General features: G+C 59.6%; 61 protein-coding genes (2 of these 61 only partly in view). 37 read left to right on the top strand and 24 right to left on the bottom strand.

Annotation, left to right across the window (positions count from 1 at the left end; genetic code table 11):
- The 16 genes from rpsN to bfr form a co-directional block, all read left to right on the top strand.
- Nucleotides 1-163: the 3' portion of a 30S ribosomal protein S14 gene (gene rpsN / locus QK293_RS17640; RefSeq protein WP_003176414.1), read on the top strand. The gene continues 143 nt to the left of window position 1, outside the view; 163 of the gene's 306 nt are visible here — the last part of the coding sequence; its start codon lies beyond the left edge, outside the window; the stop codon is at nt 161-163.
- Between the two features lie 209 nt (nt 164-372).
- Nucleotides 373-765 carry a 30S ribosomal protein S8 gene (gene rpsH, locus QK293_RS17635; RefSeq protein ID WP_003186040.1) on the top strand — a complete coding sequence of 131 codons (393 nt, stop codon included), beginning with the start codon at nt 373-375 and terminating at the stop codon, nt 763-765.
- A gap of 12 nt (nt 766-777) precedes the next feature.
- Nucleotides 778-1,311 (top strand): 50S ribosomal protein L6, encoded by a 534-nt coding sequence (rplF, locus tag QK293_RS17630; RefSeq protein ID WP_003176412.1) that lies wholly within the window; start codon nt 778-780, stop codon nt 1,309-1,311.
- 10 nt (nt 1,312-1,321) lie between these two features.
- Complete coding sequence (gene rplR / locus QK293_RS17625; protein ID WP_003186037.1) at nt 1,322-1,672, top strand: 50S ribosomal protein L18; 351 nt, start codon at nt 1,322-1,324, stop codon at nt 1,670-1,672.
- Nucleotides 1,673-1,675: 3 nt separating this feature from the next.
- On the top strand, nt 1,676-2,176 hold the full coding sequence (gene rpsE, locus QK293_RS17620) for a 30S ribosomal protein S5 (RefSeq protein WP_003186035.1): 501 nt from the start codon (nt 1,676-1,678) through the stop codon (nt 2,174-2,176).
- 2 nt (nt 2,177-2,178) lie between these two features.
- Nucleotides 2,179-2,355 (top strand): 50S ribosomal protein L30, encoded by a 177-nt coding sequence (gene rpmD, locus QK293_RS17615; RefSeq protein ID WP_003186033.1) that lies wholly within the window; start codon nt 2,179-2,181, stop codon nt 2,353-2,355.
- 3 nt (nt 2,356-2,358) lie between these two features.
- Nucleotides 2,359-2,796 carry a 50S ribosomal protein L15 gene (rplO, locus tag QK293_RS17610; protein ID WP_007896782.1) on the top strand — a complete coding sequence of 146 codons (438 nt, stop codon included), beginning with the start codon at nt 2,359-2,361 and terminating at the stop codon, nt 2,794-2,796.
- Nucleotides 2,797-4,125, top strand: a complete 1,329-nt coding sequence (secY, locus tag QK293_RS17605; protein ID WP_008073883.1) for a preprotein translocase subunit SecY — start codon at nt 2,797-2,799, stop codon at nt 4,123-4,125.
- Nucleotides 4,126-4,152: 27 nt separating this feature from the next.
- Complete coding sequence (rpmJ, locus tag QK293_RS17600) at nt 4,153-4,269, top strand: 50S ribosomal protein L36 (RefSeq protein WP_002555468.1); 117 nt, start codon at nt 4,153-4,155, stop codon at nt 4,267-4,269.
- Between the two features lie 130 nt (nt 4,270-4,399).
- A complete protein-coding gene (gene rpsM / locus QK293_RS17595) occupies nt 4,400-4,756 on the top strand; it encodes a 30S ribosomal protein S13 (protein ID WP_003186020.1) in 357 nt (118 codons plus the stop codon).
- A gap of 30 nt (nt 4,757-4,786) precedes the next feature.
- On the top strand, nt 4,787-5,176 hold the full coding sequence (rpsK, locus tag QK293_RS17590) for a 30S ribosomal protein S11 (protein ID WP_002555466.1): 390 nt from the start codon (nt 4,787-4,789) through the stop codon (nt 5,174-5,176).
- An 18-nt stretch (nt 5,177-5,194) separates the two neighbouring features.
- On the top strand, nt 5,195-5,815 hold the full coding sequence (gene rpsD / locus QK293_RS17585; protein WP_003210056.1) for a 30S ribosomal protein S4: 621 nt from the start codon (nt 5,195-5,197) through the stop codon (nt 5,813-5,815).
- Between the two features lie 22 nt (nt 5,816-5,837).
- Nucleotides 5,838-6,839, top strand: a complete 1,002-nt coding sequence (rpoA, locus tag QK293_RS17580) for a DNA-directed RNA polymerase subunit alpha (RefSeq protein ID WP_003186012.1) — start codon at nt 5,838-5,840, stop codon at nt 6,837-6,839.
- Between the two features lie 42 nt (nt 6,840-6,881).
- On the top strand, nt 6,882-7,268 hold the full coding sequence (gene rplQ / locus QK293_RS17575) for a 50S ribosomal protein L17 (protein WP_131062043.1): 387 nt from the start codon (nt 6,882-6,884) through the stop codon (nt 7,266-7,268).
- 208 nt (nt 7,269-7,476) lie between these two features.
- Nucleotides 7,477-8,931 carry a catalase gene (locus QK293_RS17570; protein ID WP_282379283.1) on the top strand — a complete coding sequence of 485 codons (1,455 nt, stop codon included), beginning with the start codon at nt 7,477-7,479 and terminating at the stop codon, nt 8,929-8,931.
- 149 nt (nt 8,932-9,080) lie between these two features.
- Nucleotides 9,081-9,545, top strand: coding sequence for a bacterioferritin (bfr, locus tag QK293_RS17565; RefSeq protein WP_282379281.1), 465 nt, complete (start codon nt 9,081-9,083; stop codon nt 9,543-9,545).
- Nucleotides 9,546-9,610: 65 nt separating this feature from the next.
- Here the strand turns inward: bfr and uvrA are convergent, their stop codons facing one another.
- Complete coding sequence (gene uvrA / locus QK293_RS17560; RefSeq protein ID WP_282379279.1) at nt 9,611-12,445, bottom strand: excinuclease ABC subunit UvrA; 2,835 nt, start codon at nt 12,443-12,445, stop codon at nt 9,611-9,613.
- A 191-nt stretch (nt 12,446-12,636) separates the two neighbouring features.
- On the opposite strand from uvrA, the gene QK293_RS17555 reads away from it, so the two are divergent.
- Nucleotides 12,637-14,034: an MFS transporter gene (locus QK293_RS17555; protein ID WP_282379277.1), complete on the top strand. Its 1,398-nt coding sequence runs from the start codon at nt 12,637-12,639 to the stop codon at nt 14,032-14,034.
- Nucleotides 14,035-14,043: 9 nt separating this feature from the next.
- Nucleotides 14,044-14,571, top strand: coding sequence for a single-stranded DNA-binding protein (locus tag QK293_RS17550; RefSeq protein WP_016969466.1), 528 nt, complete (start codon nt 14,044-14,046; stop codon nt 14,569-14,571).
- A gap of 70 nt (nt 14,572-14,641) precedes the next feature.
- Here the strand turns inward: QK293_RS17550 and QK293_RS17545 are convergent, their stop codons facing one another.
- The 9 genes from QK293_RS17545 to QK293_RS17505 form a co-directional block, all read right to left on the bottom strand.
- Complete coding sequence (locus QK293_RS17545; protein WP_282379268.1) at nt 14,642-15,799, bottom strand: glutathionylspermidine synthase family protein; 1,158 nt, start codon at nt 15,797-15,799, stop codon at nt 14,642-14,644.
- Between the two features lie 12 nt (nt 15,800-15,811).
- Nucleotides 15,812-16,525 carry a DUF1190 domain-containing protein gene (locus QK293_RS17540; RefSeq protein WP_282379266.1) on the bottom strand — a complete coding sequence of 238 codons (714 nt, stop codon included), beginning with the start codon at nt 16,523-16,525 and terminating at the stop codon, nt 15,812-15,814.
- An 18-nt stretch (nt 16,526-16,543) separates the two neighbouring features.
- Nucleotides 16,544-16,972, bottom strand: coding sequence for a DUF350 domain-containing protein (locus QK293_RS17535; protein ID WP_131062034.1), 429 nt, complete (start codon nt 16,970-16,972; stop codon nt 16,544-16,546).
- Nucleotides 16,973-16,987: 15 nt separating this feature from the next.
- Nucleotides 16,988-17,662, bottom strand: coding sequence for a DUF2491 family protein (locus tag QK293_RS17530; RefSeq protein WP_282379263.1), 675 nt, complete (start codon nt 17,660-17,662; stop codon nt 16,988-16,990).
- On the bottom strand, nt 17,649-18,683 hold the full coding sequence (locus QK293_RS17525) for an ion channel (RefSeq protein WP_282379261.1): 1,035 nt from the start codon (nt 18,681-18,683) through the stop codon (nt 17,649-17,651). Before QK293_RS17525 ends, QK293_RS17530 begins: the two co-directional genes overlap by 14 nt.
- A 73-nt stretch (nt 18,684-18,756) precedes the next feature.
- Nucleotides 18,757-19,320 carry a rhomboid family intramembrane serine protease gene (locus QK293_RS17520; RefSeq protein WP_282379258.1) on the bottom strand — a complete coding sequence of 188 codons (564 nt, stop codon included), beginning with the start codon at nt 19,318-19,320 and terminating at the stop codon, nt 18,757-18,759.
- A gap of 71 nt (nt 19,321-19,391) precedes the next feature.
- Nucleotides 19,392-20,090, bottom strand: coding sequence for a PspA/IM30 family protein (locus tag QK293_RS17515; protein ID WP_282379256.1), 699 nt, complete (start codon nt 20,088-20,090; stop codon nt 19,392-19,394).
- A gap of 24 nt (nt 20,091-20,114) precedes the next feature.
- Nucleotides 20,115-20,696 carry a YjfI family protein gene (locus tag QK293_RS17510; RefSeq protein WP_282379254.1) on the bottom strand — a complete coding sequence of 194 codons (582 nt, stop codon included), beginning with the start codon at nt 20,694-20,696 and terminating at the stop codon, nt 20,115-20,117.
- A gap of 273 nt (nt 20,697-20,969) precedes the next feature.
- Nucleotides 20,970-21,524 (bottom strand): cysteine hydrolase family protein, encoded by a 555-nt coding sequence (locus QK293_RS17505; RefSeq protein ID WP_282379252.1) that lies wholly within the window; start codon nt 21,522-21,524, stop codon nt 20,970-20,972.
- 102 nt (nt 21,525-21,626) lie between these two features.
- Between QK293_RS17505 and QK293_RS17500 the strand changes: the two genes are divergently transcribed.
- The 3 genes from QK293_RS17500 (at nt 21,627) to QK293_RS17490 (ending at nt 24,648) form a co-directional block, all read left to right on the top strand.
- On the top strand, nt 21,627-22,613 hold the full coding sequence (locus tag QK293_RS17500; RefSeq protein ID WP_282379250.1) for a GlxA family transcriptional regulator: 987 nt from the start codon (nt 21,627-21,629) through the stop codon (nt 22,611-22,613).
- Nucleotides 22,614-22,790: 177 nt separating this feature from the next.
- The gene (locus QK293_RS17495; protein WP_282379248.1) at nt 22,791-23,900 is read left to right on the top strand and encodes a DUF3182 family protein; all 1,110 of its coding nucleotides are present in this window, start codon (nt 22,791-22,793) and stop codon (nt 23,898-23,900) included.
- The gene (locus tag QK293_RS17490) at nt 23,890-24,648 is read left to right on the top strand and encodes an alpha/beta fold hydrolase (RefSeq protein ID WP_282379246.1); all 759 of its coding nucleotides are present in this window, start codon (nt 23,890-23,892) and stop codon (nt 24,646-24,648) included. The genes QK293_RS17495 and QK293_RS17490 overlap by 11 nt, the downstream gene beginning before the upstream one ends.
- Before the next feature lie 12 nt (nt 24,649-24,660).
- On the opposite strand, the gene QK293_RS17485 is transcribed toward QK293_RS17490, so the two are convergent.
- The 4 genes from QK293_RS17485 to QK293_RS17470 are packed head-to-tail and all read right to left on the bottom strand — an operon-like array spanning nt 24,661 to nt 28,475.
- The gene (locus QK293_RS17485; RefSeq protein WP_282379244.1) at nt 24,661-25,650 is read right to left on the bottom strand and encodes a lysylphosphatidylglycerol synthase domain-containing protein; all 990 of its coding nucleotides are present in this window, start codon (nt 25,648-25,650) and stop codon (nt 24,661-24,663) included.
- Nucleotides 25,637-26,932 (bottom strand): cardiolipin synthase ClsB, encoded by a 1,296-nt coding sequence (gene clsB, locus QK293_RS17480; protein ID WP_282379242.1) that lies wholly within the window; start codon nt 26,930-26,932, stop codon nt 25,637-25,639. Before clsB ends, QK293_RS17485 begins: the two co-directional genes overlap by 14 nt.
- Entirely contained in the window at nt 26,929-27,726 is a 798-nt protein-coding gene (locus QK293_RS17475; protein ID WP_282379238.1) for an endonuclease/exonuclease/phosphatase family protein, read from the bottom strand. The genes clsB and QK293_RS17475 overlap by 4 nt, the downstream gene beginning before the upstream one ends.
- Complete coding sequence (locus QK293_RS17470) at nt 27,723-28,475, bottom strand: DUF72 domain-containing protein (RefSeq protein WP_282379236.1); 753 nt, start codon at nt 28,473-28,475, stop codon at nt 27,723-27,725. Before QK293_RS17470 ends, QK293_RS17475 begins: the two co-directional genes overlap by 4 nt.
- Nucleotides 28,476-28,681: 206 nt before the next feature.
- Between QK293_RS17470 and QK293_RS17465 the strand changes: the two genes are divergently transcribed.
- A complete protein-coding gene (locus QK293_RS17465; protein ID WP_282379234.1) occupies nt 28,682-30,811 on the top strand; it encodes a mechanosensitive ion channel domain-containing protein in 2,130 nt (709 codons plus the stop codon).
- Between the two features lie 62 nt (nt 30,812-30,873).
- Here QK293_RS17465 and QK293_RS17460 read toward each other — a convergent pair whose 3' ends face one another.
- A complete protein-coding gene (locus QK293_RS17460; RefSeq protein ID WP_282379232.1) occupies nt 30,874-35,190 on the bottom strand; it encodes a DEAD/DEAH box helicase in 4,317 nt (1,438 codons plus the stop codon).
- Between the two features lie 300 nt (nt 35,191-35,490).
- Here QK293_RS17460 and QK293_RS17455 point away from each other — a divergent pair, with 300 nt between their 5' ends.
- Together QK293_RS17455 and QK293_RS17450 are read left to right on the top strand one after the other, a co-directional pair.
- On the top strand, nt 35,491-36,375 hold the full coding sequence (locus QK293_RS17455; protein WP_046053235.1) for a sugar nucleotide-binding protein: 885 nt from the start codon (nt 35,491-35,493) through the stop codon (nt 36,373-36,375).
- Entirely contained in the window at nt 36,368-37,297 is a 930-nt protein-coding gene (locus QK293_RS17450; protein ID WP_282379226.1) for an NAD-dependent epimerase/dehydratase family protein, read from the top strand. Before QK293_RS17455 ends, QK293_RS17450 begins: the two co-directional genes overlap by 8 nt.
- Nucleotides 37,298-37,353: 56 nt before the next feature.
- Here the strand turns inward: QK293_RS17450 and QK293_RS17445 are convergent, their stop codons facing one another.
- From QK293_RS17445 to QK293_RS17425, 5 genes are all read right to left on the bottom strand, one after another.
- Entirely contained in the window at nt 37,354-38,052 is a 699-nt protein-coding gene (locus tag QK293_RS17445) for an OmpW family outer membrane protein (protein WP_282379225.1), read from the bottom strand.
- Between the two features lie 103 nt (nt 38,053-38,155).
- The gene (locus QK293_RS17440) at nt 38,156-38,674 is read right to left on the bottom strand and encodes a DUF3299 domain-containing protein (RefSeq protein ID WP_282379224.1); all 519 of its coding nucleotides are present in this window, start codon (nt 38,672-38,674) and stop codon (nt 38,156-38,158) included.
- Nucleotides 38,675-38,685: 11 nt separating this feature from the next.
- Nucleotides 38,686-39,951: an ABC transporter permease gene (locus QK293_RS17435; protein WP_282379223.1), complete on the bottom strand. Its 1,266-nt coding sequence runs from the start codon at nt 39,949-39,951 to the stop codon at nt 38,686-38,688.
- Between the two features lies 1 nt (nt 39,952).
- Complete coding sequence (locus QK293_RS17430) at nt 39,953-40,663, bottom strand: ABC transporter ATP-binding protein (protein ID WP_282379222.1); 711 nt, start codon at nt 40,661-40,663, stop codon at nt 39,953-39,955.
- 156 nt (nt 40,664-40,819) lie between these two features.
- Complete coding sequence (locus tag QK293_RS17425; RefSeq protein WP_282379221.1) at nt 40,820-41,398, bottom strand: DUF2796 domain-containing protein; 579 nt, start codon at nt 41,396-41,398, stop codon at nt 40,820-40,822.
- Nucleotides 41,399-41,533: 135 nt separating this feature from the next.
- Here QK293_RS17425 and QK293_RS17420 point away from each other — a divergent pair, with 135 nt between their 5' ends.
- Nucleotides 41,534-41,881: a hypothetical protein gene (locus QK293_RS17420; RefSeq protein ID WP_282379219.1), complete on the top strand. Its 348-nt coding sequence runs from the start codon at nt 41,534-41,536 to the stop codon at nt 41,879-41,881.
- Here the strand turns inward: QK293_RS17420 and trxA are convergent.
- The 3 genes from trxA to QK293_RS17405 all read right to left on the bottom strand — a co-directional run bounded on the left by trxA (nt 41,878) and on the right by QK293_RS17405 (nt 43,968).
- Nucleotides 41,878-42,750, bottom strand: a complete 873-nt coding sequence (trxA, locus tag QK293_RS17415; protein WP_282379217.1) for a thioredoxin — start codon at nt 42,748-42,750, stop codon at nt 41,878-41,880. The two genes, QK293_RS17420 and trxA, sit on opposite strands and share 4 nt — an antisense overlap.
- A gap of 100 nt (nt 42,751-42,850) precedes the next feature.
- Nucleotides 42,851-43,507 (bottom strand): 50S ribosomal protein L11 methyltransferase, encoded by a 657-nt coding sequence (locus tag QK293_RS17410; RefSeq protein WP_282379215.1) that lies wholly within the window; start codon nt 43,505-43,507, stop codon nt 42,851-42,853.
- Entirely contained in the window at nt 43,504-43,968 is a 465-nt protein-coding gene (locus QK293_RS17405; protein ID WP_282379337.1) for a YbaY family lipoprotein, read from the bottom strand. The genes QK293_RS17410 and QK293_RS17405 overlap by 4 nt, the downstream gene beginning before the upstream one ends.
- A gap of 128 nt (nt 43,969-44,096) precedes the next feature.
- Between QK293_RS17405 and nrdR the strand changes: the two genes are divergently transcribed.
- The 12 genes from nrdR to QK293_RS17345 all read left to right on the top strand — a co-directional run bounded on the left by nrdR (nt 44,097) and on the right by QK293_RS17345 (nt 52,954).
- Nucleotides 44,097-44,561 (top strand): transcriptional regulator NrdR, encoded by a 465-nt coding sequence (nrdR, locus tag QK293_RS17400; RefSeq protein WP_003228656.1) that lies wholly within the window; start codon nt 44,097-44,099, stop codon nt 44,559-44,561.
- Nucleotides 44,558-45,691: a bifunctional diaminohydroxyphosphoribosylaminopyrimidine deaminase/5-amino-6-(5-phosphoribosylamino)uracil reductase RibD gene (gene ribD, locus QK293_RS17395; protein ID WP_282379212.1), complete on the top strand. Its 1,134-nt coding sequence runs from the start codon at nt 44,558-44,560 to the stop codon at nt 45,689-45,691. Before nrdR ends, ribD begins: the two co-directional genes overlap by 4 nt.
- Before the next feature lie 46 nt (nt 45,692-45,737).
- Nucleotides 45,738-46,415, top strand: a complete 678-nt coding sequence (locus QK293_RS17390) for a riboflavin synthase (RefSeq protein ID WP_282379210.1) — start codon at nt 45,738-45,740, stop codon at nt 46,413-46,415.
- Nucleotides 46,416-46,431: 16 nt separating this feature from the next.
- The gene (gene ribBA / locus QK293_RS17385) at nt 46,432-47,523 is read left to right on the top strand and encodes a bifunctional 3,4-dihydroxy-2-butanone-4-phosphate synthase/GTP cyclohydrolase II (RefSeq protein WP_282379208.1); all 1,092 of its coding nucleotides are present in this window, start codon (nt 46,432-46,434) and stop codon (nt 47,521-47,523) included.
- Between the two features lie 91 nt (nt 47,524-47,614).
- The gene (gene ribE, locus QK293_RS17380) at nt 47,615-48,091 is read left to right on the top strand and encodes a 6,7-dimethyl-8-ribityllumazine synthase (protein ID WP_095109665.1); all 477 of its coding nucleotides are present in this window, start codon (nt 47,615-47,617) and stop codon (nt 48,089-48,091) included.
- Nucleotides 48,088-48,588: a transcription antitermination factor NusB gene (gene nusB, locus QK293_RS17375; RefSeq protein ID WP_131062003.1), complete on the top strand. Its 501-nt coding sequence runs from the start codon at nt 48,088-48,090 to the stop codon at nt 48,586-48,588. Before ribE ends, nusB begins: the two co-directional genes overlap by 4 nt.
- A 17-nt stretch (nt 48,589-48,605) precedes the next feature.
- The gene (thiL, locus tag QK293_RS17370; protein ID WP_282379197.1) at nt 48,606-49,571 is read left to right on the top strand and encodes a thiamine-phosphate kinase; all 966 of its coding nucleotides are present in this window, start codon (nt 48,606-48,608) and stop codon (nt 49,569-49,571) included.
- Nucleotides 49,568-50,071, top strand: a complete 504-nt coding sequence (locus QK293_RS17365) for a phosphatidylglycerophosphatase A (protein ID WP_282379196.1) — start codon at nt 49,568-49,570, stop codon at nt 50,069-50,071. Before thiL ends, QK293_RS17365 begins: the two co-directional genes overlap by 4 nt.
- A 23-nt stretch (nt 50,072-50,094) precedes the next feature.
- Entirely contained in the window at nt 50,095-50,832 is a 738-nt protein-coding gene (locus tag QK293_RS17360; RefSeq protein ID WP_282379194.1) for a transporter substrate-binding domain-containing protein, read from the top strand.
- A gap of 288 nt (nt 50,833-51,120) precedes the next feature.
- On the top strand, nt 51,121-51,738 hold the full coding sequence (gene ribA, locus QK293_RS17355; RefSeq protein WP_027924335.1) for a GTP cyclohydrolase II: 618 nt from the start codon (nt 51,121-51,123) through the stop codon (nt 51,736-51,738).
- Complete coding sequence (locus QK293_RS17350; protein ID WP_282379186.1) at nt 51,735-52,154, top strand: MFS transporter; 420 nt, start codon at nt 51,735-51,737, stop codon at nt 52,152-52,154. The genes ribA and QK293_RS17350 overlap by 4 nt, the downstream gene beginning before the upstream one ends.
- A complete protein-coding gene (locus QK293_RS17345; protein WP_282379184.1) occupies nt 52,154-52,954 on the top strand; it encodes a cobalamin-binding protein in 801 nt (266 codons plus the stop codon). Before QK293_RS17350 ends, QK293_RS17345 begins: the two co-directional genes overlap by 1 nt.
- Nucleotides 52,955-52,993: 39 nt before the next feature.
- Here QK293_RS17345 and QK293_RS17340 read toward each other — a convergent pair whose 3' ends face one another.
- Nucleotides 52,994-53,971: the 3' portion of a TonB-dependent receptor gene (locus tag QK293_RS17340; RefSeq protein WP_282379182.1), read on the bottom strand. Its footprint extends 906 nt past the window's final position; only the last 978 of its 1,884 coding nucleotides appear in the window; its start codon lies beyond the right edge, outside the window; the stop codon is at nt 52,994-52,996.

Raw genomic sequence — 53,971 nt, 5'->3', positions numbered from 1 at the left:
GCAGAAGCAGCCACGTGACGCAAGCGCTTCGCGCATGCGTAACCGCTGCCGCCTGACCGGTCGTCCACACGGCGTTTACCGCAAGTTCGGCCTCGGTCGTAACAAATTGCGTGAAGCTGCAATGCGTGGTGACGTACCTGGTCTGGTTAAAGCCAGCTGGTAAGCACTATCAAAGTCTCGGTGGTCCGACTCGCAAGATCCTGACCGCCGGTGACCTTGAACTTGAATCAAGCCCCTATTGGGGCTTGATTCATTTGTGGGGTGTGTCTAGAATACCCGGCTCGCCTGAGCCCGTGCTTTTTTCGCGCGGATGCACTCGGCGACAAGTAGTAGCCGCAAGGCTAATTTTTTTGTATTAGGAGCGTCTAGCCCATGAGTATGCAGGACCCGTTAGCGGACATGCTAACTCGAATCCGTAATGCCCAGATGGCTGAAAAGTCCGTCGTAAGCATGCCATCTTCTACGTTGAAGGTAGCTGTTGCCAAAGTCCTGAAGGACGAAGGTTACATTGCGGGTTATCAGATCAGCAGCGAAATCAAACCACTGCTGTCCATCGAGCTGAAGTACTTCGAAGGCCGTCCGGTCATCGAGGAAGTGAAGCGCGTTAGCCGTCCAGGCCTGCGTCAGTACAAGTCCGTTGATGATCTGCCAAAAGTTCGTGGCGGTCTCGGTGTGTCTATCGTCTCCACCAACAAAGGTGTGATGACGGATCGTGCTGCGCGCGCTGCCGGTGTCGGCGGCGAAGTTCTTTGCACTGTGTTCTAAGGGGGGATAAGCATGTCACGCGTCGCTAAGAACCCCGTTAAGCTGCCAGCCGGTGTCGAAGTAAAATTCGCAGGCCAACAGCTTTCGGTGAAGGGTGCCAAGGGCACTCTCGAACTGAACATCCATTCGTCCGTTGAGATTGTTGAAGAAGCTGGTGAGCTGCGTTTCGCTGCTCGCAATGGCGATCAACAAACTCGCGCAATGGCTGGTACCACTCGTGCGTTGGTAAACAACATGGTCCAAGGCGTAAGCCAAGGCTTCGAGCGCAAGCTCCAGCTGGTCGGTGTTGGTTACAAAGCGCAAGCAAAAGGCACAGTGCTGAACCTGGCTCTTGGCTTCTCGCACCCAGTGGATTATGAACTGCCGGAAGGCATCACCGCTGAGACTCCTAGCCAGACCGATATCCTGATCAAGGGCATCGATAAGCAGCTGGTAGGTCAAGTGGCCGCCGAGATCCGCGACTTCCGTCCACCAGAGCCGTACAAAGGCAAAGGTGTGCGCTACGCGGACGAAGTCGTCCGTCGTAAAGAAGCCAAGAAGAAGTAGGGCATAGCAAATGACCGACAAAAAAGTTACTCGACTGCGTCGCGCTCGCAAAGCACGCCTGAAAATGCACGAACTCGAAGTCGTGCGTCTCTGCGTGTTCCGCTCGTCGCAGCACATCTACGCCCAGGTCATTTCGGCCGACGGCAACAAAGTCCTGGCAAGTGCCTCGACTTTGGATAAAGAACTGCGTGATGGCGCCACTGGCAACATCGACGCGGCCACTAAGGTTGGCCAGCTGGTCGCTACGCGTGCAAAAGCCGCTGGCGTCTCGCAGGTGGCTTTCGACCGCTCTGGCTTCAAGTACCACGGTCGCGTCAAGGCGCTGGCTGATGCTGCTCGTGAAGCTGGGCTGGAGTTCTAAGTTATGTCAAATAACGACCAAAAGCGCGACGAAGGCTACATTGAGAAGCTGGTTCAAGTTAACCGCGTAGCCAAAACCGTTAAAGGCGGCCGTATCTTCACTTTCACCGCGTTGACCGTGGTGGGTGATGGTAAAGGGCGCGTTGGCTTCGGCCGTGGCAAGTCGCGTGAAGTGCCTGCTGCGATCCAGAAGGCAATGGAAGCTGCTCGCCGCAACATGATCCAAGTTGATCTGAACGGCACCACGCTGCAGTACGCAATGAAGTCCGCCCATGGCGCTTCAAAGGTGTACATGCAGCCTGCTTCTGAAGGTACTGGTATCATCGCTGGCGGCGCTATGCGTGCTGTCCTCGAAGTTGCTGGTGTTCAGAACGTTCTGGCCAAGTGCTACGGCTCGACTAACCCGGTAAACGTGGTTCACGCCACTTTCAAAGGTTTGAAAGCTATGCAGTCTCCTGAATCCATTGCCGCCAAGCGTGGCAAAAGCGTCAAGGAGATCTTCTGATCATGGCTACCGTTAAAGTTACGCTGATCAAAAGCATGACCGGCCGCATCCCTAACCACAAACTGTGCGTTAAGGGTCTGGGTCTGCGTCGCATCGGTCACACTGTAGAAGTACTTGATACTCCCGAGAATCGCGGGATGATCAACAAGGCTTACTACATGCTGCGTGTCGAGGGTTAATCGATGAAACTCAATGATCTGAGTCCAGCGCCGGGTTCCCGTCGCGAAAAGCATCGTCCGGGCCGTGGTATCGGTAGTGGTTTGGGCAAGACCGGTGGCCGTGGCCACAAAGGCCAGTCCTCCCGCTCCGGTGGCACCATAGCTCCAGGCTTTGAAGGCGGTCAACAGCCGCTGCATCGTCGTCTGCCGAAATTCGGTTTCGTTTCCTTGAAGGCCATGGACCGCGCAGAAGTGCGTCTGTCCGAGCTGGCTAAAGTGGAAGGCGACATCGTCACCGTGCAGTCCCTGAAAGATGCCAACGTGATCAACGTCAACGTACAGCGTGTGAAAATCATGCTGTCCGGCGAAGTGACTCGCGCTGTTACCATCGGAAAGGGAATCGGCGCCACCAAAGGTGCGCGTGCGGCTATCGAAGCAGCTGGCGGCAAGTTCGAGGAATAAATGGCTAAGCAAGGTGCTCTCTCTGCGCTCGGCAAAGGCGGTATGTCTGAACTCTGGGCTCGTCTGCGTTTTCTGTTCCTGGCGATTATCGTCTACCGAATAGGCGCACACATCCCGGTTCCAGGTATCAACCCGGACCGACTCGCGGACCTGTTTCGACAGAATGAGGGGACCATTCTTAGCTTGTTCAACATGTTTTCCGGCGGCGCGCTGGAGCGGATGAGCATCTTTGCACTGGGGATCATGCCGTACATTTCGGCATCGATCATCATGCAGCTGATGACCGCCGTGAGCCCGCAGCTGGAGCAGTTGAAGAAGGAAGGTGAAGCTGGGCGTCGCAAGATTGCCCAGTACACCCGCTACGGCACTGTCGTTCTCGCTCTCGTTCAGGCAATTGGCATGTCCATTGGTCTGGCAGGGCAGGGCGTTTCGTTCACTGGTGACTTTGGCTTCCATTTCGTCGCGGTATCCACTTTTGTGGCTGGTGCGATGTTCATGATGTGGCTGGGTGAGCAGATTACTGAGCGTGGTGTTGGCAACGGTATCTCGATGTTGATTTTCGCAGGTATCGTCGCCGGTCTTCCGAGGGCGATTGGGCAGTCTTTCGAGTCTGCGCGTCAGGGTGATATCAATATTTTCGCCTTGGTTGCCATCGGTTTGTTGGCAGTAGCGATTATCGGTTTCGTGGTGTTCATTGAGCGTGGTCAGCGTCGTATTGCTGTTCATTACGCCAAGCGCCAGCAGGGCCGCAAGGTCTTCGCTGCGCAGACCAGCCACTTGCCGTTGAAAGTGAACATGGCTGGTGTTATTCCAGCTATTTTCGCGAGCAGCATTTTGCTGTTCCCGGCTTCGTTGGGGACCTGGTTTGGTCAGTCTGAAGGTATGGGCTGGCTGCAGGACATCTCGCAGTCGATCGCTCCTGGTCAGCCGTTGAATATTCTGCTGTTTAGTGCAGGGATTATTTTCTTCTGCTTCTTCTATACGGCGTTGATGTTCAATCCGAAAGACGTAGCGGAAAACCTGAAGAAGTCCGGTGCCTTTATTCCGGGTATCCGTCCAGGTGAGCAGTCTGCGCGCTATATTGATGGCGTGCTGACTCGTTTGACCTTGTTCGGTGCTCTATATATGACGGCCGTGTGCCTGTTGCCCCAGTTCCTGGTGGTTGCAGCAAACGTTCCGTTCTACCTTGGCGGGACCTCGTTGCTGATCGTCGTCGTGGTTGTGATGGACTTCATGTCCCAAGTACAATCGCACCTCGTTTCGCACCAGTACGAATCCCTGATGAAGAAAGCCAACCTGAAGGGTTACGGCAGCGGCATGTTGCGCTGAGTACCCATAAGGTTCGAGGAGTTGGTGATGAAAGTTCGTGCATCGGTGAAAAAGCTGTGCCGTAACTGCAAGATTATTCGCCGCGAAGGTGTTGTTCGAGTAATTTGCAGCGCGGAACCGCGTCACAAACAGCGCCAAGGCTGAGTGTGATTTAGCTTCAAGCCCGGCAGCTAGTGCGCTGCCGGGTTGATTATTTGTTATTACAGCGATATTATCTCGCGCCCTATTTCTTGGCTTCCGGGGCGTAGGTAGCTGTCAATTGGAGTCCCACTGAATGGCCCGTATTGCAGGCGTTAACATTCCAGATAACAAGCATACTGTTATCTCGCTGACCTACATCTATGGTGTTGGTCGCACTACTGCGCAGAAGATTTGTGCAGTGACTGGGGTAAACCCAGCCGCAAAGATCAAAGATCTGAGCGACGAGCAGATTGAACAGCTGCGTGGCGAAGTGGCGAAGTTCACCACTGAAGGTGACCTGCGTCGCGAAATCAACATGAAAATCAAGCGTTTGATGGACCTCGGTTGCTATCGCGGTCTGCGTCATCGTCGTGGTCTTCCAGTGCGCGGTCAGCGTACCAAGACTAACGCGCGTACCCGTAAAGGTCCGCGTAAGCCGATCCGCAAGTAATCGCCCCAGCGAATCGACAGGAAATTAATCATGGCTAAACCTGCTGCTCGTCCTCGTAAAAAAGTTAAAAAGACAGTGGTTGATGGCATTGCCCACATCCACGCTTCTTTTAACAACACAATCGTGACCATCACCGACCGTCAAGGCAACGCTCTTTCCTGGGCTACCTCCGGTGGTTCGGGTTTCCGCGGTTCCCGCAAGTCCACCCCGTTTGCTGCTCAAGTAGCTGCTGAACGTGCTGGTCAAGCTGCGCTGGAATACGGTCTGAAAAACCTCGACGTCAACGTCAAAGGTCCAGGCCCAGGTCGTGAATCTGCAGTCCGCGCTTTGAACGGCTGTGGCTACAAGATCGCCAGCATCACCGACGTGACGCCAATCCCGCACAACGGGTGCCGTCCGCCGAAGAAGCGCCGCGTGTAATCCAGGAGATTGTAAAGAATGGCTCGTTACATTGGTCCAAAATGCAAACTCGCTCGTCGCGAAGGCACCGATCTCTTTCTGAAGAGCGGCGTGCGCGCGATCGAATCGAAGTGCAACATTGAAGCAGCACCTGGTATCCACGGCCAACGCCGCGGTCGCCAGTCCGATTACGGCACCCAACTGCGTGAAAAGCAGAAGGTCCGTCGTATCTACGGCGTTCTCGAGCGTCAATTCAGCGGCTACTACAAAGAAGCTGCTGGCAAGAAAGGCGCAACCGGCGAAAACCTGTTGCAACTGCTCGAATGCCGTCTTGACAACGTCGTATACCGTATGGGTTTTGGCTCTACTCGTGCCGAATCCCGTCAGCTGGTATCGCACAAATCCGTAAGCGTTAACGGTCAGACCGTAAACGTGCCGTCGTACCAGGTTCGTGCTGGTGACGTGGTCGCGATTCGCGAGAAAGCAAAGAACCAACTTCGCATTGTCCAAGCTCTCGATCTGTGTGCCCAACGTGGCCGCGTAGAATGGGTAGAAGTAGACACTGAGAAGAAGTCGGGCGTTTTCAAGAACGTTCCTGCTCGCAGTGATCTGTCCGCCGACATCAACGAAAGCCTGATTGTCGAGCTCTACTCCAAGTAAGGGCTAGAAAATAGGTGCATCCATGCAGATTTCGGTAAATGAGTTCCTGACACCCCGCCATATTGATGTGCAGGTTGTCAGTCCAACCCGCGCCAAGATCACTCTCGAGCCTCTCGAGCGTGGTTTTGGCCACACCCTGGGCAACGCGCTGCGCCGCATCCTGTTGTCCTCAATGCCCGGCTGCGCAGTAGTCGAGGCCGAGATTGACGGTGTGCTCCATGAGTACAGCGCCATCGAAGGTGTACAGGAAGACGTAATTGAAATCCTGTTGAACCTTAAAGGTCTGGCTATCAAGCTGCACGGCCGTGACGAAGTTACGCTGACCTTGTCGAAGAAGGGTTCGGGGGTGGTTACCGCTGCCGATATTCAGCTGGATCATGATGTCGAGATCGTTAACCCCGATCACGTAATCGCTAACCTGGCGTCTAACGGCGCCCTGAACATGAAGCTCACCGTAGCTCGTGGTCGTGGTTATGAACCGGCAGACTCGCGTCAGAGCGATGAAGACGAAAGCCGCAGCATCGGTCGCTTGCAGCTTGACTCTTCGTTCAGCCCGGTTCGCCGTATCGCATACGTGGTGGAAAACGCCCGTGTCGAACAGCGTACTAACCTGGACAAGCTGGTTATTGATCTGGAAACCAACGGTACCCTGGATCCTGAAGAGGCAATTCGCCGCGCTGCAACCATTCTGCAACAGCAGTTGGCTGCGTTCGTCGACCTCAAAGGTGACAGTGAGCCAGTGGTTGTCGAGCAGGAAGACGAGATCGATCCGATCCTGCTTCGCCCGGTTGACGATCTGGAACTGACTGTACGTTCGGCTAACTGCCTTAAGGCGGAAAACATCTACTACATCGGTGACCTGATTCAGCGTACCGAAGTAGAGCTGTTGAAGACTCCGAACCTTGGCAAGAAATCCTTGACTGAAATCAAGGACGTTCTGGCCTCCCGCGGTCTGTCCCTCGGCATGCGCCTCGACAACTGGCCGCCTGCAAGTCTTAAGAAGGACGACAAGGCGACTGCCTGATCGTCGTAATCACCGAACGTTGTGTTTGGTAAGGAATGAACCATGCGTCATCGTAAAAGTGGTCGTCACCTGAGCCGCACTAGCTCGCACCGCAAGGCCATGTTTCAAAACATGGCAGTGTCGCTGTTCGAGCACGAGCTGATCAAAACTACACTGCCGAAAGCTAAAGAACTGCGTCGCGTTGCTGAGCCGCTGATCACTTTGGCCAAGACAGACAGCCTGGCAAACCGCCGTCTGGTTTTCGACCGTACTCGTTCGAAAGCTATCGTTGGTAAGCTCTTCAACGACCTGGGCAAGCGTTACGCTACCCGTGAGGGTGGCTACCTGCGCATCCTCAAGTGCGGTTTCCGCACTGGCGACAACGCGCCTATGGCGTACGTCGAGTTGGTTGATCGTCCTGCCGGCGGTGAAGCTGTATCCGCTGAGTAAGACGTCAGTCTGAAACGAAGAACCGGGCCTAGTGCCCGGTTTTTTGTGCGCGCTCGAAAAGTATCGAAAGCCTAGGCAATACAGCCTCATTAGTATTTATCTATCGATTCTCACAATTTAATGAATTTGATGGTGTCATGTTGATGGTCAATACTCCCTCTCAGCCGATTAGCCGGCAGTAGGAAAGACAGACAGAGGAAGACATCGCATGAGCCAAAATAAAATACTTACCACCGCCAGTGGCGCTCCTGTCGCTGATAACCAGAATTCCCGCTCCGCCGGCCCTCGTGGTCCGCTGCTGCTCGACGACTTTCACCTGATCGAGAAGCTTGCCCACTTCAACCGTGAAAACATCCCAGAACGTCGCGTACACGCCAACGGCTCGGGTGCTTACGGTACCTTTACCGTGACGCGTGACATCACTGAGTACACCAGCGCCAAGCTGTTTGAATCTATCGGCAAGCAAACTCCAACCTTCCTGCGGTTTTCCACCGTGGGTGGCGAGCGCGGTTCTGCTGATACCGAGCGTGATCCTCGCGGTTTCGCCCTGAAGTTCTACACCGAAGAAGGTAATTGGGACATCGTCGGCAACAACACGCCGGTATTTTTCATCCGCGATCCTTTGAAATTCCCGGACTTTATTCACACCCAAAAACGTCTGCCGCAAAGCAACCTGAAAAGCGCACAAATGATGTGGGACTTCTGGTCGCATTCGCCTGAGGCGCTGCACCAGGTCACCATTCTGTTCTCGGATCGCGGCATTCCTGATGGCTACCGTCACATGCACGGCTTCGGCAGCCACACTTACAGCCTGATCAACGCCAATGGCGAGCGTCACTGGGTGAAGTGGCACTACAAGACCAAACAAGGGATCAAAAACCTGGCACCGGCAGAAGCGGCACGCCTGGCCGGGACCGACCCGGATTATGCACAGCGTGATCTGTTCGGCGCGATCGACCGCGGTGATTTCCCGAAATGGCGCGTGTGCATCCAGATCATGACCGAGGCTCAGGCCGCGGCGCACTACGAGAACCCGTTTGACGTGACCAAGACCTGGTCGCAGAAAGAGTTTCCGCTGATCGAAGTGGGCGAGTTGGAGCTTAATCGCAACCCACAGAATTACTTTGCTGAAGTCGAGCAAGCGGCGTTCGGTCCGAGCAACATGGTCCCGGGTGTTGGTTTGTCGCCTGACCGCATGCTGCAGGGTCGAGTGTTCGCTTACGCCGATGCTCACCGCTACCGTATTGGCACCAACCACCAGCAATTGCCGGTGAACGCACCTCGCAGCCCGGTGAACAGCTATCAGCGCGATGGTTCGATGGCGTTTGGCAGTAATGGTGGTGCGACACCTAACTATGAGCCGAACAGCTACGTTGAGTCGCCGAAACAAGCACCTCGCTATGCAGAGCCAGCGCTGGCCCTGAGCGGCGCAGCTGATCGTTACGATCATCGCGAAGATACCGACTATTACAGCCACGCCGGTGCGCTGTTCCGTCTGATGAGTGATGAGCAGAAAGCCCAGCTGGTCAACAACATTGCCGGCGCCATGGGCGGCGTTTCCGGCGACGTGATTGATCGTCAATTGCAGCATTTCTTCAGGGCCGACCTGGCGTATGGAGAAGCAATTGCAACGGCGTTGGGTGTACAGCTTAACGAAGTCTAAACGAGAAGCAGAACCGCCCTCATTTGGGCGGTTTTTGCGTTATTTAAACCACTTTTCTCAGAATATCTTCGCTTTTGTCGCGCAGGCAGAGTGACCAAACAGTCTGCTTGGTTCAAACTACAGACTTTCAAGCAGGGAGATGTAGGGCGATGCAAGGCCACCCAGACGTAATCGATTACCTCAACACGTTGCTGACCGGCGAGCTGGCGGCGCGTGATCAATATTTCATCCATTCGCGGATGTACGAGGACTGGGGTTTCACCGAGCTCTACGAACGTATCAACCACGAGATGGAAGAAGAGGCGCAGCACGCTGACGCCCTGATGCGCCGGATTCTCATGCTCGAAGGCACTCCGCGCATGCGTCCGGACGACCTGGATGTCGGCACCACAGTGCCTGACATGCTTGCCGGTGACCTGCGTCTGGAATACAAAGTCCGCGCCGCACTCTGCAAGGGCATCGAGCTCTGCGAGCGTCACAAAGACTACGTCAGCCGCGAGATGCTGCGTATTCAGCTGAACGACACCGAAGAAGATCACACCTACTGGCTCGAGAAGCAGCTGGGTCTGATCAAGTTGATAGGCCTGGAGAATTACCTGCAATCGCAGTTCTGATTCCGCCGCCTACAAAAAAGCCCCTGTCACCTATGAAGTGACAGGGGCTTTTTCGTGGGCCTGATTCAGGCTTTGTCGCGAGCCAGCAGCGGCTTGAGGTAGAAGCCCGTGTGAGACTGCTTCATCTCCGATACTTCTTCCGGCGTACCGACGGCAATGATCTGGCCGCCCTTGGAACCGCCTTCCGGCCCAAGGTCCACCAACCAGTCGGCAGTCTTGATAACGTCCAGGTTGTGCTCAATCACCACCACGGTGTTGCCGTGATCGCGCAAGCGGTGCAGCACGTCGAGCAATTGCTGGATATCTGCGAAGTGCAGGCCGGTTGTCGGCTCATCAAGGATATACAGCGTCTTGCCGGTATCGCGTTTGGAGAGTTCGCGAGACAGCTTCACCCGCTGGGCTTCGCCACCCGACAGCGTGGTCGCTGACTGCCCGAGCTTGATGTACGAAAGGCCGACATCCATCAACGTCTGAAGCTTGCGCGCCAGGGCCGGAACCGCATCGAAGAACACTCGCGCCTCCTCGATCGTCATCTCGAGGGTTTCGTGGATGTTCTTGCCCTTGTACTTGATCTCCAGAGTCTCGCGGTTGTAGCGCTTGCTCTTGCAGACGTCGCACGGGACATAGATGTCCGGCAGGAAGTGCATTTCCACCTTGATCAGGCCATCGCCCTGACAAGCTTCGCAACGCCCGCCCTTCACGTTGAAGGAGAAGCGTCCAGGCCCATAACCGCGTGAGCGGGACTCCGGCACTCCGGCGAACAGTTCGCGAATCGGTGTGAACAGCCCGGTGTACGTCGCCGGGTTGGAGCGTGGCGTGCGTCCGATCGGGCTCTGATCGATGTCGACAACCTTATCCAGATGCTCCAGACCTTTGATGCTGTCGTGAGCGGCCGCTTCGAGCGTCGTTGCACCGTTGAGTGCCGTGGCGCTCAAAGGAAACAGCGTGTTGTTGATCAGCGTCGATTTGCCCGAGCCGGACACGCCGGTGACGCAAGTCAGCAGACCAATTGGAATGTCCAGATCGACATTGCGCAAGTTGTTGCCGCGAGCGCCCTTGAGGGACAGCGACAACTTCTTGTTACGGGGCGTGCGTTTGGCCGGAACGGCAATCTTCACCCGCCCCGACAGATATTTGCCGGTCAACGAATCTGGGTGAGCCATGACCTCGGCCGGCGTACCTTCGGCGACGATATGCCCGCCGTGTACACCTGCGCCGGGTCCGATATCCACCACGTAGTCGGCCAGACGAATCGCATCTTCATCGTGTTCGACCACGATCACCGTGTTGCCGATGTCACGCAGGTGCTTGAGCGTGCCGAGCAGGCGATCGTTGTCCCGTTGGTGCAGACCGATGGACGGCTCGTCGAGGATGTACAGAACCCCTACCAGACCCGCGCCGATCTGACTGGCCAGACGAATACGCTGAGCCTCACCGCCGGACAAGGTGTCGGCACTGCGATCCAGCGACAGATAATCGAGGCCAACGTTGACCAGGAACTGCAAGCGCTCGCGGATTTCCTTGAGAATCTTGTCGGCAATTTCGCCGCGACGGCCGGTGAGTTTCAGAAGCCCGAAATACTCGCAAGCGTCGCCGATCGGCAGATTGGTCACCGCCGGCAGCGTCTTCTCGCCAACCCACACATGCCGCGCCTCTCGGCGCAGGCGGGTGCCACGACAATCCGGGCAATGCTGGGTGCTGAGGAACTTGGCCAGCTCTTCGCGCACCGAGGCTGACTCGGTTTCGCGGTAGCGGCGTTCCAGGTTCGGCACGATGCCCTCGAACGGGTGCGAGCGTTTGACGATGTCGCCACGGTCGTTCAGGTATTTGAAGTCGACGTTCTGCGAACCGCTGCCGTGCAGGATGTACTTCTGCTGATCGACTGGCAGATCGTTGAACGGTACTTCCAGGCTGAACTTGTAGTGGGATGCCAGCGACCCGAGCATCTGGAAGTAATAGACGTTGCGCCGGTCCCAGCCGCGAATCGCGCCTTCCGCCAGCGTCAGTTCGCCATTCACCAATCGCTTGATGTCGAAAAATTGCTTAACGCCCAGGCCATCGCAGGTCGGGCAAGCGCCGGCCGGGTTGTTGAAAGAGAACAGCTTGGGTTCCAGCTCGCTGATGGCGTGGCCGCAAATCGGGCAGGCGAAGCGCGCGGAGAAGATAATCTCTTCGCCGGGCTCGTCGTCCATTGGCGCTACCAAAGCGATGCCGTCCGCCAGCCTCAAAGCCGTCTCGAACGACTCGGCCAGGCGCTGTTGCAGGTCGGCGCGGACCTTGAAACGGTCGACCACCACATCGATCGAATGCTTCTTTTGTTTATCCAGCTTCGGCAACTCGTCCAGCTCGCAGAGCCTGCCGTTGACCCGGGCCCGCACAAAACCCTGGGCACGCAGTTCTTCGAAGACCGAGAGGTGTTCGCCTTTACGCTCGCGGATCACCGGGGCCAACAGCATAAGCTTGCTACCCTCCGGTTGAGCCAGGACCAGGTCGACCATCTGGCTAACGGTCTGGGCTTCCAGCGGAATGTCGTGATCCGGGCAGCGCGGAATACCCACGCGAGCGTAAAGCAGGCGCAGGTAGTCGTAGATTTCGGTGATGGTGCCGACCGTCGAACGCGGGTTGTGTGAGGTCGACTTCTGTTCGATGGAAATGGCTGGCGACAAACCTTCGATGGTGTCGACGTCAGGTTTTTCCATCATCGACAGGAACTGCCGGGCGTAGGCCGACAGCGATTCGACGTAACGGCGCTGGCCTTCGGCATACAGCGTGTCGAATGCCAGGGACGATTTGCCGGATCCGGACAGGCCGGTGATGACGATCAGTTTGTCCCGTGGCAGGGTCAGGTCGATGTTCTTCAGGTTGTGGGTTCGGGCCCCACGAATCAGGATCTTGTCCAAAGTGGCCTCGCTCGGCGGGCGTCGAAAACGTAGGAGTATACGGCCAAATACTGGATGGATGCACACTATCAAATAAGCGGGTTGCAGCCTTACGTGAAGACTCTGTCAGCAGAGCGCGTCAAAGCGTCGCGATATACCCCGTCAATCGATGGGACTGGTAGAATCGCCGCCGGTTCACATGAGGTTTTTCCATGCACGATCCCCACAGCGAACGCATGAGTGGCAGCGAGACCCGCGCAGCAAGCGGTCTGGCCCTGGTGTTCGCCTTCCGTATGCTTGGCATGTTCATGGTGTTGCCGGTACTGGCGACCTATGGGATGGATCTGGCAGGAGCGACCCCGGCCCTCATCGGGCTGGCGATTGGCGCTTACGGCCTGACCCAGGCGATCTTTCAGATTCCTTTCGGCTTTATTTCCGACCGCATCGGCCGTCGTCCGGTGATTTACCTGGGGTTGATCATCTTCGCTCTCGGTAGCGTGCTGGCGGCCAATGCCGACTCGATCTGGGGCGTGATCGCCGGACGGATCCTGCAAGGTGCCGGGGCGATTTCCGCGGCGGTGATGGCGTTGCTGTCAGACCTGACCCGCGAACAGCATCGGACCAAAGCCATGGCCATGATCGGCATGACGATTGGTCTGTCATTCGCTGTCGCCATGGTTGTAGGCCCGTTGCTGACCCGCGCCTTCGGCCTGTCCGGGTTGTTCCTCGCCACGGGCGGCATGGCGCTGTTCGGCATCGTGATCGTGATGTTCATGGTGCCGCGAGCCAACGGCCCGTTGCAGCATCGCGAATCCGGCGTCGCGCGCCAGGCGCTGATACCGACACTCAAGCATCCGGACCTGCTGCGTCTGGACTTGGGCATTTTTGTGTTGCACGCGATGTTGATGTCGAGCTTCGTTGCGTTGCCTTTGGCGCTGGTCGAAAAAGCCGGGCTGCCTAAAGAGCAGCACTGGTGGGTGTACCTGACCGCGCTATTGATATCCTTCTTCGCCATGATCCCGTTCATTATCTACGGCGAGAAGAAACGCAAAATGAAACGAGTTTTACTCGGCGCCGTCGTGACGCTGATGCTCACTGAGCTATTCTTCTGGCAGTTCGGCGATAGCTTGCGGGCTCTGGTGGTGGGTACGGTGGTGTTTTTCACTGCGTTCAATCTGCTGGAAGCTTCGTTGCCATCGCTGATCAGCAAGGTTTCACCGGCAGGCGGCAAGGGCACGGCGATGGGGGTTTATTCCACCAGCCAGTTCCTCGGTTCGGCACTGGGCGGCATCCTCGGCGGCTGGTTGTTCCAGCATGGCGGTTTGTCGGTTGTGTTCCTGGGATGCGCCGGTCTGGCTGCCCTCTGGCTGGCCTTTGCTGTTACCATGCGCGAACCTCCCTACGTGACGAGCCTGCGCTTGCCGTTGTCGCCCGAGGCGATCCGCGAAGCGGGTCTGGTCGAGCGCCTGAAGGCCGTCGTAGGGGTAACAGATGCAGTAATCGTCGAAGATGAAGCGGCGATTTACATCAAATTGGACACCGAACTATTGGATCGCACCACCCTTGAACGCCTGGTGAACAACCCGGCCGGGGCAGCGTGCGTAGCCTAGGAGAACGTTATGGCCCGTGGGGTTAACAAAGTCATATTGGTCGGCACTTGCGGCCAGGATCCCGAAGTTCGCTACTTGCCTAACGGTAACGCCGTGACCAACCTGAGTCTGGCGACCAGCGAACAGTGGACCGACAAGCAAACCGGTCAGAAGGTCGAGAAGACCGAATGGCACCGTGTGTCGATGTTCGGCAAGGTTGCCGAAATCGCCGGCGAGTACCTGCGTAAAGGTTCGCAGGTTTACATCGAAGGCAAGCTGCAGACCCGCGAGTGGGAAAAAGACGGTATCAAGCGTTACACCACCGAAATCGTGGTCGACATGCAAGGCACCATGCAACTGCTGGGCGGCCGTCCACAGCAGGGCGACCAACAAGGCGGGGGCAATAACTACCAGCAGTCCGCCCCGGCTCCACGCCAACAGGCTCCGCGTCCTCAGCAGTCGGCACCGCAGCAGTCGCGCCAGGCTCCAGCTCCACAGCAGGCAGCTCCGCAACCGGCTCCGGATTTCGACAGCTTTGATGACGATATTCCATTCTAGGATTCACCCGATCTAAACAAAAAGGCCCGTCGCTAACAGCGCCGGGCCTTTTTTGTGGGCGAAGGATTTGTCAGTCGAGGATCAGATGCGGCAGAAACCGACTTGAATCCTTGGTGATCAAACTGTTGTCTTCCCGCACGCCAATGCCGGCCGCTTGGTCGCCAATCACCCACGAGCCCACCAGCGTGAAGCTGTCGCCAAATTGCGGCAACGGTGCGAATTCCTGAAGGATAAACGGCGCGTCGGTGTAGGGGCCGTCCTCTTTTACGATCAGGCCCTCAGCCGTTTGCAACTCGATGTTGGCGCCTTCCCGCGAGAAGAACGGTTTGCGCACCCAGCCCTTGGGCACCGCTGTGGTCGGATTGGTATCCAGGTGGGCGGCGAGCAGGTTCGGGTGTCCTTTGTTGGACTCCCATAGCAGCGGCAGGATGCCTTTGTTGGAAATGATGGATTTCCACGCGGGCTCGAAAAACTGCGTATCACTCTGGGCAATCGCTGCACCGAAGGGCTCGTGGAAGATGAACTCCCAGGCATGCAGCTTGAACAGGTGAGGAATCCAGCGATCTTCAAGGTCGACGAAACGTCCGTCACTGGTCAGGCCAATGTCTTCGAGATCGATGTGGCGAGATTCAATGCCGACTTTCTCTGCAATCAGACGCAGGTAATCGGTGGTGCCCTTGTCTTCGACCGAGTCTTTCATCGAGGCGAAATAGAAAGGCTGTTTAAGCTGTAGCTGGGCGAAGGCCTGATGCAGTTTGGTGTCAATGCTGTTGAACTGGTCGGCATGCTTGGGCAACAAGCCGCGTCCGATGCATTGCTCCCGCCAGCCCCACTGAAACGCTGCCGCTTCATAGAGGCTGGTCGGCGTGTCGTAGTTGAGTTCCAGCAATTTTGCCGGTCCGGTGCCGTTATACGAGAAGTCCATGCGCCCATAGAGGTGCGGGTGGCCTTCGAGCCATGAAGTCCGAATCATGTCGAAGAACGGCGCAGGAATGCTCAGGCGCTCCAGCAACTCTTCGCTCTGAACCACCCGGGCGACCAGGTCCATGCACATCTCATGAATTTCGGTGGTCGGGTCTTCGAGATCGTTTTCGATCTGCTTGAGCGTGAACTGGTAATACGCGCTCTCGTCCCAATAGGGTTCATCGTCGATGGTGTGGAACAGAAATCCGAGACTGTCGGCGGTCTGTTTCCAGTCATGACGTTCTGCGCAGAGAATCTTTTTCATGGCCCGGTTTCCTTAACTGCTCGAACCGCCGCCGCCCCAGCCACTGCGTGCGCTGGCCTTGCTGCCGAAACCGCCACGGGCGGTGGACGAGGCAACCGACACCGGCTTGCTGGCGGAACGAATCGAATCGGCGTAGTTGCTGCTGCCGTACCTCGCCTGATTGGACTTGGTAAAGGTCGAGCCCTTGGCAATCCGCTGGCTGAGCGTGGAAGACGAGTAACCGCCGCGGTCATCGCGGTAGCGATACACCGGTTGCGAGTAAAAGCTGTTGCGGTTGCTGCTCAGCATGTTGCCGATCAGCAAACCGGTCAGCAGGCTGGTGCCGGAGAATCCGGAGCCACCACTGTTCGCTTCCGAGGCGGGCAGTTGGGCCTTGGCCGCGTCCACTTGGGACTGCGTCACTTCGCCATCGGCGGTCAGTTCGAAACCGCCCAGTTTCGGGATGAACTTGCCGGTGGAATCTTGCTGGCACCAGTCTGCGACAAAGTCCGCGTCGCAATCGGCCTGATTGTCGTAGACCGGCGCAATGCGCCGATGCTCCGTCATGGCAGCCATGTAGGCGTCAGAGCAGACGTCTACCGGGAGTTTTTCATCGGCACATTGCTGGACGGACTGGAAGTTGTACTTCTTCTGCACCGGGTAGGTTTTTTCCGTCGGCCCGCAGCCGGATATCGCCATGGCGACCGAGGCGGCCAGCGACAGTTGAACGTACTTGCTTCGTTTCATCGGGAGCTCCCTGCGCGATCAGTTCGGGGTAGGGGTCATGCAGGCGGCGTTCAACATGCCGACGCTGATGGCCACGGCCGCGACATAGACACCCGCCGCGATTTCACCTTTCTTGATGCGTTCCGACGTGCCTTTCAAGACCAGGCTAGTCACCAGGAACGCCAGCAGTTGCACGACGGCGGCGATCAGCGACCAGACGACAAAGTCAAGCAGGCTGATCGAGTAGGCAATCACATTGCTGGCCGGTATCGCGAAACCGATGAGCGCACCGCCCAAAGCGATTGCGGCCGCGACGTTGCCCGAACGGATCAGTTCAAACTCCTTGTGCGGAGTGATTCGGGTGTAGATGAACTGGAACAGCGCGAACAGCACGGCGGCGCCGAGGATGTACGCAACAAACCCGAACACGGCGGCTTTGTTCAGGGAGATGGAGAGCGCTTCTAGCATGGACTTCTTCCTTATTTAAAAAGTGTTCAGGTCGGTGGTGTACAGCGAAATGCCCCGCGACGTGCTCAGGCTGATGGCGCCTTCGGCATCTTCTTCGACGGAAAACAGCAGGAATTCACGGCGATCGGTCAGGCCGGTTTCGCGCGCGTACAGCATCGAACGGTGTTCAATGCTGTAGGACTCATCCGGGTTTTTCAGGTATTCGCTCAACGCTACCAGTTCTGTCTGGCCATCCTCGGTGCCCCACTCGCGGGTGTATTCGACGCCGTTGTGGGTGTAGGTCGGCAGACCGATAAGGCTTTGCGGGCCGGCCAACCGACTCAACTCCGCCTCGCTGCTGATGGTCACGTAACTGAGGTAGTTGAACAGGATCACCGACTCGACCTGCCCGGCGATGGCGCCGGTGGTGTGCACTTGCAGCCAGTAGTCTTCGTCATTCATGTAATAACGCGACAGCCAGGTCGATTGCCCGAGGTCAACGGTGCCGTTGCTCCAGATCTGCTGGGAGCCGGGAATGATCACGCTGGTTTTTTCGTCGAGCAGCAATTTCAGGGTGGTGTCGAACATCACCCCTTTGCCCAATGCCAGGCCCAGCGGACCGATGGCGGGCGGGGTTTCGTTGGCAGTCCATTTTGAGTCCGGATTCGCATTCGGGGCCTCAAGCCCCATCAACTGTTTAAACCATCCCATTGGAGATTTCCTTGAGGCGAGTGGAGGCGATGTAGAAGAGTTCACCGCCCTCAACGCGAGTGGCGCCGGGCGGGTTGATCGAAGGGTGTCGGGCGCCTTTGGCGCGGTAGCCGATAAGGGTCGCGTTGTGATGCTCTTTCATCTGTGCATACAGATCGCCGAATGTTGCTTCAAAAGCCTCGGGCAGTTTCATCAGGTACTGGGTGGCGCCTTGACCCACGCACAGCAATTCATTGATGACTACTGACGAGCCCGGATCCTGAGAGGCGCGCACCAACATCTCGATGGCCATGCTTGAGGTGCATTCCAGGCTCGGTGCGTAGGAGCTGGCCAGCGCGGCGATTTCACTTTCATTGAAGTGGGCGACCACATGCCCGACCGGTTTGAGCTGATTGACCGCCAGCACGGTGGCCAGGGTCAGGTCGTCGGAGTGGGTTCGCACCAGCACGCGCTCGGCACCGGGAACGCCGGCGCGCACCAGCAGCGCGCCGGAGGACAAGCTTTCACCTTTGATAAAGGCTGCTTTGCCCTGCATCGGGTTTTCTTCAAGGTCGCAATCGCAAATGACGATCAGGTTGTCATTGGAGGTTTCATCCTGAAGCAACAACTCGATGACCCGCTCGCTGGACGATCCCGCCCAGCCGATGAGCACCGTGTGGCCGGTCTTGCCGGTGAAATCACCTTTGCCCTTCATGCTTTTTCTCCATACATCAATGACGCTGCTGGTGGTTTTGCCGATGGCTGCCGTCAGCAGCGCAATGCCCCCGAGCATGACCCAGGTGGCCACGAAAACCCGTCCCTCCGAGGTTTGGGGCGCAAGATCGCCGTAACCGACCGTCAGCGTGGTGGTGAGGTAGAAATAGGTAAATGTGGCGGGGGCGGTGAGGTGTTGTTCGCCCAGAAGCACCAGGCCGAGCCAGGCCGTGCTCAGGTGGATGCCCAAGGCAATCGCCAGTCCCGCCCAGCCGAAACGGTGGAAGAAGGACGAGGCATACACGCGTAATAAAAGAAAAATGGACATGACGTCCCTGACTCCGTGGGATGACTCGTTCCTGGCAATGCGCAGGCCCGAACCCCTGAACGTTCAATAGCCTTTACCCGGCGGCATTAAACCTGTTGCCGGGCGTCGAGAGAAGTACCTTGGCTGCAATAAATCCGGCGAATGCCCCGGCGATATGGCCTTCGAAGGAAACCCCCTGGCGTGGAAGGAAGCCAAACACCAGGCCGCCATACAGCAGAGCGACGACCGCGGCCGTGATCAGGTTACCCCAACTGTGCTGGAACCAGGCGCGCGACAGAATGTACGCCCACAGCCCGAACACCCATCCGCTGGCACCGATGTGCATCCCGGAAAACCCGAACAGCCAGACCAGCAAGCCGCCCAGGCCAATGATGATCGCGCTCACGGCGATGAAGCGATTGAGCCCATCGACAATGACCAACGTGCCGAGGATCAAAAAGGGAATCAGGTTGGCGCTCAGGTGCGCAAAGGACGCGTGCAGAAAAGGCGAGGTAATGATGCCGAGCAGACCGTGCAATGTCCTCGGGACCAGGCCAAATGCAACAAGGCTGTAGCCGGTCGCGGTGTTGAGTACTTGCAGCGCGACCATGAGGATTGCCAGGCCGGCAATTGTCTTGAAACCCTTCAGGGCATCCATCCTTGACCTCTACTCGACAAAAAAAGGAAGGGCAATGAATGCCCTTCCCGTTCAGCTTGCGCCCCGCCCGGTTACTCGGCTGATTTTTTCTTCAGGCGATCCAGGATTGCGTTGGCGCTGCCCGAATCCGGGGTAATGCCGGCTTCGCGCAGCTTGCGCTCCAGATCGGTGCCGGTCGATGCATCGGCCAGTTGATCCTGGGCTTCCAGTTCAGCGGCGCGTTGCTGCTGCTTGGCCTGCAGGCGGTTCAGTGTACCGACGGCGGTTTCCAGCTTGCCGTTGGCGCCGCCACTGGCGATCGAAGCGCTGACCTGGGCTTTCTGTACGCTATCGCGGGCCTTGGCCATGTCCACTTGCTGGCGCAGGCTTTTGATGCGGCTTTCGGCCTTGGTGATGTCTTTGCGCATGTTGTCCGCGTAACCGCCGAATTCGGTGGCCTGCTTTTGCTCGACATCAAGCTCATTGGTCAGGGTCGAAATGGCTTCGGCCACTTCCAACGCCAGGTCTTCGCGGTTGGCCTGGATCGCGGCCATGGCCTTGGATTCGAGGTCCTTGATCTTGGCGTTGTGCTCAGCCACACGATCAGCCGACAGCTTGTGCTTGGCCATGATGGTGACCAACTCACGCTTGGCATTGGCCAGGGCGCTGTCAGCATCGCGGATTTCCTGGTCGAGGATGCGCAGCGCCTGTTGGTCGACGATGGACTCGCCGACTTCGTTGGCACCGCCGCGCAGCGCGGTGAACAATTTGCTCCAGATAGACTGAGTCATTGGATATTTCCTGTTCCCGAATAATTAATTGAAGAAGCGTTCGAAGGCTTCGCTGGCGCGCTGGACGTTGTCGACGAGGGTTTTCACCTCGGTCACGATGTTCGTCAGGCTGGAGTCGGAGCTCAGTGCGCCGAACATGTTGTAGACAACCTGTCCGTTGGGCATCGACTCGATACCGATCGAAGACAGCGGGAACAACTCACGGCTGCGCAGGACGGCATCGTTGAAGGCCGGTACGTCCTTGATCGACTCGACGTCCACCAGCACGGTGTCGACGATGATCTGCTCGCCCACGACTGCGATGTAAATCGGCAGGCCACCGAAGTCGTTCATTTCCAGCTTGATGCTCGACTCGGAACCCTGGACGAGGGAGAGAGTGATGTCGTTCGAAACCACTTCATCAAGGGCCTGAAGGGCGCTGAAGAGGCGATCGATGTTCCAGTTAGTACCTGCGCTCATGTAATTCTCCGACATGAATGAGCCAGCCAGGATCGGTTGGCGTAGCTGTTTCTCCATCTGCTTGAGCAGGCTTCGATTTTCGGGAAGCACCCAAGTCTCGTGTTTCACATAACCGGCGGCACCCAGGCCCGCGCGCATCTGCTTCATGTAGAAACTCGACGGTTTTTTCGCGGACGGTCTCGAGCGCTCTCCCTTGCTGCTCGCTGTATCGGTATCAGGCTCGGCAGGCGGACCTGATGGAGAGCGGCTTTTCATGCTGGTGACTCCGTTGTGATATCTCACGCGTGAGAAACACTACAGTGATTTTTTGCGCCTCTCAATAGCTCACGCGTGAGATTTTTAGCAACCGGAAGCGCAAAGGCCCGCAATGCGAAAACGCGGCGGGCCTTTTGTTTATCGAGTTGTTTCAGGGTGAGGGCGTTAGCGGCTGGCCGCGAGGAATTCGTCGGCGGACACCACACTGGCATAGGCAAAACCCAGGGCCGACATGAACGCCGCGTGGACATGGGCCGCTGGAACTGTGACACCGTTGAATTCCAGGTCGCGAGTGGCACAGGCGTCATGGATCACCGTGACGGTGTAGCCAAGATCGGCGGCGGCGCGGGTGATGCCGTCGACACACATGTGGCTCATGCTGCCGATGACCACCAGGTTTTCGATGCCTTGCTCATCGAGGATGGCTTCCAGTTCGGTTTCGCGGAACGAGTTCACAAAATGCTTGAGCACGACCGGCTCGTCGGCACGGTTGAGGACTTTGGGGTGCAGCTTCGCGCCCTCGGAGCCCGGCGTGAAGAAGGGCGCTTCGTCGGAGGTAAATTCGTGACGGATATGCACCACCGAATCACCCGCATCGCGGAAGGCGTTGATCAACCGTACGGCGTTGTCCGCGGCGGCGTCGGCACCGACCAGCGGCCACTTGCCTTGGGGGAAGTAGTCGTTTTGGATATCGACTACGATGAGTGCTTGCTTGGCCATGACTGTTTCCTCGAAGTGCGTGCTGGGTGTGGAATGAAGTATTGGGTTTAGCAGGCCGTCCGAGGATTGGCCGCACCGACAATAGAAGGGGGAAAACTGACAATGGACGCAGAAAGGGCAATCGCCGAGCTGGGCGTTTTGATCTATCCCGGCGCGCAGATGGCGGCGGTGCATGGGTTGACGGACTTGTTCGGGGTGGCGAACCGGATTGCCAGCGAGCATCAGGCCGCGCAATTGCCATTGCTGCGGATCAGCCATTGGCAGGCCGATGGCGATCAGATGCCCGAGCGGGTCTACGACAGTCATCCCGCTCCTGACGGCGCGTTGGTGGCGGTGTTGATCCCGCCGTCGATTGGCGGTTTTTCCCCTGGCCAGGCACCGCAGGGGTTGATCCGCTGGATGCGCCAGCAACACGCGAATGGCGCGACACTCGGCGGGGTGTGCGTGGGGTCGATTTTGTTGGCCGAAAGCGGCCTGCTCGACGGTCGTAGCGCCACTACCCACTGGACCTCGGCCAACGCTTTCGCCGAGCGTTATCCTGCGATCAAGCTCAAAGCCGACACCCCCATTGTTGACGACGGCGACCTGATCACCACCGCCGGGCTGATGGCCTGGTCCGAACTGGGCTTGCGTCTGGTCAACCGTCTGTTGGGGCCGAGCATCGCCACCAGCACCGCGCGGTTTCTGGTGGTGGAACACAGCGACAGCGCGAGCGAGTGCGGCAGCAACTTTTCACCGATACTCAGCCATGGCGATGCCTCGATTCTCAAGGTCCAGCATTGGCTGCAAAGCACCGGAGCGACCGATGTGTCGCTGACGATGATGGCCGAGCGGGCAGGGCTGGAAGAGCGCACGTTTCTGCGTCGATTTCGCGCGGCAACCGGGCTCAAACCCACCGAATATTGTCAGCACCTGCGGGTCGGCAAGGCTCGGGAAATGCTCGAGTTCACCAACGGCACCATCGATCACATTGCCTGGACGGTGGGTTATCAGGATCCGAGTGCCTTTCGGGCGACGTTCAAGAAAATTACCGGGTTGGCGCCGAGTGATTACCGGACACGGTTCGGGGTGGGAGCGAGTCAGGGGTGAGTTCCAGTCGTGCAAAATGCCGGAGTTCAAACCCTTGTCGTGCAGAATCAAACAGGCACGGTGCCATCATGTTTTTCGCAACTGGCTGACTTGAAAGCCGTTTGTCTTCGTCCCCCCTTGGCCTGATCTCTGCACCCCTTCAACTACATTCATCAAGTGCAGATTGAAGGGGGACGCATGACCCCAGCAAATCGCAAGAAACTAGTGGTCGCCCATTCCGTGCGCCCCGAGGCTCCGTTGCATGAAGTGGAAACCAATCGCGCACTGGCGCGTTGGCTGGCGCAGATTCTGGGGCTTAAATACGGTGGCAGTTACGACCCCGGACTGCACAACGGTCGAGACCTTTATCTATTGCCGACCCAGACACTTGTTGGCGCCGCTGCCGCCCGGCAATTAGGGGTCAAAGGGCCGGAGGATTTGTGGGGCGGTTACGTCGACCATGACTTCATCTGCACCAAAGCCATCAGTCACGGGTTATGCAACAAAAATGCTCACGCTCCGGAAGGCTGGTCACCGTTGTTTTCCGAACGTGTGCGCAGCGTGGTGCTCGATGGCCTCAGCGTCTTTTCCCTGGAGGATGCGCGCCCTGCGGCAGAGCATCTGCTCTACAGCGGCCCGATCCGCATCAAGCCTATTCATGCCTGCGCCGGACGCGGTCAGGAAGTGATCAAAAGCCTCGACCAGTTCGATGCCATCCTCGCCAGATCCGACGCCGAAACGCTGTTCACCGAAGGCGTGGTGCTGGAACAGGACCTGGACCAAGTGATCACCCACAGCGTCGGTCAGACCTTTATCGGCGACAAGGTGCTGAGTTATTGCGGTGATCAGTACTTGACCAAAGACGGTCAGGGCGAGCAGGTTTATGGAGGCTCCAACCTGCTGGTGGTGCAGGGGTATTACGACGATTTGCTCGAACTGGACCTGCCGGACGATGTGCGGCTGGCGATCCGGCAGGCGCAAGTGTTCGACAGCGCCGCGGATGAGGCTTATCCCGGTTTCTACGCCTCGCGGCGCAACTACGACATCGCCCAAGGTGTGGACAGTAGCGGCAAACAGCGCAGTGGTGTGCTCGAGCAGTCCTGGCGGATGGGCGGTGCCAGCAGTGCCGAAGTCGCCGCCTTGCAGAGCTTCGTCAACGACCCCGGGATGCGCGCGATTCGCGTGTCTTCGGTCGAGACCTACATCGACCAGCCGCTGCCGACGGACGCCATCGAGGTGTATCGCGGGCCGGCGCAAAACAGTGACTTTCTTCTCAAGTACGTAACGGTTAAATCCTATGACGGCTAGAAGCGAAACCATTCAAATCGACATCGACGATGAACAGATGATCGGAACTTTTCTCAGCCCCAAATCAAAAGTCCCCGGCGTGCTCTTTGTGCACGGCTGGGGCGGCAGTCAGGAGCGGGACCTGGAACGGGCCAAAGGCATCGCCGGTTTGGGTTGCGTGTGCCTGACGTTCGACTTGCGCGGGCACACCGGCGGGACGGGTATTGCGCTGAGTCGAGTGACGCGCGAAGACAACCTGCGCGACCTGCTGGCGGCGTATGACCGCTTGCTCGCGCACCCAGCGCTCGATACATCGGCGATTGCCGTGGTCGGTACCAGTTATGGCGGTTATCTGGCCTCGATCCTGACGTCATTGCGTCCGGTGCGCTGGCTGGCGCTGCGGGTACCGGCGCTGTATCGCGATGATCAATGGCACACGCCCAAGCGTGACCTGGATAAGCTCGATTTACGTGATTACCGCCGCACGTTAGTCCGCGCCGACAACAATCGTGCGCTGCATGCCTGTTCGCAGTTCACCGGGGATGTGCTGCTGGTTGAATCAGAGACTGATGACTATGTACCCCACGCCACCATCATGAGTTACCGCGCGGCCTGCCAGCAGACTCACTCGTTGACCCACCGGATTATCGACGGAGCCGACCACGCCTTGAGCGAACCTGTTTCGCAACAGGCGTACACCTCGATCCTGGTGGGCTGGATCACCGAAATGGTGGTGGGCGAGCGGTTGAGCATTATTCAGTCATCGTAAAAACATCGGCTGTTAATGCCTCGGTTTCTTCTCGATCCGCAATGACTTGGCCTTGGCTTCCACGATCAGATACATCACCAGGGTAATCAGAAGCGGCAGGATGAAATAGATCGCCCGATAAGCCAGCAATCCGCCCACTAGGCTCCCTCGGGACGCTTCATGTTGCAGCAGCGCCACGAACACCGCTTCAAGCACGCCGAGCCCGGCGGGAATGTGCGTGATGACCCCGGCAATCGCGCTGATCAGCAACACCCCAAGCACCAGCGGATAATCCAGCTTGCTCGGTAGCAAGGTGAAAATCACCGCCGCCATCAGCGACCAATTCAGCGCCCCGAGGGCCAGTTGCAGCACCGCCATGCGCAGGGACGGCAGGTTGATTTCCACCCCGCGTATCGACCATTCCCGGCGCTTGGAAAACTGACACGCCGCCAGATAACCCGCGCTCACCAGCAACAACAACACGCCCACACCTTGCAATGCGCCTGTGCTCAGCTTCCAGCCTGGTGGCATTCGCACCAGTCCGCTGCTGAACACCGCACCGGCAATCACCATGTAACCGAACCAGTTGGTCGCCAGGCTCAACCCGAGAATTTTGGCGATGTTGCCCTTGCTCACCCCGAGGCGCGAATACAGGCGATAACGCATGGCAATGCCACCGACCCAGGCACTCAGGTTGAGGTTGAAGGCATAGCTGATAATCCCCACGGGCAGGATCTGCTTCCACGTCAGGTCCTGGCGAATATAAGTACGACCAATCAGATCGAAACAGGCGTAGACCAGAAAACTCACCAGGGTCAGACCGGCCGCGATGATCAGCGTGCGTACCTTGAAATCGGCCAGGGTGTCGAACACCTCGTTCCATTCGATGCGCTGGGCGAGCAGCGTAATCAGCACAATCAGCGCCAGGAAAAACAGCATCGTCAGCGGCCGTTTCCAGCGGCTCCAGCGAGATTTTCTCGGGCTGTCGGCGTGGGCCGTCGGGTGTGCGTCAGCGCGGTTCATGGTGGTCGCTCCCGGCCGGATGGATGAACGGCTTCAGGCGCGGTTTATGCGCCGGCAGCCAACCGGCCCAGGCTGGGAAATGCCGCAAAAAGTGAAACACCAGAAAGCCGACGGTCATGTGCCAGATCCGTCCGCGCGGGGTTTTGTCGGCGGACATGGCCTTGCAATGGTTGTTACTCAGGTCTTCGAGGAGTTTGAACAGGTCGCGGTTGAAGGCGCGATCGCGGATCAACACATTGGCTTCCAGGTTCATCGACAGACTCAATGGGTCGAGGTTGCTCGAACCGACCGTGCTCCAATCCTCATCCACCAGCGCGACCTTGCCGTGCAGCGGACGGTCGCAATATTCGTAAATCTGCACGCCGGATTTGAGCAGGTAGTCATAGGTCATGCGCGCGGCGAGTTTGGCCACCAGCATATCGGGCTGACCTTGCAGGATCAGCCGCACATCGACGCCACGGCGCGCCGCGTCGCGGATCTCGCGCAGCAGGCGATAGCCCGGAAAGAAGTAGGCGTTGGCGATCACGACTCGGCGCTGGGCACTGCGCAGCACCTGGCGGTAAACCTCTTCGATGTCGCTCCGATGCTCGCCGTTGTCGCGGTACACCAGGCGAACCTGGCCGTCATGATCGCTGAACGCCAGTTCCGAGCGCCGTTGCCTGCGCCGTTGCCACCAGTATTTGGCGCGAGCCGGGCGACCGCTTTGCAGCAGGGCGAAGTGATGAATGTCGGCCACCGCCGGGCCTTGTACTTCAACGGAGTAATCCTGTTTGGCCTCAGGGCCGAAGTCAGCCAAATGGTCGGCGGAAAAGTTGATGCCGCCGATGAACGCAATCGTGCCGTCGACCACCACTATCTTGCGGTGCAGGCGGCGGAACCAGTTGGTGCGGATGCCCAGATGTTTGGGCGCCGGGTCGAAAATCTGGATGCGTGCACCGGCCTCGCTGAGGGCGGCGAGGAACCCGGTGCTCAGCTCGCCACAGCCAAAGCCGTCGAGGCTGACGGTAATCCGCACGCCGCGTTGAGCCGCCTCGATCAGGATCTGTTGCAGTTCATTACCCACCTTGTCCTCAAACAGGATGAAGGTTTCCAGCAGGATTTCAGTTTTCGCCTGACGCAGGACCTCGAACACCCGGGGGAAGTACGCTTCGCCGTTCTCCAGCAGCTCTACACGGTTGTTGCCTTGCCAGCCATATTCGACGTTGACCGCGCCCGGTTCGCGGATCGGCGGGGTTGTGGGTAAGTGTTCCACATTGGTTTTGTCCAGCGATGGGCTGCTCATACCTCGATCTCCACCGATAGCGGTGCGTGGTCTGATAGGTGTGACCAGGGCCGCGCGGCCAGCACTTGCGGATGACTGGCCTTGAGGTTGCGCACGTAGATGCGGTCAAGACGCAACGCTGGCAATCGCGCTGGAAAACTGCGCGCCGGTTTGCCGTGGAGTTCGGCGAAAACCTCCCGTAAACCCCAGGGTGTGAGCAGTGCGTCGGCACGCTGGCGCCAGTCGTTGAAGTCACCGGCAACGATCACCGGGGCATCGCTCGACAGTTCTTCGAGGCGCTGGGCCAGCAACTTGAGTTGTTCGGTCCGGTGGGTTTCGCGAAGGCCCAAGTGCACGCAAATGGCATGCACTTCCTGGCCGTCACCTGGCAGGCGCAGCACGCAATGCAGGATGCCGCGGCTCTCGTGACCGCTGATGGACACGTCGAGGTTGTCGTGGCGAATGATCTGGAACTTCGACAGCAACGCATTGCCGTGATCGCCCGCCGGATAGACCGCATTGCGTCCATAGGCGAACTGCGGCCACAGGGTGTCGGCGAGGAATTCGTATTGCGGCATCGGCGGCCAATTGCTGTAGCGCTGGGGATGGTGCTCGTGGGTGCCGTGAACCTCCTGCAAAAACACCACGTCGGCGGACACACTGCGCACCGCTTCACGCAACTCGGGGAGGATGAAGCGCCGGTTGAGGGCGGTGAAACCCTTGTGAGTGTTGACCGTCAGCACGGTGAAGCGGCGCACGGCGGTGATGATTTGTTGCTGTTCGTCGGTGGTGCCGACCGGTTCGGAAATGCTCATGACAGCACTCCTTCGGCGGCCAGTTCACCGGGACGGGTGGCGAGGTCTTTATCCAGATGAAAGCGCTCCAGCAAGCGGCGGGAATCGAATGGCGCACGGACTTTGATGTCGTTGTCGAAATAGCAAAACACCGCGCGGGACTTGCGCGCTTTGGGCCATTGACCGGCGGTGTCGGCGATAACCAGCGCAGCATTGCGGCATTTGAGCAGGCGGACGAATGCTGGGTCGACGAAGCTCTCGTTCCTGATTTCCACGGCATGGCGCAAAGGCTTTTCCCCGTAGGCCTTCATGCTGGCGCGACCGTTCAGGCGCGAATCGTGTTGATGGGCGAGGGCGGCGGCTTCTTCGGTGTGGTGGGGCAACTGCTCCAGAAAGGTTTCGAACAACTCGGCATCGAATTTGAAACTGGGTGGGGATTGCCGGAGGATCGGACCGAGTTTTTCCTTGAACTCCAGCACCCTTGAGGCGAAGAAATTCGCCAAGGGTTTATGGATGTCTCGCAGTCGCCTGATGTGAGTAATGAAGCGCGGGGCGTTGACGCTGAAGACGAAGCCCGCCGGGGTTTCTGTGTACCACTGGGCGTAGCGTTCAGGCCGTTGCAGGGCGTAAAACGATCCATTGATTTCAATGCTGTTCACCGCCCGTGAGGCGAATTGCAATTCGCGCTTGTGAGTCAGCCCCTTCGGGTAGAAATCCCCCCGCCAGGGCGTGTAGCGCCAGCCTGAAAAACCGATGTGAATCGCCGCCATATCGCCTCCCGTCTAATGGTCTTCGGACTGCCCCTGTCTTTTGATGACTGCGGGGCGTGCGAGAAAGTTTCGACGGGAGTACGGATGGTTAAAGTCTCTGTTAGTGTCCGGCGATCACTCGGGCCGTGCCTAACGTGGGAACGATCGGAACTTGCCTACAATCTCCCGATCAGTTCCTTACAGACCCTTTTGCAGGAGCGCCGCGTTTGTTCAAGTTCAAGACCGCGATACTACTGGGGGCGTTGTCGATTCTGGGCAGCAACGAGCTGGAGGCTGCCACACTACCGGGTGTGCCGGCGGCGGCCACCGCCGCGACACCACTGGCCCACCCCGAACCGCTGGTACAGGGTGGTTTGCTGGGTGCCATCAGTTCGAGCATTGATCAAGTCCAGGGAAAGCTCGATCTCAACGAGGACCTACTCGACGCCTGGCGCCTGCGTGCAGACCGGGCGGCGGTTGAGGTGGATAAACTGGTCAATCATCCATCGGCCCGTTCAAGCTGGAGCGTGGCGGGGGATTTCCTGCTGTTGTCCTGTGTGTGGATTGGCGTCTTTGCGCTGCTCTGGCTGCTGGGAGGGCTGCTCGCCACACGTCTGTGCCAGAACCGCGTGCTACTCACTCGCGAGCGCGGTCAGGCGTTACTCGGTTATGTGTTGCCCTACACGGTTCCGGCGGTGGTCAGCCTGCCGCTGACACTCTACGTCAGCCACTTCTTGCAAGTGTCCGCCGGCCGGGCGCTGGCATTGTGTTTCGCTTATGCCACCAGCAGCGGCATTTTCGCCGCGTCGTTGCTGTTGTCGCTGGTGGTGCTGTTCAACGCCGGTCATAAGCGCCGGGCGGTGCAGATTATTCGTCAGCACAGCCCACGACCGCTCTTTTTGATGGGCTTCCTCGTGGCCCTGAGCGACGGCTTGACCAGTCCGCAGATCGCCCGCCTGCTCGGCGGCAATCTCACCAGCAGTGTCGCGGTGTTCACCGGGGTGGCGGCCTCGGTCATCTTTGGCTTTTTGGTGATCAAAATGCGCCGTCCGGTCGCCCATCTGATCCGCATTTTGCCGTTGGCCCAGCGCCTCAGTCAGCCGGCCTTGCGTGAAATGCTGCGGATCTTTTCCGGGCTCTGGTACTGGCCGATTCTGTTGATGGTGCTGGTGTCAGTGATCAACCTGATCGGCATTGGCGACGACAACCAGAAAGTGCTGCGTTGTGCGCTGTTTACCACAGTGTTGCTGATTGCGACGGTGTTTCTCAGCACGTCGCTGCATCACCTGTTCAAGTCGCGCAGTGAGTTGGCCGTGCGCCGCAGCAGTGCCTACAAAGAGCGCTTTCTGAGCCTTTCGCACGCGTTGCTGCGGATCGCCCTGGCGATTGTGTTCATTGATGTCCTGGGGCGCATCTGGGGCGTGTCGCTGTTCGAGTTTGCGGTGAGCAATTCGGTTGGCCGGGCGATCAGCGATTCCCTGAGCCGTATCGGTTTAATTTTCCTGGTGACCTGGATGGGCTGGGTGGTGTTGGACACGGCGATTCAGGAGGCCCTGAAACCACCCGTTAACAAGCGCTCGGCGCGCCAACCCAGTACCCGAACCAAAACCATCCTGCCACTGCTGCGCAACGCGATCAAAATCATCCTGGTGGTGATCTGCGCCATCACCACCATGGCCAACCTCGGAATCAACGTTGCACCCTTTTTGGCCGGTGCCGGTGTCGTGGGGCTGGCCATCGGTTTCGGTTCCCAGCAACTGGTGCAGGACGTGATCACCGGGTTGTTCATCATCATCGAGGACACGTTGTCGATTGGCGATTGGGTGGTGCTCGATTCTGGCCACGCCGGCACCGTCGAAGGCCTGACCATCCGCACCTTGCGCCTGCGCGACGGCAAGGGGTTTGTGCACTCGGTGCCATTCGGTCAGATCAAGGCTGTGACCAATCAATCGCGGCAATTCGCCTATGCGTTCTTTTCGGTGCAATTCACTTACGACACCGATGTCGACAAGGCTATCGAGTTGATCCGCGAGGCCGGCGATTCCATCCGCGACGATGCGTTCCTCAAGTACAACCTGCAAGGGCCGCTGGATGTGTTTGGTGTCGACAAGATGGACCTCAACGGTGTGGTGCTGACGGCACAGTTCCGCACGGTGTCGGGCGGGCAATACGCCGTGAGTCGGGCGTTCAACCAACGTTTGAAAAAGCTTGTGGATAACAGCCCGTGGGTGCATTTCGCGCAGACTTATCCACAGCAGGTTTTGATGTCCAGGCAGGCTGCTGAGCTGCCGCAAAGCGATGGGCTTGCATCGCAGCATTCATCGGTGTTGCTGCCGGATCAACCGCGCACTCAATGATTTGTGTTGGGGCTGATGGCCTCATCGCGAGCAAGCTCGCGAAAGGGCCAGCCCGGAAAACATCAATGCCGGATCAGTTTGTTGTGTAGCTCGGTAGTCGATTGCTGATCCAACTCCAACCAAAAAAGCTGCTTGCCGGCAATCTCGGCAGCGGCGGGCAATCCATCGCGATACACCAATCGATTACTCGCCAAGGCCGGCACTTTTACTCCCGGCAGAAGCGTCCCGGCGAGGTTCAGCGGATCAACCCCGCACACGGCAATCAAACTCCCGTCATGCGGCCGTCGCCGCACCTCGCGCAGTAAAGGAATGGCCTCGGGCAACGCAAATTGTTCACCGGCCAAGCCACTGACAAACCGTCCGCCGCGAATCTCGCCTCGAGCTTCCAGCCGATGGAAAGTGCGTAGCAATTCTCGCCAGCTCGGCAACCAATCCGCTTCACGTTCCAGCACACGCCAGAACACCACGCCGTAGCGCCGGAGCAAGGTCATGGCGATATGTTCAAGGGTGTCGGTCGGCGTGGGCGCCGGGCGCTGGTTATCCACAACCGGCGCAGGCGCCCCGCGCCGCAACAGCGCCCAGCGCCCGGCATCGTCCATCCCGCCGACAAACGCTCCGCGCCCGCGGCGGCTGCTGCGATTTTGTCGCTTGCTGGCCGGGGTGATCAGCGCTCGCAGGCCGGCGAAGCTGTCGGCATTCACCAACCCGGCGCCGACCAATTCCTGCAAGGCGATTTCCAGTTCCGAGCGCAGCAGATGAGCCTCGTGAATCAGCTCATCGAAAAACAGCGCGCCGTGTTGGCTGAGCGCTTCATACACTTTCTGTGTCTTGGGCGACAGCTCGCTGGCCGGCGTCTGCTCGGTCAACCCGCTCCACAACCCGACCCGACTGCGGGGCAACAGCAGAATCGGCGTGCTGCGCAACGCCGTGCTGGCGCTCTTGTTGCGCGCGGTCAGGCGCGTCCACACCCATTTGCCGCTACGGCACAGGTCATCCAGCCAACTCGCCGAATAGCCTTTGATCCGCGCTGGCAGGAGGTCGCTGTCCCAGGCTGAAGCAGCGGCGGGATAGCCTTCGAACTGACCGACTATTGCTGGCAACACTGCGCTGCCCTGGCCTTGGGTCGCGGCGGACAGATGCTGCCAGTCGAACAGGAAACGCATGAAGTCTTGCAGCGCCACGGGCTCGATTTCCCGCCGCAGACGCTTCACGGTGTAGCGGTGAATCCGCGCCAGCAGATGCCGTTCGCACCATTCTTCCTCACCCGTGGCGGGCGTGAATTGGCCGCGCAGCACATAGCCTTCGCGTTCCAGTTGCGCCAACGCCTGGGTGACTTGAGTCGCCGGTAGTCCGAGCGGTTCGGCAATCGCTTTCAGCGGCAGCGGACCGAACGCGCTGAGCCGCGCACGCAGCACTTCGAGCACCGCTTTGTCCGGCGCCCAGACTTCATCGAACCCGGGCAACGCCTCCAGCCGTGGCTGCAAAATAGCTTGTGGATAAATCGCGTTCAGGCAAGTCAGCCGCTCCAGTGCCAACCATAGCGCTTGCCCTGCATTGACTTGCAAGCGGCTGGCGCGACCGCTGTCGGCCAAGGCGTTCAGCCAATCGAGCCAGTCTGGATTGGCCTGCGCCTCGACGTCGCTGATGCATGCGAGGCTCATCAACGCCTCATGCATTTCATCGGCGCCACTCGGCGTTGGCCAGGCTTCCTCGCGCACGGCTTGAATGGCTTGCGCATCCAGCGCACCGAGGTCGTCGGTGGACTGCGGATCGCTCCAGCGACGGTTGAGTACCGCTTGAGTGCGGCGTTCTTCCAGCGGTGCATCGTCGAGAAAGGTGTAGGGCCGGGCGCTGAGGATTTCCGCGGCCAGCGGCGAGGGGGCTGGTAAATCGCGGCTGATCAGGCGGATGTCGCCACGTTCCATACGCCGCAACAACGCTAGCCAGCCTTCGCTGTCCATGGCCTCGTGCAGGCAATCGTCGAGGGTTTGTTCCACCAATGGATGGTCGGGAATCTCCCGTTCGCCGGCGAGGTTTTCCAAGCAGGCAATCTGCTCGGGAAACACGCTGGCAATCAGGTCGTCGCTTTTCATCCGCTGGATCTGCGGCGCGACTTTGCGCCCGCCGGTATAACGCGGCAGCGCCAACGCCACCCCGGCGTTCCAGCGCCAGCGCACACCGAACAGCGGCGCATCGAGCACGGCTTGAATCAGGGTGTGTTCGGCGCTGTTGCTGTGCAGGTAGCGCCAGACGTCATCGAGCTCAAAACTGTGGCTGGTCGACAGCGACATGACAATGGCGTCTTCGCTGGCGGCAGCCTGCAATTCGAAGTTGAAGGTGCGGCAGAAGCGCTTGCGCAGGGCCAACCCCCAGGCGCGGTTGATACGGCTGCCGAACGGTGTGTGGATGATCAGTTGCGTGCCGCCGGACTCGTCGAAAAACCGCTCCATCAGCAACGTGTCCTGGGATGGCAGGGCGCCGAGGGTCAGGCGCGCATGGGCCAGGTAATCGACCAATTGTTCGGCGCTGGCAAGGTTCAGGCCGAGGGTGTCGGTCAGCCAGTCGATTGCCGGCTGCAAATTACCGGGTGTGGCACCCAGCAGCTCATCAAGTTGCGCTTGCAAGCGTGCCACGGCGAACGACAGTTCAGCACTGCGGCCCGGGGCCTCACCAAGCCAGAACGGAATGGTCGGCGGTTGGCCCTGAGCGTCTTCGACCCGGACCTTGCCGGTTTCAACGCGCAGGATTCGGTAGGAGGTGTTGCCCAACTGGAAGACATCGCCGGCGATGCTTTCCACCGCAAAGTCCTCGTTGACGCTGCCGATGTTCAGCCCTTGGGGTTCCAGCAGCACGCTGTAGTCGGCGTTGTCCGGGATGGTCCCGCCGCTGGTCACGGCGGTCAGTTTGGCGCCCCGGCGACCGCGCAGGGTGCGGGTCACGGCGTCGCGGTGCAGGTAAGCGCTGCGGATACCCAGGCGACCGTTGTAGCCTTCGGCGAGCATCTGCAGCAGCGCCTGATAATGTTTTTCGTCGAGTTGGGCATACGGCGAGGCGTTGCGAAACATCTCCAGCAACGCCTGCTCTTGCCATTCCTGGCAGCTCACCTCGGCGATGATTTGCTGGGCCAGCACGTCCAGCGGTGCCTTGGGAATCTGCAAAGTGTCGAGTTCGCCGCGCCGCACGCAGTCGAGCAGGGCGGCGCATTCGATCAGGTCGTCGCGGGTGGTGGCGAACAAGCGGCCCTTGGGCGTGCCGCCAACCTGGTGCCCGGAGCGGCCGACGCGTTGCAGGAACCCGGCAATCGAGCGCGGCGAGGCAATCTGGCAGACCAGGTCGACCTCGCCGATATCGATCCCCAGTTCCAGGGACGCGGTGGCGATCAGCACTTGCAACTCTCCGCGCTTGAGCCGTTGCTCGGCGTCGAGACGAAATTCCTTGGCCAGACTGCCGTGGTGGGCGGCCACCGCCTCGTTACCAAGACGCTCGCTCAAGTGTCGACTCAGGCGTTCGGCGAGGCGCCGGGTGTTGACGAAAATCAGGGTGGTGCGGTGTTCGCGGGCGAGGGCGGCGAGGCGGTCGTAGACCCGTTCCCAGACGTCGTTGGCCATGACTGCCGACAACGGCACGGGCGGCACTTCGATGCCCAGATCTCGCGGGCGGGCGTGGCCGATGTCGATGATTTCGCACTCGCGATCCCGGCCAACCAGAAATTGCGAGACGGCTTCGATGGGTTTTTGCGTGGCAGACAGGCCAATCCGCATCAGCGGTTGCGCGCACAACGCTTGCAGGCGCTCGAGGCTCAGGGCCAGGTGGCTGCCGCGCTTGCTGGCGGCGATCGCGTGAATTTCGTCGACGATCACCGTGCGGGCGGTACTGAGCATTTGTCGGCCGGAGTCGGAACCGAGCAGCACGTAAAGGGATTCCGGGGTGGTCACCAGAATGTGCGGGGCATTCTTGCGCATCGCCGAGCGGTCTTTTTGCGGCGTATCGCCGGTGCGCACAGCGGTGTTGATCTGCAGTTCGGGCAGGCCCATCGCGCGTAACTGCTCGGTAATGCCGGCCAGCGGGTTTTGCAGGTTGATCTGGATGTCGTTGGACAAGGCTTTAAGGGGCGAGACGTAGACCACCAGGGTTTCATCCGGCAGATGGCCGCCGTTGGCCAATCCGCGGTGGACCAGGTCGTCGATGACCGCGAGGAACGCGGTGAGGGTTTTGCCAGAGCCAGTGGGGGCGGCGATCAAGGTCGAACGGTGCTGGCGGATCAACGGCCACGCCCGGGCCTGGGCGGCGGTGACCGTCGGGAAGGTGCAACTGAACCAGGCACTGACGGCGGGGTGGAAGCCTGCCAGGGCGCTGTCCGTTGGGATGGGCAGATTCATGTCCTGATTTATGCGGGCGAGTCGGGGAAGATGCAAGTACCGCTCAAGACCTTCGCCGATGCTGAGGGCCTCTTCGCGGGCAAGCCTCGCTCCTACAAGGGAATGCGATCACCTGTAGGAGCGAGGCTTGCCCGCGAAGGGGCCATTAGCCGCACCACAAATCCAGGGGATCTACACTTTACGGATGACGGTTGCGCTCTAAACCCGCAAAATGCAACGATTCCGGCAACTATCGACGGCATTGCCCGCGAGCGGTGTCGATAAAGCCATTGTTTCAATCAGACTGGGCCTGCTGACTCTATGCGAATGCGCCTTATGTTACTGGGCGGCGGAAATGCCCTTGGGCAGGCGCTGATTCGCCTCGGTGCGGAGGAAGACATCGGCTTCCTCGCCCCCCGCCCACCGCAAGACGGCTGGGATGCCGCGACCCTGACGCAACTGCTCGACGACACCCGTCCAGACGCGTTGATCAACCTCGCCTATTACTTCGACTGGTTTCAGGCGGAGACGGTCAGCGAGCAGCGTCTGGCCGGGCAGGAGCGGGCGATCGAGCGTCTGGCCGAACTGTGCCAGCATCACAACATCGTTCTGCTGCAACCGTCGAGTTATCGAGTGTTCGACGGCTCCCGGGCGACGGCCTACAGCGAAAAAGACGAACCTGTGCCCCTGGGCCTGCGCGGTCAGGCCTTGTGGCGAATCGAACAAAGCGTACGCGCCACTTGCCCGCAACACGTGCTGCTGCGATTCGGCTGGCTGCTTGATGACAGTCCCGACGGCACTCTCGGGCGTTTTCTCGGTCGCGCCGAACTACCTGAAGAACTGTTGATGGCCGACGACCGTCGGGGCAATCCGACGCCGGTAGATGACGCTGCCCGGGTGATCATCTCGGTGCTCAAGCAACTCGATTGCTCGGCGCCGCTGTGGGGCACCTACCATTACGCCGGGCATGAGGCGACCACGCCGCTGGCGCTTGGGCAGGCGATCCTCACCGAAGCACGTGCCCTGCACCCGCTGGCCATCGAAGCGCCGACTGCCCAGGCTCACGCCGCGCGACCGGACGCCGCCGAAGAGCCGCAACACGCGGTGTTGGCCTGCAAGAAAATTCTGCACACCTTCGGGATCAAGCCCCGCGCTTGGCGTGCGGCTCTCCCGGGCTTATTGGATAGGTTTTATCGCCATGGCTGACGGCCCTGTTTTAATCACCGGCGGTGCCGGTTTCATCGGCTCGCACCTCACCGATACCTTGCTCGCCAAGGGCCATTCGGTGCGCATTCTCGATGACCTCTCCACGGGCAAACGCAGCAACTTGCCGCTGGACAATCCCGGCGTCGAACTGATCGTCGGCGATGTCGCCGATGCCGAGTTGGTCGCGCGGGCGATGGTCGGTTGCAGCGCTGTGGCGCACCTGGCTGCGGTGGCGTCGGTGCAGGCGTCGGTGGATGATCCGGTGAAGACTCACCAGAGCAATTTCATTGGCTCGCTGAATGTCTGCGAAGCCATGCGCCAGGTCGGTGTCAAACGGGTGCTGTTCGCGTCCAGTGCAGCGGTCTACGGCAACAATGGCGAAGGCGAGTCGATCGACGAAGACACGCCCAAGGCACCGTTGACGCCTTACGCTTCGGACAAATTGGCGAGTGAGCATTACTTCGATTTTTACCGTCGCCAGCATAGTCTGGAGCCGGTGGTGTTCCGCTTTTTCAACATCTTCGGCCCGCGCCAGGATCCGTCCTCGCCGTACTCCGGGGTGATCAGCATTTTCAGCGAGCGCGCGCAGAAGGGCCTGCCGATCACGGTGTTCGGTGACGGTGAGCAGACTCGCGATTTCGTCTACGTCGAAGACCTGGTCGACTTGCTGGTGCAAGCCATCGAGAAACCGAAGGTCGAAGTCGGCGCGGTCAACGTCGGCTGGAACCAGGCCACGACCCTCAAGCAAATGCTTGAAGCCCTTGAAGCAGTGGTCGGTCAATTGCCACCGGTGAGCTATGGCCCGGCGCGCTCCGGTGACATCCGTCACTCGCGAGCGAACAATCAGCGTTTGCTGGAGCGCTTTACCTACCCTGAGCAGACACCGATGCGTGTCGGCCTGGCGCGGTTGCTGGGGCGCTGAGGTTTACGCAGCCGTGAAAAAGGCGCCTTTCGAGGCGCCTTTTTTGTGCGGCATTTTTAGAACTTGTAACCCAGGCCAACCATGTAGATGAACGGGTCCACGTCCACATCGACCTTGGCGCGAGTGCCCGGTGCCACTGCGTTATTTTCCACTGTAGCGGTGGTGTCGATGTCGATGTAGCGCACCTGGGCGTTGATCATGATGTTGTCGGTAATCATGTAGTCGGCGCCGACCTGAAACGCCATGCCCCAGGAGTTATCCGCCTTGAAGTTGCTGAAGCCGTTGGCGCTGGCTTCGCTGCCAACGTGCTCGTCATAGATCCAGGTGTAGTTGATACCGGCGCCAACATACGGCTGGAATGCGGACTTCCCGTCCAGTGGGTAGTACACAACGCTCAGCGTCGGTGGCAGGTGTTTCAGGCTGCCGAGTTTGCCGTTGGCCGCGCCCAGGGCGGTGCCTTTGATCTTCACGTCATGCTCGAACGGCGAGGCCGCCAGCAGTTCGATCCCCCAGTTGTTGGTGACCATGTAAGCGAAGTTCAAACCCAGTTGCGTGTCGCTGCTCATGGTGGCCTTGCCACCCAGATCGGCACCCTTCAACGGGCCCTGATCAACCTTGACGCTGGAACTGTCGGCTTTCGGGTTGACGGTGATCGCACCGGCGCGAACGAGGATGTCGCCAGCTTCGTGGGCGTAGGCTAGCGGTGCTGCGAGCGCGAGGGCAAACAGCGAAGCGCAGAGCTTGGACTTGTGCATTGAGGGCTCCAAAGGACGTTAAAAATATTTGATGTCCAATGGTACGGAGCCGTCTGGTACGGTCTTTTGATTCAGCTCAATGAAACAGTGATAGGGGCGTCATTTACTCTGGCAGCTCATACACATAAATCTTGTCCGCCTCCATCTGATACCCCGCGTCGGCCAATTCGCTGCTGGATGCTTTGACCTGCAGCGCACCCTCGATCCAGTACGGCTGATACAACTCATCGAGCTTCACACCGACCGCGCTTTTGACGTGCACGATCTGGTTCGATGGCGGTGGCGGCACGTGGATGCAGGCGCCGAAATACGGCACCAGCAGAAACTCCGTGGTGCGACCTTCTTCACTCACTTCCAGCGGCACGATGTAGCCCGGCAACCGAATGTTCCGGCCGTCGAGGCTTTTTACCACCGGTGCATTCGGCATGTCTTGCTTGGCCGCGGGTGCCGACTCGGCGGCCAACGCGCTGCCCATCTGCGACAGGTCGTGCAGCGGCGTCATGTTGGGCACTTCCGGCGCGGCGTCCGGCGGGATCATTTCCGACCAGGTCAGGTCTTTCGGTTCGGCCGCCCATAGCGGCAGGGCGATCAGCATCAACAGCGCAAGCACAGCGCGGGGCATGTTCAACGTCCTCATAAACGAATCGACAGGCCATCGGCCAAGGATTGGCGATACGCGCGCCAGGCCGGCACGCTGCCCATCAGCAACGCGGCGATCAGGATGCCACCGAGCAGCGTCCATTCATATTCACTTGGCCAGGCCAGCGGCAAGTACAAGCCGTAATTCGCCTGCACGTAGCCCTGAGCTGCGGCAATACACACGTAAAGCAGCGCTACACCGGCGATTACCCCGGACAACGCCAAGGCAAACGCCTCCAGCACCAGCAAGGTCGCGATGTGCCACGGCCGGGCACCCACCGAGCGCAGAATCGCCATCTCCCGACGTCGTTCGTTGAGGCTGGTGAGGATCGCCGTGAGCATGCCGATCAACCCGGTCAGCACCACGAACAGCGAGACCACGAACAAGGCTTTTTCCGCCGTGCTCATCAAACTCCACAGTTCTTGCAGCGCCACGCCCGGCAGGATCGCCAGCATGGGCTCACCACGAAATTCATTGATCTCACGCTGTAGTGCGAAGGTCGAAATCTTGCTGTTGAGGCCGAGCATGAACGCCGTGATCGCTTGCGGCGTCAGGTCCATGTTGCGTGCCTGATCGGCACTGATCCGACCGTTGCCGCGCGCCGGCACGCCGTTGTGCCAGTCGATGTGGATGGCTTCCATCCCACCGAGGCTGATGTGCAACGTACGGTCCACCGGGGTGCCGGTGCGTTTGAGAATACCGACCACGGTGAACGGCTTGTCGTCGTGCTTGACCAGACTGATCACCGCCACACCGTGGGCCAGCACCAATTTGTCACCGAGTTTGTAGTGCAGCGCATCGGCCACTTCGGCCCCGAGTACTACTTCAAACGGGTTGGTGGCGAAAGCCCGGCCGTCGGCCAGTTCCAGGTGCTGTTGATGGCCGTATTGATAATGCTCGAAGTACGCCTCGGTGGTGCCCATCACCCGATAACCGCGATGGGAGTCGCCGAGGGACATCGGGATCGCCCACTTCACTTTCGGGTTGTTGGCGAAGTGCTCGAAGCTGTCCCAACGAATGTTGTTGGTGGCATTGCCGATGCGAAACACCGAGTAAAGCAGCAGGTTCACCGAACCGGAGCGAGCGCCGACAATCAGGTCGGTGCCGCTGATGGTGCTGGCGAAACTGGCCTTGGCTTCGGTGCGCACGCGTTCCACGGCCAACAGCAGACAAACCGACAGGGCGATGGCAAACGCGGTGAGGATCGCGGTGAAGCGACGGTTAGCCAGACTGGCCATGGCTAGACGAAACAAATACATCTCAAACCTCCAGCGGCGTGGCGGCGCGATTGAGATCGGCCAGCGACAGGTGGCGATCGAACAGCGGTGCCAGGCTCTGATCATGGCTGACGAACAACAGGCTCGACCCGGCTTCGCGGCATTCGGCGAACAGCAAGCGAATGAAATTCTCGCGAGCGTCGTAATCCAGGGCCGAAGTCGGTTCGTCGGCGATCACCAATTCCGGCTGACCGATCAACGCACGCGCAGCGGCCACCCGTTGTTGCTGGCCGATGGAAAGCGAATCGGCGCGGCGGCCGAGCAGGTTTTGATCCTTCAAACCCAAGTGGGCGAGGAGGGTGGCCGCCGCCTGATCGACGCTGCCGTGGCGCTGGATCGCCCGTTCAGCGCGCAGTTTGGAAAAGTGGCAGGGCAACTCGACGTTCTCGCGCACCGAGAGAAACGGCAGCAAGTTGAACTGTTGGAAGATGTAGCCGGTGTGATCGACGCGGAAGCGGTCGCGGGCACCAGCACCGAGTTCGGTCAGTTCCTGGCCCAGCAACCGGATACTGCCGCGATCGGGCTTCTGCACACCACCGAGCAGGCCGAGCAGGGTGGTCTTGCCACTGCCGCTGGGGCCCTTGAGGAACAGGGTTTCACCGGGCATAAGGCTAAACGCCGGGATATCCAGCAGCGGCGGATGATCGGGCCAGCTGAAACCCAGGTCGGACAGTTCGATGAGTGCTTGGGTCATAGCGCCGATTTCATGGGTTTGTCTCAATTTCACATTTAACACCAGACCCTTGTAGGAGCGAGGCTTGCCCGCGAAGAGGCCATCACGTCCAGCGGAGATGTCGACTGTCATGACGCCTTCGCGGGCAAGCCTCGCTCCTACAGGGCGCGTGGTGGATCAGAATTTCAGGGCGGCAGCCTTGGCCGTCACTTCAACCCCTTGCTGCCCGCTCGGGCTGATCAGTTGTACCTGAATCTTCTGGGTCGCCGGGAACGTATTGAAGATGTTCGCCAAGTCCAGGTTTTTCAGCGCGCCCGGTGCCGAGCAACTGAACTGGTAATGAGCGTGGATTTCGCTGTGGTCGTGGTGGTGCTCGTCCTTGCCTTCCTCATCGTGATCATCATCGGCATCGGGTTTGTCACCGAACAGCGGACTTTCCAGTTCCTGAGTCGCAACCACGCAACCGGCGGCTTTCGGCAGGTTGAACAGTATCAGCGGTTTCTCAAGCTGCGCACGAACGGCGGCGACTTTGGCCTTGTCGGCGTCGGTGGTGGCGGCGTGTTCGAAACCCACCAGGTTCATCGCCGGGCTTTCCAGTTCCAGCTCCAGGGTCTGCCCGTCCAGCGTTGCGTTCAGGCGACCGACGCCATGTTCGTGGGCGCCGAGGCTGCCGTGCTCATGATCGTGTTCATCAGCGGCGTGGGTGACGGCCAACGGCAACAGGGCAAACGGCAGAGCGAGAAGCAGACGGCGCATGGCGGGTATCCGAAAAGTAAAATGAATATTGTGTTATGTGATCTTATAACGAAAGTGCCGAGAGTTTGACCGGCTACTTGGCGTTGCACAAGTCCCATGGGAGCATGCGAATCAGAAATGTGCAGGAGCAGACTTATGTTGCGAATTCGCGGAAGCATCGGCGACTGGCCGGTGGATTTGACGCTGGAGATGGATGACGGCGACTGGGCACGGCTCGGTGCGCAGTTGCAGGTGGTCAAGCCCGAGGCCAGTGCAGCGCCGGCGAAACCTATCAATCAGGATGATGCGCTGTGGCAGATCGCGAAGGATTTGCTGCGCAAGGCGGGGCAATTGAGCGGACCGGATTTGCTCGATCAGTTGGAAGGATTGACCGGCAACGCGGCGTCAGGCAAACGCTTGCTGGTGCGTTTGCGCCACTGCTCTGATGTGAAAGTGACGAGCGGCGGGGATACGCCGCTCTATAGCTGGATCGAAAACGCTTAGTAAAGCGCAGCAAACAACTTGCGACGATAAGTGGTCACCAGTGGATGATCGTTGCCCAGCAGTTCGAACACCTGCAGCAAGGTCTTGTGCGGCAAGCCTTCGCTGTAGCTGCGATTGCGCACGAACAGCTTGAGCAACGCATCCAGCGCCGCATCGTACTGCTGACGCGCCAATTGCTGGATCGCCAATTGATAAACCGCTTCATCGTCCTGCGGATTTTTCGCCAGGCGCGCTTTCAGGTCTGCTGCATCCGGCAAATCCTTGGCCTGGCCGAGAAACTGGATCTGCGCCTTGGCGCCGGCGAGGGCGGCTTTGTGCTCATCACTCTTGACCGCGTCAAGCACGGTTTGCGCTTCACCCAACTCGCCACGTTCGGTGAGGCAGCGGGCGTAGAGAATCAGCGCCTTGGCACTGGTGTTGTCTTCGCCCAGCAGCACTTTCAGTGTGGCTTCGGCGTCGGCGAAGCGATTGTCATCAAACAGCGCCTGAGCTTGCTCAAACGGGTCGGCAGCGGCCGGCGGCGGCATTTGCACGTGAGGCTCAAGCATCGCGCGCACAGCGGATTCTGGCTGTGCACCGGAAAAACCGTCCACCGGCTGACCGTCCTTGAACAGCACAACGGTCGGCAGGCTGCGAATGCCGAAGCGCGAAACGATGTCCGGCTCGACGTCGCAGTTGACCTTGGCCAGCAGTAACTCGCCCTGATAGCTCTCGGCGATGGTTTGCAGCATCGGCATCAACGCCTTGCACGGCGCACACCATTCGGCCCAGAAATCCACCAGCACCGGTTTGTGGAAAGAGTTTTCGATCACCGACTGCTCGAAATCGGCAGTCGTGGCGTCGAAGATGTACGGCGTTTCCTGACTCATGGGGGATCTCGTAAAAGCGTGAATGGGGCAACTATACGGCGTGGCGGGGTGTGGCCGGAAGCCGGAACACTGATCGTTCCCACGCAGAGCGTGGGAACGATCATGTCCGTGTGGCGTGGTAGAGGCTCACATGCCGAAACTCTTCGGGTTCGGCCAGATCGGGCAAGGTCATCGCTTCGAGCATTTCAATGCGCTGATACAGCGGATGGCGAAAATCCCTCACGCGCGAATCGGCCACCAGCGCTTCCTGGCCACGACTCAAGAATTCATCGAGCAACGGCAGATTCGCCCGGTCGTACAGCACGTCCGCCACCAGAATCAGATCAAAGCGATCCGCTTCGGCGAAAAAGTCTGTCGAGTAGCTGAGGTGTACGTCATTGAGTTCGGCATTCGCCCGACACGCGGCAATCGCCAGCGGGTCCAGGTCGCAGGCGACTACTTCCAGCGCGCCGGCCTTCACCGCCGCAATCCCCGCCACTCCGGAACCGGCGCCGAAATCCAGCACCCGTTTGCCCTCGACCCAGTGCGGGTTCTGGGCGAGATAACGGGCGACCGCCAGCCCACTGGCCCAGCAAAAACTCCAGTAAGGCGGCTCATGGAGAATTCGCCGGGTTTCTTCCGGGCTGAACGCGCGGTCCATGTTGTCGCCGTCGATCAGCCAAAGCTTCAGATCGGTGTCCGGTAATTCACAGGCAACCAGCTGTGCGTCACCGAGCAGTTCGCCTAACGCCTGTTGCAGGTCGAACGGTGCAATCATGGCGCTTTGACGAATTGCAGCTGACCCAGTACTTGCGTCGTTGGCTGCGTGATGACCCGCGACGGCAGATGCAAAATCAGCTGGCCGGACTGGCTGGCGCGGCCACGCAGTTCAACGCGGGCACCGACCGGGAAGGATTCCGGGTTGAAACGCAGGTGAAACGGCAGAACTTGGTTGGTGCCGATCAGGCTGGAGCTGGCCAGCAATTGCTGCGGGCGGTCCTTGTCGTCGATCACCAGCAGCGCCAGTTCGACTTCGGCGCCGGCCGGCACGCCTTGCAGGGTGCCGCTCAATTCACGCTGATAAGCGGGCAGCGGGCCGAGGTTGGCTGACTCCTTGGCTTTCTTCTGCGCCTGTTGCGGCGCGGGGCCTGGCGTCGGTGGCTGGGGCTTGGGCGCATCGCTGCTGCAGGCCACCAGCAGGCTGAAAAGACTGAGCAAAACGAGCGGTCTTAGGGACATTTGCGGCTCCAGCAAGGTGAAATCCATGGATCTAGCTCTATAACCCGTCTGTATACCGTAAACCCTATGGCTTGTCTTGCCACCGGGATGCGCTACCATGGCCCTCCCTTTTTTTGTTGCCTGCCACCATGCACTGTCCCTTCTGCGGTGCCAACGACACCAAGGTCATCGACTCGCGTCTGGTCGCCGAGGGCGAACAGGTACGCCGCCGGCGTGAATGCCTGGCCTGCGGCGAGCGTTTTACAACGTTCGAGACTGCCGAACTGGTGTTGCCGCGCCTGATCAAAACCGACGGCAGCCGTCAGCCGTTCGACGAAGAAAAACTCCGCGCCGGCATGCAGCGTGCGCTGGAGAAGCGCCCGGTGAGTGTCGAGCGCCTGGAATCGTCGTTGGTGCACATCAAACACAAACTGCGCGCCACCGGTGAGCGAGAGGTTAAATCCCTTGTCGTCGGTGAACTGGTGATGGCCGAGCTGCAAAAGCTCGACGAAGTCGCCTATATCCGCTTTGCTTCGGTGTATCGCCGCTTCCAGGACCTCAATGAGTTCCGCGAAGAGATCGATCGCCTGGCCCGTGAGCCGGTGAAAGAATGACCACCTCCGTAGAACAAGCCATCCTCGACGCCCATTACATGGCTCGCGCCCTGGAACTGGCGCGCAAAGGTCATTACACGACGCACCCCAACCCTCGGGTGGGCTGCGTGATCGTGCGGGACGGGCAGATTGTCGGCGAAGGCTGGCACGTGCGCACCGGCGAACCCCACGCCGAAGTCCACGCCCTGCGCGCCGCCGGCGATAAGGCGCGAGGCGCCACCGCTTACGTGACCCTCGAACCTTGCAGCCACCACGGACGTACGCCGCCCTGCGCCGATGCGCTGGTACATGCGGGCGTGGCTCGGGTAGTCGCGGCGATGCAAGACCCGAACCCGTCGGTTGCCGGTCGTGGCATGCAGCGCCTGGCCCAGGCCGGCATCGCCACTGAAAGCGGTGTGCTGGAAGGCGAAGCGCGCAAGCTCAACGAAGGTTTCCTGAAACGCATGGAACACGGCTTGCCGTTCGTGCGGGTCAAATTGGCCATGAGCCTCGACGGCCGAACAGCAATGGAAAGCGGCGAGAGCCAATGGATCACCGGTCCTGCGGCGCGTTCGGCGGTACAACGCCTGCGCGCCCAGGCGAGTGTGGTGCTGACCGGCGCCGACACGGTGCTGGCGGACAACGCTCGTCTCACCGTGCGTGCCGATGAGTTAGGCCTGGACCCTGAACAAACGGCCCTGGCCATGAGTCGCCTGCCGCTGCGCGTGCTGATTGACGGCCGTCTGCGCGTGCCGCTGGACGCGCCGTTCTTCAAGGCCGGCCCGGCGCTGGTCGCCACGTGCATGGCGATCGAAGAGCAATACGCCAATGGCCCGGAGTGCCTGATCGTGGCGGGCGAGGATGGTTTGGTCGACCTGCGCAAACTGCTGGTCGAACTTGCCGCCCGTGGGGTCAACGAAGTGTTGGTCGAGGCGGGCCCGCGTCTGGCCGGGGCTTTTGCTCAGCAAGGGCTGGTGGACGAGTTCCAGATTTTCATCGCCGGCAAGTTTCTCGGCTCTTCGGCGCGACCGTTGCTGGACTGGCCGCTGGCGCAGATGAAAGACGCGCCGGAACTTAAAATCACCGAAATCCGTGCGGTTGGCGATGACTGGCGAGTCATCGCCATTCCTTCGCCAGCGGCGAGCGTATAATTCTGGGCCTGCGCCACGCGACAGCCCTGTTCTCGAGGAGGACTCCATGTTTACCGGCATCATCGAATCCATCGGCAGTATTCGTGCATTGACCCCAAAAGGCGGAGATGTGCGGGTACACGTAGAAACCGGCAAGCTCGACCTGAGCGACGTCAAACTGGGCGACAGTATCGCGGTCAACGGCGTATGCCTGACTGCGGTTGAATTGCCAGGCAACGGCTTTGCGGCGGACGTCAGTCGCGAAACCCTCGACTGCACCGCCATGAATGACCTGAAAAGCGGCAGCCCGGTCAACCTGGAAAAAGCCTTGACCCCGACCACTCGCCTCGGCGGGCATCTGGTCAGCGGGCACGTCGATGGCGTGGGCGAAGTGGTTGCCCGTACCGAGAATGCTCGCGCTGTGGAGTTCCGCATCCGCGCACCGAAAGAGCTGGCCAAATACATCGCCCATAAAGGCTCGATCACCGTCGACGGCACCAGCCTGACCGTGAACGCGGTCGATGGCGCCGAGTTCTTGCTGACAATCATTCCGCACACCCTGAGCGAAACCATCATGGCGTCTTACCAGCCAGGTCGCCGGGTGAACCTCGAAGTTGACTTGCTGGCTCGTTATCTGGAACGCCTGCTGTTGGGCGACAAGGCCGCAGAGTCTGACTCTTTTCAAAGGCCGTCCGGAAGCATCACCGAAAGCTTTCTGGCCGCCAACGGCTACCTCAAATCCTGACCCAAGGGGGTGCCTTGTGGCGCTCAATAGCATCGAAGAACTGGTTGAAGACATCCGCCAAGGCAAGATGGTCATCCTCATGGATGACGAAGACCGTGAGAACGAAGGCGACCTGATCATGGCCGCCGAGTGCTGCCAGCCAGAACACATCAATTTCATGGCCAAGCACGCCCGTGGCCTGATCTGCATGCCGATGAGCCGCGAGCGCTGCGAACTGCTGAAGTTGCCCTTGATGGCACCGCGCAACGGTTCCGGTTTCGGCACCAAGTTCACCGTGTCCATCGAAGCGGCCACCGGCGTGACCACCGGTATCTCCGCTGCCGACCGTGCGCGCACCGTGCAAGCCGCTGCCGCGAAAGACGCCAAGGCTGAAGACATCGTCAGCCCCGGCCACATCTTCCCGCTGATGGCCCAGGCTGGCGGTACGCTGGCTCGCGCCGGCCACACCGAAGCGGCGTGCGACCTGGCGCGCATGGCCGGTTTCGAGCCGAGCGGCGTGATCTGCGAAGTGATGAACGATGACGGCACCATGTCCCGCCGCACGGAACTGGAAGCTTTTGCTGCCGAGCACAACATCAAGATCGGCACCATCGCCGACCTGATTCACTACCGGATGATCCACGAACGTACCGTTCAGCGGATTGCCGAGCAGCCGCTGGACAGCGAACTGGGCCAATTCAACCTGGTGACCTATCGTGATTCCGTGGAAGGCGACGTGCACATGGCCCTGACCCTGGGCACCGTGTGCGCCGACGAGCCGACCCTGGTTCGGGTGCACAACATGGACCCGCTACGCGACCTGTTGATGGTCAAGCAACCTGGCCGCTGGAGCCTGCGCGCCGCGATGGCTGCGGTGGCCGAGGCTGGCAGCGGTGTCGTGCTGTTGCTCGGTCACCCGCTCGATGGCGACGTGTTGCTGGCACACATCCGTGAAACCGCGGAGCACGTACCGGCGAAAAAACCGACCACCTACAGCATCGTCGGTGCCGGTTCGCAGATCCTCCGGGACCTGGGCGTGCGCAAAATGCGCCTGATGAGTGCGCCAATGAAATTTAATGCGATATCCGGTTTCGATCTGGAAGTTGTAGAATACGTGCCCTCCGAATAATGACCGGTTGTTTCCAGTCCTTGATTCGCGGTTAACACATCACTGAGGGACGCGTAGAAAACGCGTCCCGGCTCTTTAAGAGATCTAACGAATGACCCTGAAGACCATCGAAGGTACCTTCATCGCCCCTAAAGGCCGCTACGCTTTGGTAGTAGGCCGTTTCAACAGCTTCGTCGTTGAAAGCCTGGTCAGCGGTGCAGTTGATGCCCTGGTTCGCCACGGCGTGAGCGAAAGCGACATCACCCTCATCCGCGCGCCTGGCGCCTTCGAAATCCCGCTGGTTGCGCAAAAAGTCGCTCAAAAGGGCGAATACGCAGCCATCATCGCCCTGGGCGCGGTCATTCGTGGCGGTACTCCGCACTTCGAATACGTGGCTGGCGAATGCACCAAGGGCCTGGCCCAGGTGTCCATGGAGTTCGGCGTACCGGTCGCTTTCGGCGTGCTGACCGTTGATTCCATCGAGCAAGCCATCGAACGTTCCGGCACCAAGGCCGGCAACAAAGGTGCTGAAGCTGCCCTGTCCGCTCTGGAAATGGTCAGCCTGCTGGCGCAGTTGGAGGCCAAGTGATTAGCGACGAAAGCGATCGTTTCAACCCGCGCGATCCAAAGCCTGCGGATGCCGGCAAGCCATCGAAAAGCGTCAAGCGTCGCGAAGCCCGTCAGCTCGCGACTCAGGCGCTGTACCAATGGCACATGGCCAAAACTTCGCTGAACGAAATCGAAGCGCAGTTCCGGGTCGATAACGATTTCAGCGATGTCGATGCCGCCTACTTCCACGACATCCTGCACGGCGTGCCGGCGCACAAGACCGAGATCGATTCTGCCCTCGGCCCGTGCCTGGACATCACCATCGACGAGCTCGATCCGGTTGAACTGGCGGTTTTGCGCCTGTCCACCTGGGAACTGCTCAAGCGCGTCGACGTTCCATACCGCGTGGTGATCAACGAAGGTATTGAACTGGCCAAGGTCTACGGTTCCACCGACGGCCACAAGTTCGTCAACGGTGTACTCGACAAGCTGGCCCCGCGTCTGCGTGAAGCTGAAGTCAAGGCGTTCAAGCGCTGAAACGCGCTTGATACCCAATGGGCGAGTTTGAGCTGATCCGCAATTTCTTCGCCGCCGCGCCTTGTGCGCAGGGCGGCGAAGGCGTTGCCCTCGGAATCGGCGATGACTGCGCCTTGCTGGCTATTCCCCCCGGGGAGCAGTTGGCGATTTCCACCGACACACTCGTGGCCGGTGTGCATTTTGCAGATCCTTGCGACCCGTTTCTGCTCGGTCAGCGCTCGCTGGCTGTGGCCGTCAGCGATCTGGCTGCCATGGGCGCCACCCCCGTTGCCTTTACCCTTGCCCTGACGTTGCCGACGGTGACTGCCGATTGGCTGGATGCCTATGCCCGTGGTTTGAACACCATGGCGCAGAGCTGCGGTGTGGCGCTGGTGGGTGGTGATACCTCCCGTGGGCCGTTGAGCCTGACCATGACCGTGTTCGGTCGTGTGCCGGCGGGCAAGGCGTTGACCCGCAGCGGCGCGCAGCCAGGCGACTTGCTGTGCGTTGGCGGTGACCTGGGCAACGCTGCCGGTGCCTTGCCGTTGGTGCTTGGTCAGCGAACGGCTGAAGCGGCCATCGCCGATCCGCTGCTGGCGCATTACTGGTCGCCGCAGCCGCAGCTTGGGCTGGGAATGGCGCTTCGCGGTAAAGCCACCTCGGCGCTGGACATCTCCGACGGCCTGCTCGCGGACTGCGGGCATATTGCCCTCGCGTCGAAGGTCGGCATTCAGATTGAACGGGACACGCTGCCATTGTCGAACGCTTTAGTCGCCTTTCTCGGTCAATCGGGTGCAGAAGTAGCGGCCCTGAGCGGCGGTGATGATTACGTACTGGCCTTTACCTTGCCCTCCTTCGAGTTAGCGCAATTGTTGAGCGACGGCTGGCCGATCCATGTGGTCGGGCGTGTTGTGACGGGGCAGGGCGTGGTGCTGCTGGACGCCGCTGGGCAAGACATCACCCCGCAAGCCCGGGGCTATCAACATTTTCGGGAGACACCGTGACAGATTATCCCAAACAGGTTCCGGCGGAATTCGTACCGCCGTCGGTCTGGCGCAATCCGTGGCATTTCCTGGCGTTCGGCTTCGGCTCGGGCACCCTGCCAAAAGCACCGGGCACCTGGGGTTCGTTAGTTGCGCTACCCTTTATCCCGTTGTGGCAGATGTTGCCCGACTGGGGCTACTGGCTGATGCTCGGCATCACCATGCTGTTCGGCTTCTGGCTGTGTGGCAAAGTGGCCGACGATTTGCGGGTGCACGACCACGAAGGCATCGTCTGGGACGAAATGGTCGGGATGTGGATCACCCTGTGGCTGGTGCCGGAAGGTTGGTATTGGTTGCTGGCTGGGTTTTTGATGTTCCGCTTCTTCGACATACTCAAGCCGTGGCCGATCCACTGGATCGACCGGCATGTGCATGGCGGCGTCGGGATCATGCTTGATGACGTATTGGCCGGGGTGTTTGCGTGGCTGGCGATGCAGGGGCTGGTATGGATTTTCGCCTGAAGGGCGAAACAGGGGGACTAAGGATGGCTCGACGCTGGTTGGCGGTGATGGTTTTCACGATGTTTTGCTCGCTCGCCCAGGCGGGTGACGGGGCGACGACGCCGTCGGTGATTCATCTGGCCAGCGAAGACTGGGAAGACTACACCGCCGCCGATGGCCACGGTCTGGGCTGGGACGTGTTGCGGGAAGTCTTCGAGCCAGCGGGGGTCAAACTGGACATCCGCAGCGAACCCTACGTCCGCTCCATGGGCCTGGCCCAGCGCGGCGAAGTCGACGCGTGTGTCGGCTCCTATCATGATGAGTCCAGCGATCTGCTCTATCCGCGCTGGAACTTCGATACCGATCACATCTACGCCCTAGGGCTGGCCAGCACCCCCGCACCGACCCCGGAAACCCTGGGCAACTATCGACTGGCCTGGGTCCGCGGCTACGACTATCAGGATTACCTGCCCAACGTACGCCGCTATAACGAAGTCATGCGGCGTACCGGGATTTTGTCGATGTTGACCCACAATCGCGCCGACTTTTACATCGACGCGTTGACCGAGGTCGACTACGTCATCAAGCGGGCCAAGGATCCGTCGCAGTTTCGTCGCACCCACATCGCGGAATTGCCGCTGTATCTGTGTTTTGCCAAGACGCCCAAGGCCCGAACACTGATGGCGCTGTTCGATCAGCGCATGGACGTGCTGGTGAAAAGCGGTCAGCTGAAACCGATCTTCGAGCGCTGGAAACAACCCTATCCATTCGACTCAAACTAAGCACGAACCCTGTAGCAGCTGGCGAAGCCTGCGTTCGGCGGCAGAGCCGTCGTGAAACCTGCCGACTCGGTCAGTTTGATACACCTCAGTGCCTGAATTTACGATGGCTGCGCCGCCGAACGCAGGCTTCGCCAGCTGCTACAGGGCGTGCGCAGACCGGGCCTCAGGCGCCTGAGATCCAACTTTTTGATCGTTATACCCCATAATTCAGCCTGAGCGTCTGTAGGAACGTGCTGTTACAATGCCGCGTCTGCGAATCTCCAGTACTTATTGATCAGGAGCACACCGGTGCCTGTCGTTTTTGTCGCCGCTTCCAAGCTGCCAACGCCTTTTGCGCAATTCACCATGCACGGCTTTCTCGATGAAGAAAACGGGCGCGAGCACGTTGTGCTGAGCCTGGGTGAGTTCGCCGACGGTGCCCCGGTACTCGGCCGGTTGCACTCCGAGTGCCTGACCGGCGATGCCTTGTTCAGCCAGCGTTGCGACTGCGGCTCGCAACTCGAGGCCGCCTTGCAGGCCATCGCTCGTGAAGGCCGTGGTGTGTTGCTCTACTTGCGTCAGGAAGGCCGTGGCATTGGTCTGCTGAACAAGATCCGCGCCTATGAATTGCAGGATGGCGGTGCCGACACCGTTGAAGCCAACGAGCGTCTGGGCTTTGCCGCTGATCAGCGTGACTATGCCATGTGCCTGCCGATGCTGGAGCACTTGGGCGTGAAGTCCCTGCGTTTGATGACCAACAACCCACGCAAGGTCAAAGCCTTGACCGACATGGGCATCGTGGTCGCCGAGCGCGTGCCGCTGCACACCGGCCACAACCCGCACAACAAACTCTACCTGGCCACCAAGGCCAGCAAGCTCGACCACATGATGGGCAACGAGCATCAGGGTGAGGCTGACCGCGCGTGACCCGAGGTCAGGTGCGGCGGCGACTGTCCGTCAACTGGTGGCAATACCTGGCGCTGGCCTTATTACCGCTGTTCGTGATCAACGGCGTGTTTGGCCAGAGCGAGGCGATCCTGCCGGTGCTGGCAATGCCGTTGTTCATCGCGGGTGTGGCTTCGATGTTTGTCAGCCTGAAATTCTTTGGCGGCTACAAGCACGCGTTGATCGCCACTCAAAAAGCCCTCGACACCCCTGAAGAACCTGCTGCCTGGATCGCCCTGGCGGCCAAGCGTCGCACCGCGTTCCTGGCTGCCGGCCTGCCGGCCTGGATCGGCGCGCTGGCGGTATTCGTCGGCCTCGAAGCGGTGCCGTTGATGTTGTTGGCGCTGTCGACCCTGGTGCTGTTCTACCTTTACCGTATTCCGCGTCAACTCGGCTGATGCGACCCGTCTGGCTGACGGTTATGCTGCTGGCCGTCAGTGGCCCGGCGGCTGCGGTCGAACGCGTTGTCAGCCTCGCGCCGTCCCTCTCTGAAATCGTTGTTGAGCTGGATTCAGCCGACCTGTTGGTGGGTGTGCTGGATGCCGGTGAGCGTCCTGCCAAACTCAAAGACCTTCCTTCCGTTGGCCGGTACGGTCAGCTGGACATGGAACAGCTGCTCAGTCTCAAGCCCGATCTGCTGTTGCTCTGGCCCGGCAGCGTTGGCCCGGCCCAGCGTGAACAACTCAAGCGGTTGAACATCCCGACCTACGTTGCCGCCCCCCACAACCTCGAACAACTCACGTCGCAGATTGAGGCGATTGCCTCGCAGCTCGGCCGTCCGGAGCGTGGCGTTTCATTGGCTGAAAAGTTGCGTCAGCGACTGGATTCGCTGCGCCAGCGTTATCGTCGGGATGAGCCATTGCGGGTGTTTTATCAGGTCTGGGATCGACCGCTGTACACCGTTGGCGGCGGGCAGATCATCAGCGATGCGCTTGAAGTGTGCGGGGCGCGCAATGTGTTTGCCGACCTGACACTGCCGGCGCCGCAGGTCAGTATTGAGGCGGTATTGCAGCGTAATCCAGAAGTGATTCTGGCCAGCGATCAGGCGCAACTCGATGCGTGGAAAACCTGGCCGCAAGTGGCGGCAGTGGCGCAGGGGCAATTGCTGTTGGTGGCGGATAAAGGGCTGGAACGGCCGAGTGGGCAGATGATCGAAGCGACGGCCAAGTTGTGCCAGCTGATCGCACCCGATCGCTGAGACCGCGATGGGGCCAGCCCAAACGCCGCTAATCTCAGGTCAGAGCTTCGGCGTCCAGGTCACCCCAAACATCCACGCCCGACCTTCCTCGCGATACCCATGCTGACTGCCATCATGGCTGTACAGCGCTCGGCTATAACCCTTGTCCAGCACGTTATCGACCTTAAGCTCAAGCTTGATCTCACGATTCAACGCCCAGCTGCTGCGCAACCCCAGCAGTGCATACCCGCCCAACGGCTGCTGATTGTTTTCATCGTCGTAGCTGCTGCTCACGGCCTGCCAACTGGCGCCGAGCCCCAAGCGTTCGAACTGCCGATCCAGATCCAGGCTCAAGGTCCGCCGTGCACGGCGAGCCAGGGTGTGACCACTGTCGCGATCCCGCGGGTCGATGATCGCCACGCCGAGGTTGCTCTGCCAGCCGAACAGTTCCTGTTTCAACGCCGCTTCGAACCCGTTGATCCGTGCCGAGGCCACGTTCTGCGGACGTGAGTTGCTGCCGAAAATAATCGCGTCTTCCAGGTCCGTACGGTACAGCGAAGCTTCCAGGCGAGCGGTGTCGGTCAGCTGACTGCGCCATTGCAGCTCGTAGCTTTTCGAGGTCTCGGGTTTCAGATCCGGATTACTGAAATCGGGGTAATACAGATCATTGAACGTCGGCGCGCGGAAACCTTCGCTGTAGGTCAGCAGCACATCGTTGTCCGGATTCAGCGGCAGGGTGAAGGTGCCGCTCCAGCTGTTCTGGCCGCCGAACTGCTGGTTCTGATCGCGGCGCAGACCCAGTTCGGTGGAGAAGCTATCCGACTGGTAGTGATGCTGAATGAACGCCGCACGGTTCCAGCGGCTGTCCTCGTCGAATGGCGTGCTGCTGTTGATTCGGTCCTCGTACCAGTCGCCGCCGAGGATCAGGCTGTTGCGCTCGTCGAGGGTCAGGTCGTTCTGCCAGTTCACCGAATCACGGTACGTGTTGAACACGCTGCGTTCGTCACTGAGCTTGTCTAAAGTCCTCTCGCGGTTTTC

This window comes from Pseudomonas sp. AL03 (assembly GCF_029960815.1).
Classification (GTDB): Bacteria; Pseudomonadota; Gammaproteobacteria; order Pseudomonadales; family Pseudomonadaceae; genus Aquipseudomonas.
The sequence above is the reverse complement of the archived record's forward strand: the minus strand, read 5'-3'. Positions and strand labels throughout refer to the sequence as shown.

Bases quoted from the DNA above. Each gene is read 5' to 3' on its own strand.
- rpsH (WP_003186040.1), top strand. From the start codon at position 373: ATGAGTATGCAGGACCCGTTAGCGGACATGCTAACTCGAATCCGTAAT.
- rplF (WP_003176412.1), top strand. From the start codon at position 778: ATGTCACGCGTCGCTAAGAACCCCGTTAAGCTGCCAGCCGGTGTCGAA.
- rplR (WP_003186037.1), top strand. From the start codon at position 1,322: ATGACCGACAAAAAAGTTACTCGACTGCGTCGCGCTCGCAAAGCACGC.
- rpsE (WP_003186035.1), top strand. From the start codon at position 1,676: ATGTCAAATAACGACCAAAAGCGCGACGAAGGCTACATTGAGAAGCTG.
- rpmD (WP_003186033.1), top strand. From the start codon at position 2,179: ATGGCTACCGTTAAAGTTACGCTGATCAAAAGCATGACCGGCCGCATC.
- rplO (WP_007896782.1), top strand. From the start codon at position 2,359: ATGAAACTCAATGATCTGAGTCCAGCGCCGGGTTCCCGTCGCGAAAAG.
- secY (WP_008073883.1), top strand. From the start codon at position 2,797: ATGGCTAAGCAAGGTGCTCTCTCTGCGCTCGGCAAAGGCGGTATGTCT.
- rpmJ (WP_002555468.1), top strand. From the start codon at position 4,153: ATGAAAGTTCGTGCATCGGTGAAAAAGCTGTGCCGTAACTGCAAGATT.
- rpsM (WP_003186020.1), top strand. From the start codon at position 4,400: ATGGCCCGTATTGCAGGCGTTAACATTCCAGATAACAAGCATACTGTT.
- rpsK (WP_002555466.1), top strand. From the start codon at position 4,787: ATGGCTAAACCTGCTGCTCGTCCTCGTAAAAAAGTTAAAAAGACAGTG.
- rpsD (WP_003210056.1), top strand. From the start codon at position 5,195: ATGGCTCGTTACATTGGTCCAAAATGCAAACTCGCTCGTCGCGAAGGC.
- rpoA (WP_003186012.1), top strand. From the start codon at position 5,838: ATGCAGATTTCGGTAAATGAGTTCCTGACACCCCGCCATATTGATGTG.
- rplQ (WP_131062043.1), top strand. From the start codon at position 6,882: ATGCGTCATCGTAAAAGTGGTCGTCACCTGAGCCGCACTAGCTCGCAC.
- QK293_RS17570 (WP_282379283.1), top strand. From the start codon at position 7,477: ATGAGCCAAAATAAAATACTTACCACCGCCAGTGGCGCTCCTGTCGCT.
- bfr (WP_282379281.1), top strand. From the start codon at position 9,081: ATGCAAGGCCACCCAGACGTAATCGATTACCTCAACACGTTGCTGACC.
- QK293_RS17555 (WP_282379277.1), top strand. From the start codon at position 12,637: ATGCACGATCCCCACAGCGAACGCATGAGTGGCAGCGAGACCCGCGCA.
- QK293_RS17550 (WP_016969466.1), top strand. From the start codon at position 14,044: ATGGCCCGTGGGGTTAACAAAGTCATATTGGTCGGCACTTGCGGCCAG.
- QK293_RS17545 (WP_282379268.1), bottom strand. From the start codon at position 15,799: ATGAAAAAGATTCTCTGCGCAGAACGTCATGACTGGAAACAGACCGCC.
- QK293_RS17540 (WP_282379266.1), bottom strand. From the start codon at position 16,525: ATGAAACGAAGCAAGTACGTTCAACTGTCGCTGGCCGCCTCGGTCGCC.
- QK293_RS17535 (WP_131062034.1), bottom strand. From the start codon at position 16,972: ATGCTAGAAGCGCTCTCCATCTCCCTGAACAAAGCCGCCGTGTTCGGG.
- QK293_RS17530 (WP_282379263.1), bottom strand. From the start codon at position 17,662: ATGGGATGGTTTAAACAGTTGATGGGGCTTGAGGCCCCGAATGCGAAT.
- QK293_RS17525 (WP_282379261.1), bottom strand. From the start codon at position 18,683: ATGTCCATTTTTCTTTTATTACGCGTGTATGCCTCGTCCTTCTTCCAC.
- QK293_RS17520 (WP_282379258.1), bottom strand. From the start codon at position 19,320: ATGGATGCCCTGAAGGGTTTCAAGACAATTGCCGGCCTGGCAATCCTC.
- QK293_RS17515 (WP_282379256.1), bottom strand. From the start codon at position 20,090: ATGACTCAGTCTATCTGGAGCAAATTGTTCACCGCGCTGCGCGGCGGT.
- QK293_RS17510 (WP_282379254.1), bottom strand. From the start codon at position 20,696: ATGAAGCAGATGCGCGCGGGCCTGGGTGCCGCCGGTTATGTGAAACAC.
- QK293_RS17505 (WP_282379252.1), bottom strand. From the start codon at position 21,524: ATGGCCAAGCAAGCACTCATCGTAGTCGATATCCAAAACGACTACTTC.
- QK293_RS17500 (WP_282379250.1), top strand. From the start codon at position 21,627: ATGGACGCAGAAAGGGCAATCGCCGAGCTGGGCGTTTTGATCTATCCC.
- QK293_RS17495 (WP_282379248.1), top strand. From the start codon at position 22,791: ATGACCCCAGCAAATCGCAAGAAACTAGTGGTCGCCCATTCCGTGCGC.
- QK293_RS17490 (WP_282379246.1), top strand. From the start codon at position 23,890: ATGACGGCTAGAAGCGAAACCATTCAAATCGACATCGACGATGAACAG.
- QK293_RS17485 (WP_282379244.1), bottom strand. From the start codon at position 25,650: ATGAACCGCGCTGACGCACACCCGACGGCCCACGCCGACAGCCCGAGA.
- clsB (WP_282379242.1), bottom strand. From the start codon at position 26,932: ATGAGCAGCCCATCGCTGGACAAAACCAATGTGGAACACTTACCCACA.
- QK293_RS17475 (WP_282379238.1), bottom strand. From the start codon at position 27,726: ATGAGCATTTCCGAACCGGTCGGCACCACCGACGAACAGCAACAAATC.
- QK293_RS17470 (WP_282379236.1), bottom strand. From the start codon at position 28,475: ATGGCGGCGATTCACATCGGTTTTTCAGGCTGGCGCTACACGCCCTGG.
- QK293_RS17460 (WP_282379232.1), bottom strand. From the start codon at position 35,190: ATGAATCTGCCCATCCCAACGGACAGCGCCCTGGCAGGCTTCCACCCC.
- QK293_RS17455 (WP_046053235.1), top strand. From the start codon at position 35,491: ATGCGAATGCGCCTTATGTTACTGGGCGGCGGAAATGCCCTTGGGCAG.
- QK293_RS17450 (WP_282379226.1), top strand. From the start codon at position 36,368: ATGGCTGACGGCCCTGTTTTAATCACCGGCGGTGCCGGTTTCATCGGC.
- QK293_RS17445 (WP_282379225.1), bottom strand. From the start codon at position 38,052: ATGCACAAGTCCAAGCTCTGCGCTTCGCTGTTTGCCCTCGCGCTCGCA.
- QK293_RS17440 (WP_282379224.1), bottom strand. From the start codon at position 38,674: ATGCCCCGCGCTGTGCTTGCGCTGTTGATGCTGATCGCCCTGCCGCTA.
- QK293_RS17435 (WP_282379223.1), bottom strand. From the start codon at position 39,951: ATGTATTTGTTTCGTCTAGCCATGGCCAGTCTGGCTAACCGTCGCTTC.
- QK293_RS17430 (WP_282379222.1), bottom strand. From the start codon at position 40,663: ATGACCCAAGCACTCATCGAACTGTCCGACCTGGGTTTCAGCTGGCCC.
- QK293_RS17425 (WP_282379221.1), bottom strand. From the start codon at position 41,398: ATGCGCCGTCTGCTTCTCGCTCTGCCGTTTGCCCTGTTGCCGTTGGCC.
- QK293_RS17420 (WP_282379219.1), top strand. From the start codon at position 41,534: ATGTTGCGAATTCGCGGAAGCATCGGCGACTGGCCGGTGGATTTGACG.
- trxA (WP_282379217.1), bottom strand. From the start codon at position 42,750: ATGAGTCAGGAAACGCCGTACATCTTCGACGCCACGACTGCCGATTTC.
- QK293_RS17410 (WP_282379215.1), bottom strand. From the start codon at position 43,507: ATGATTGCACCGTTCGACCTGCAACAGGCGTTAGGCGAACTGCTCGGT.
- QK293_RS17405 (WP_282379337.1), bottom strand. From the start codon at position 43,968: ATGTCCCTAAGACCGCTCGTTTTGCTCAGTCTTTTCAGCCTGCTGGTG.
- nrdR (WP_003228656.1), top strand. From the start codon at position 44,097: ATGCACTGTCCCTTCTGCGGTGCCAACGACACCAAGGTCATCGACTCG.
- ribD (WP_282379212.1), top strand. From the start codon at position 44,558: ATGACCACCTCCGTAGAACAAGCCATCCTCGACGCCCATTACATGGCT.
- QK293_RS17390 (WP_282379210.1), top strand. From the start codon at position 45,738: ATGTTTACCGGCATCATCGAATCCATCGGCAGTATTCGTGCATTGACC.
- ribE (WP_095109665.1), top strand. From the start codon at position 47,615: ATGACCCTGAAGACCATCGAAGGTACCTTCATCGCCCCTAAAGGCCGC.
- thiL (WP_282379197.1), top strand. From the start codon at position 48,606: ATGGGCGAGTTTGAGCTGATCCGCAATTTCTTCGCCGCCGCGCCTTGT.
- QK293_RS17360 (WP_282379194.1), top strand. From the start codon at position 50,095: ATGGCTCGACGCTGGTTGGCGGTGATGGTTTTCACGATGTTTTGCTCG.
- QK293_RS17345 (WP_282379184.1), top strand. From the start codon at position 52,154: ATGCGACCCGTCTGGCTGACGGTTATGCTGCTGGCCGTCAGTGGCCCG.